Origin of the sequence: Phyllobacterium sp. TAF24 (genome assembly GCF_052113785.1) — a bacterium.
Taxonomy (GTDB): Bacteria; Pseudomonadota; Alphaproteobacteria; order Rhizobiales; family Rhizobiaceae; genus Phyllobacterium.
The window spans coordinates 1-56,436 of the sequence record NZ_JBFRDN010000026.1 but is presented as its reverse complement, the minus strand read 5'-3'; the positions used below and the strand labels follow the sequence as shown (position 1 = coordinate 56,436).

Genomic DNA, 56,436 nt, shown 5'->3' with positions numbered 1-56,436 from the left:
ATTGGTGCGTATCGCCAGATCACCGCCAAACCACCGATTGATATCAGAGGATAGAATGAAATGAAGACCCAAGCGCGTGTAGTTGTCATCGGCGGTGGTGTGGTGGGTGTATCAACACTCTATCATCTGGCCAAGAAAGGCTGGAGCGATGTGGTGCTCATCGAGCGCAAGGAACTGACATCCGGTTCCACATGGCATGCGGCCGGTCTGCTGCCGCTCTTTAACATGAGCTATTCCGTCGGCCAGATCCACAAATACTCGGTCAAGTTCTATCAGGAGCTACAGGAAGAAACCGGCATGAATGTCGGCTTCACCAATTGCAGCAATATTCGTCTCGCCCGCACCAAGGATCGCTGGGACGAATATATGTATTATGCCGGTGTTGCTGAAACCATCGGCGTTCCGGTCAAGCTGTTGACGCCAGAACAGGTCAAGGAAATCTGGCCGCTGGCCGAAATGGACGGGATTCTCGGTGCTATCCAGCATCCGGAAGATGGCTATATCCAGCCCGCTGATCTGACACAGGCTCTGGCCAAGGGTGCACGCGATCGCGGTGCCACGATCTATCGCTACACCTCAGTTCTCGGCATCGAGCAGCTGCCTTCAGGCGAATGGCTTGTGAAAACCGACAAGGGCGATATCACCGCTGAACATGTTGTTTCGGCAACCGGCAACTTTGCCCGCAAAACCGGCAAGATGGTTGGTCTCGATGTGCCCGTCATCCCGGTTGAGCACCAGTACATCGTCACCGAGCCGCATCCGGCCATTCTTGAGCGTAAGGCCAAGGGCCTACCGGAGATGGGTGTTCTGCGCGAAAGCGATTCATCGTGGTATATGCGCGAGGAAAATGGCGGCCTGCTGCTCGGACCTTATGAAAAGGGCGCACCTGTCTGCTATGTGGACGGGCCATCCGATGCCAGCGAGTATGAGCTGTTTCAGGAAGACCTCGACCGTCTCGAACCCTATATCGAAACGGCGATTGCCCGCGTTCCTGCCTTCGGCGAAGTCGGTATCAAAAAAGTCTATAATGGCGCGATTGCCTATACCCCGGATGGTTCGCCCATCATCGGTCCAGCGCCGCGCCTGAAGAATTTCTGGCTTAATGAAGGCCATTCCTTTGGTGTGACCGCCGCTGGCGGTGCTGGCTGGCAGCTGGCCGAATGGATTGTCGAAGGCGAACCGTCCATTGACATGATGGGTGTTGATCCACGCCGTTTCGGTCCTTACGCAACCGAAGGTTACCTGAAGGAAAAGAACGAGGAAGCCTATGCCGAGGTGTTCTCGGTCCACTATCCGGATGAAGAGCGCGGCGCCGCCCGTCCGCTCAAGCGTTCGCCATCCTATGACCGCCAGAAGGCGCTCGGTGCCGTGTTCGGTACTGTCTATGGCTGGGAGCGTGCCAACTGGTTCGCGCCGCAGGGTTATGGCCTTGAGGTTGCCAAGCTGGACAAGCCGGATGTGATCATGAACCACAACCATCCAAAGCCGGATGCGGATGGCAAGGTAAAAGAAATCTGGTCGTTTCATCGCTCGAACTACTTTGAGCATGTGGGCAATGAGATCAAGAACGTCACCAACAATGTCGGCCTTCTCGATATGTCAGCCTTTGCCAAGATTGAAGTGGCTGGTCCCGGTGCGCGTGAATGGCTCGATTCCATTCTGGCCAACCGCATCCCCAAGAAGCAGGGCCGCATTGCACTCTGCCATCTCCTGACGAAGGACGGCGGCGTACGTTCCGAGTTCACGGTTTACGAATGGGCGCCCGGCAAGTTCTATCTCGTCTCCGCCGGTGCCTATGAGAACCATGATCACGACTATCTCTACAAGCTGCTGCCATCTGATGGCTCGGTAACCCTGCGCCCAATCACGCAGATGTATGGCGTGCTGGTTGTTGCCGGACCCAAAAGCCGCGAAGTGCTGCAGAAACTCACACGGGCTGACCTGTCCAATGAAGCCTTCCCATGGCTGTCGGGTAAGGAAATCAGCGTTGGCACCGGCACAGCCCATGCCCTGCGTGTCAACTTTGTCGGTGAACTTGGCTGGGAACTGCATCACCCGATTGAACAGCAGAACACTATTTATGATCTGCTGCTCGAAGCCGGTGCGGAATTTGGCATCAAGCCATTCGGCATCCGCGCCATGACGGCAATGGCCGTCGAAAAGTCCTATCGCCTGATCCCTCGGGAACTGTCGATTGAATACAACGCCTTCGAAAGTGGCCTCGACCGTTTCGTTCATCCAAACAAGGGTGATTTCATTGGCCGTGATGCGGTGGTGAAGGCGCGCGAGGATGGCCTGAAGTGGAATTTCGTTACGCTTGAGGTCCATGTACCGGGTGTTTCCGATATCGACGCGCGTGGCAGCGAACCGATCTATGCCAATGGCCAGCTGATTGGCCGTGCTACCCATGGTGGTTACGGCTGGCGTCTGGGCAAGAGCCTCGCGCTTGCCATGGTCAAGCCTGACTATTCGGCACTGGGCACCCAGCTTGAGATCAAAATCCTTGGCAAGACTCACAAGGCAACGGTCATTCCGGAAGCACCTTTTGATACCGAGAACGAGCGTCTGCGCGCATAAACTTCTCTTACCACTTCGAAGAATAAGAAATGGCGTCCGCAGGGGCGCCATTTCTTTTGAACAACCGTTCAATAGAGCGTGAATGCGCCGTATCGGGCTTTGTATTGCGCCTGATTGCGTTACACTTGCCCATGGCATCGCACAGGAAAACTTTCAGAGGTTTTCTCTTACTCGCGGCATCACTGGCGAGTTCTGCTGCATGCGCCCAGACCGCCCCTGTCGATGTTGATGTCGAGCTTGTGCTGGCTGTGGATGCATCCCGCTCCATGGAACCCTTTGAGCAGAAGATTCAGCGCGATGGCTATATCGCCGCCTTGCGCCACCGTCAGGTTATCGATGCCATTCTTGAAGGCGTTCATGGCCGCGTGGCAATTACCTATGTCGAGTGGGCGGGGTCATCCATGCAGCGCGTCATCGTGCCATGGACGCTGGTGGATAGCGCTGAATCGGCTGAACGGCTGGCTGTAGCGCTCGATCAACCCATTCCTTCCACGCAAAGCCGCACATCGATTTCCGGAGCGATTGATTTTGGCGCGACGCTTTTTGACAATAACGGTTTCCGGTCCTCGCGCCATGTGATCGATGTCTCCGGCGATGGTGCCAATAATCATGGCAGGCCAGTCATCGAAGCGCGTGCGGAGGCGATTGCCAAGGGCGTGACCATCAATGGTCTGCCATTGATGACACAGAGCGACTTCTATTCGGATTGGGCCGTCTCCGATCTTGATATCTATTACGGTAACTGCGTCATCGGCGGTCGCGGCGCCTTCATGGTTCCCGTCAATTCATGGGAACAGTTTCCCGAAGCCGTGCGCCGCAAGCTTGTGCAGGAACTCGCTGATAAGCCCGATGGGATACAACATGCAGAATGGTCGCCTCAGGAAAAACTCCCGGTTATCGTTGCGCAGGCCAAGAAAGACTATGACTGCCTGTCCGGTGAAAAAGTCTGGCAGCGGCGCATGCAGGATTGGGAATCGCGATAGATTTGCTTCAAGGATGGTTCGTGGGTCGATATAACAACCATGAGGGAGAGTGAGGATGCAAGAACCACCTTGGATTGGTTGATGCGATGCTAAGCACCCATATTGGAGAGATTGGTAGTGTAACCGCCAAGGGTGAAGAATTTGGCTCCTAAAAAAAACCACCCCACCGTCATCCTCGGGCTTGACCCGAGGACCCACGGCTAAGGAGCTCAAACGAATCTCAACGTTCAGCACTTTTGAATTGTGGGTCCTCGGGTCAAGCCCGAGGATGACGGTGGGGGTGGGTGAAGCCCGAGGATGACGGTGGGGGTGGGTGAAGCCCGAGGATGACGGTGGGGTGGGTTTGTTAGGAGCGAAATTCTGCACCCCTTACGCTGCAATCTTTACGATGAGCGTTGCATCCTCACTCTCCCTCATGGTTGTTATGTCGAACCACGAACCACGAACCACGAACCACGAACCACGAACATGCTGAAGCAGGTAACTATGCCGCCATCAGCTGCTTGCGGTCGGCGCGTTCCTGCTGTGGTGAGCGGCCATAAAGTTCGCGGTAGCATTTGGAAAAATGCGATGCGGAGACAAAGCCGCAGGCAACCGCTACTTCAACAATAGGCATGGATGACTGGATCAGGAGATGGCGGGCGCGGTCGAGCCGGATTTCCAGATAATAGCGCGCGGGTGAGCGGCCCATCTCCTGCCGGAACAGCCGTTCGATCTGGCGGCGCGACAGGCCGACATGATCGGCAATCTCGATGAGCGATAGCGGCTCGGACAGACGTGCCTCCATCAGTTCGATGATGGTGAGAACTTTTGAGTTCTGCACGCCGAGACGTGCGCGCAATGGCAATCGCTGACGATCATGCGGGCTGCGCACGCGGTCGGTCAGGGCCTGTTCGCAGACGCGGTTGACGATATTATCGCCGAAATCATCGCCGATGAGCTTCAACATCATGTCGAGCGCGGCGGTGCCGCCGGCGCAGGTGTAGATATTGCCGTCGACTTCAAACAGGTCCGCATAGACGTCGGCTTTCGGAAACGCTTCGGCAAAGCCGGGAAGGTTTTCCCAATGGATTGCGCAGCGCTTGCCCGAGAGCAGGCCAGCGGCAGCCAGAATGTGCGCGCCGGTGCAAAGGCCGCCGACGGCGACGCCGCGGTTGAATTCTTCACGGAGCCAGGCATAGACGGATTTGTTCTGGAATTTTTCGACATGCACGCCGGAGCAGACAAAAACCATGGATGGACGGTCTTCGCCAGTTAGAAAGCGGCGTTCATCTTCCAGGGAAGAGTTCGCAGCGCATTCAACGCCATTGGAGGCCGTGACGGGTTTGCCATCGACCGAGGCCAGACGCCAGCGATAGGCCTCATATCCGAGCATGCGATTGGCGATGCGCAGCGGTTCGATAGCGGTCGCAAAAGCGATCATCGAAAAGTTCGGCACAAGGAAAAAAACAAAAGACCGCTTGTTCAGGTCCGTCTGGTTCATGATGATTCTATGTTCCCATTATTACTACGAGGCCATGTCGCACCTGAAGTAGGTTCTTCAAATTACGGGCGTGGTCTCTGGAGCTTTTTTTCAGATAGAACCATAGAATTATTCTAAAGGGAAGTGAGCCTGCCTGTGTCGCAAAAGCGCAGGTAAAGCGCAAAATAAAGGGAGCGGACGTGAACAGGTCCGCTCCCTTATTGGGGTGTTCTCATGATTTATTGGCGCGTGCGATTAAGCTGATTGCATTCGGCAATCTGGCGCTCATACAGATCGGGCCAGCCAATATCAGAGCGGATATTATCTGGAAGACTATCCAGAGCTGCTTCTGTCACGCGCCGCCGACGGCCCCGGACAATCGCATCGCGCGAGACTATTGCTATTGATGCGACGCTTTCTGCCGTGCGTGTAACGGCAGTGAAGAGACGTTCACTCAGGCTTGTCTGGTGTGGAAGTTCATTGCAGACACTCATTTTGCTGCTCCTTGTGGTTAAGGTGCCCAATTTTCTGTAGCCACCTTGTTGTGTGATATTGACTATCTGCCCAAGTTGATGTTCAATCAAACGAAATTACAGAACAGTATAGTTCAGAAAAATTGATGAAGGAGACGCCGCAATGTCAGCACCGATGCAGCATCCCATACCGATCCTCGATCTTGATGTGTTGCGTACCTTTGCCATGATTGCCGAGACGGGCAGCTTTTCCAGCGCTGCCAATGCGGTGTTCCGCACACCTTCGGCTGTTTCCATGCAGATCAAGAAGCTTGAGGAGACGCTTGGTCATATCCTGCTTGAACGCGATGCACGTTCGGTCAAACTGACGCCGAGCGGCGAGTTGCTGCTTGGATATGCGCGGCGCATGCTGGCGCTCAATCGCGAAACTGTGGCGAAATTCATCACGCCAACGGTTTCCGGGGTTGTCCGGCTCGGTGCGCCTGATGATATCGGCGAAAAGGTGCTGCCCTTCGTTTTGAAGCGCTTTGCCGAGTCGCATCCGGATGTCACCGTTGATGTGGTCATCGACCAGAGTAACAGCCTGCGCAAGCGGCTGGATGAGCAGCGGCTTGATGTGACGCTTGTTAATGTCAATGAAACATTGGCCAAGCTTGATGAGGTCGAGGTTCTGATGACCGAGGAAATCATCTGGGCCGGGGCGAAATGCGGAACAGCGCATGAGCGCAATCCGTTGCCGCTGTCCATGTGGGAAGAGGGCTGCATCTGGCGCGCCAATGCCATCAGCGCACTTGAAAGCGCTGGCAGGGACTATCGTGTCGCCTATATGAGCGCCCATACGATGGGCCAGCGCGCCGCTATCGTGGCCGACCTTGCCGTTGCGCCGTTCTCAAAGTTTCTGCTTGAGGACAATATGGTCGCACTTGGCCCGGAAACTGGTCTGCCACCGCTTGGTGAATCCAAGCTTGGCATGCTGGTTGCCAAAAATGCCGGTGCGCATGTCAAAGCTGTCGCCCAGCATCTGCGGGTGTATTTCGAGGGCTATGAGAGGACGGGCAAGCTTTAGGGGCAATTGGAGCGGTAACACCCCCCTCTGTCCTGTCGGACATCTCCCCCACAAGGGGGGAGATCAGCTGTGTTACTGCCTTTGCACAATTTGCAAAGTTTCCTGTTGTGCAAAGGCGTTCATGCCAATGTGATCTCCCCCCTTGTGGGGGAGATGTCCGACAGGACAGAGGGGGGTGATGAACCTCACCTCGTTTGGCAATAAGCCTTCAACGCCCGCACAAGCTCAACACTGGTGCGCTTTTGAGTAGCGGTTTCAAAACCGAGCCGCTGTGCTGCAGCGCTGACTGGTTCTGCCAGAACAGCACAGGAAGAGTGGATTTCCCGAAAGGGAATACGGTCAAGCAATGCACCGGCATTGCCGATATTGACGCCGGAGCCGGGCATGATCTTGATCCGCCCAGCGGCAAGCGAGAAGGTTTCTGCCAGATTGTCGATGCCTTCAGCTGATGTCGGCATGCGGCCTGAAGTCAGAATACGTTCAAAGCCAAGTCCAACAGCCGTTTCAACAGCCTCAGCAAGATCGGGTACGAGATCGAAGGCCCGATGCAGCGTCACGCCCAGTCCATGGCAATTGCGCATCAGGCGTTCAAGCGTGGCATGGTCGAGACTGCCATTGGCATGGTTCGCACCAAGGACGATGCCCGCCAGACCGGCGCTGCGGATCATGTCGATTTCCCGCAGCATCGCGTCGATATCAGCCTCGCCGAAGACGAAATTGCCGGGCCTCGGACGGATCATGGCGTAGATCGGAATGGGCGAAGCAATGGCCTGACCGATCAGGCCGGGAGTTGGCGTCAGGCCGCCGAGTTCCAGCGCGGAACAAAGCTCTACCCGGTCAGCGCCGCCTGTGATGGCAGCGGCGAGGCCGCTCGAATCATCAACGCAGACTTCCAGAAGAATGCCGCTCATTGTGCCGCTCCCATCAAACCGAGAACACCGGCACCGATCAGTCCGGGTTCAATTTTCAGTTGCGCCGGGATGACCAATGGTTTGGCTGTCTTCCACAGGATGCGGTCACGCACGGCGCGGTCCAGCCGCTCGATCAGCGGGACTGAATTGGCAAGACCGCCACCGACAGGCACAATCGACGCGCCGACCACATTGAGCGTCATGGCCAGCGGGCCGCTGACGATATCAATGTAGCAGTCAATGGTGCGCTCCGCCGCCGCATCGCCATTGTTCCACGCGGCAATAATCTCGGTGCTTGGCAGATCAACGCCGTGAATGTGTGCATGCAGGCGTTCCATGCCACGCGCCGCGCCAACCGCATCGACGCAGCCGACCTGACCACAACCGCAGGCATAACGCGGGATGGCAATCGGCGGATTGCCTGCCCATGTCGCCGATATCGGACCATGGCCCCATTCCCCGGCAAAGCCGCCGGCGCCCTCATGTATCTTGCCATTGATGACAAGACCGCCACCAACGCCAGTGCCCAGAATAATCCCGAACACCACGCGGTGGCCGCGTCCGGCACCGACAACGGCTTCCGACAGGGCAAAACAATCGGCGTCATTGGCGACAAGAACCGGACGGCGCAGTTTTTCGCTGAGGTCTTTGACCAGCGGGCGACCATCGATGCAGGGAATGTTCGCACAGGTGATTTTACCACTATCCGCATCGATAACACCGGCAATCGAAATGGAAATCAGCGATGCGGTATCAGCGCCACCCTCCGCTGCAATCTTTTCAATCGCGGCAGCAAAGGCGTCGAAATCGCGCAAGGGCGTCGGCACTTTCGGCAGTGGCCGGATGTCTTCGGGCGCATAGGCTATTGCACCCTTGATGGCCGAGCCACCGATGTCAAAGCAGGCAATCATGGGAACATATATCCGGAATCAATCATGGTGGATGTTGATAGCGGAATTTGTCTGCGTGACAAACTCAACTGAATGGATTTATTCACGCGGCCTATTCGCGCGATCGGCGGGCCGCACGGTCCTCGCGTGAGCGTCGGCGCGGGGTGGCGTCGCCGGTCTGGCCATCCTCGCCGACATTCTTGCGTGGCGGCAGGGTAACGGCCAGCGAGAGTTTGGGGAAGGGATCAACCTTGTTCGGCATGGCCATGGCGTAGACGAAATGCTCCTGGAATTTTGGCTCCAGTGCCGTTTCGATCTTCTCGATGCGCGTGACGGTATCCTCGATCTCGCGGCGATAATCGCGGTTAAGCAGCGCCATGCGCGCGCCTGTACCGGCGGCATTGCCGACAGCTTTTACCTTGTCGAGATCGCAATCGGGGATAAGGCCGAGCACCATGGCATATTTTGGATCGATAAAAGAACCGAAGGCACCGGCAAAACGGATTTGATCGACGTGATCAATGCCTTGCTTGTCCATCAGCAGCTTGACGCCCGCATAGAGCGCAGCTTTTGCAAGCTGGATTGCGCGAACATCGTTCTGGGTAATGGTGATGGTCGGTGTTCCCTCGCGCAGCAGATAGGAGAATGTACGACCGTTTGGCATGATACGCGGCGACTTGGCGACAAGACTGCCGTCCACCACGCCATCTTCGGAGATAATGCCCGAGAGGTACATTTCCGCCACGACTTCGATAATAGCCGAGCCGCAAATGCCGGTGATGCCGCTTGCCTGCACGGCTTCGGCAAAACCCGGTTCATCCGACCATTGTTCGGTGCCGATGACGCGGAAGCGTGGCTCCAGTGTTATCGGATCGATACGCACACGTTCGATGGCGCCGGGGGCAGCGCGCTGGCCGCCTGAGATTTCCGCGCCCTCAAATGCCGGGCCTGTTGGCGAGGAGGCTGCAACTGTGCGTTGCCGGTTGCCAAGCACGATTTCCGCATTGGTGCCGACATCGACAAGCAGCATCATTTCGTCCTGCCGGTGCGGGCCTTCCGCAAGGGTTGCCGCAGCAGCGTCAGCGCCGACATGACCGGCAATGCATGGCAGCATATAGACCCGGGAGCCGGGGTTCATATTGAGACCGATTTCACTGGCTCTGAGATGCACGGCGCCGGAAACGGCGAGGGCAAACGGCGCCCCGCCGAGTTCCGTCGGGTCAATGCCGAGGAAAAGGTGATGCATGATAGGATTGCCGACAAACACCGCATCGAGAATGTCCTCGCGCGCGACATTGCCTTCGGCGCAGACTTTGCCAATCAGATCGTTGATGGCTTCGCGCACCGCATTGGTCATGCCTTCCCGACCATCCGGGTTCATCATGACATAGGAGACGCGGCTCATCAGATCTTCGCCGAAACGGATCTGCGGGTTGGATGTACCTGCGGAAGCAATGGTGCGCACCGAAAGCAGCGATGACAGATGCATGGCAATGGTGGTGGAACCGATATCGCAGGCGATGCCGTAAGCCTCGTTCTTCAGGCCCGGCCACAGGCCGATCATGGTTGGCCGCGTCGTTTCCTCGTCGTGGTGAATGGCAGCGGTGACGCCCCATTCGCCCTTGCGCAGGATTTTCTGAATTTGCGGCAGGAGATAGGTGTCCACATCAAGATTGCGGATGCCCCATTCCTTTTCCAGTGCGGCCTTCAGGCGGTCAAGATCGCCAAGCGGCTTGTGCATGTCAGGCTCTTCCACCTCGACATAGCACATGTGAATGGCGGGGTTGCGCTCGATAATGCGTGTATCGGCATCCTTGCGCACGACCTGCGCATTGACCTGAACATCCTGCGGCACATCCACAACGAGATCGCCAAGAATGGTTGCCGAACAGGAGAGGCGGCGGCCATCCTTCAGATCACGCTTTTCGGCGTAACGTTTTTCTTTTGGACCGAATTCGGAAATGTGATCATTGGAAGAGGTAATGCCGTGCTTGGCAAATTTGCCTTCCTGCACGTCAATCTGGCAGCGCCCGCAAATGCCGCGCCCGCCGCACACGCTTTCCACATAGACACCGAGCGTGCGCGCTGCCTCCAGCACCGTGGTGCCAACCGCAAAATGCCCGCGCTTGCCCGACGGCATGAACAGAACAAGCGCGTCCTTTGCCGATGCTTCAGGGGATTTTACGGGTGCGTTCACAATCAATGCTCCAAGTCCTGCAAGAGATCTGCTTGCAATACCGTCATGCGTGGTTCGTGGTTCGACAGGCTCACCATGAGGGAGAGTGGTGATGAAAGGGAGTCAAGTTCTGCAACTCTTGTGATGCGTGATCTTTTTGATCTGCCATCCCTAAGATGAGCGTTGCATCCTCACTCTCCCTCATGGTGAGCTTGTCGAACCACGAACCACGCCAATAGCGTGGCATCACAAATCAATCAACCGGCAACGCCGCGCCGCGCTTCACGTCCACCGCGCCGCCGTCCACCGCCATTGGCGTCAGCAGGAACCGAAACAGCCGGCGCTGCCCCGGCAACGGCCGGCTGATGGTCACGATATTTCCTGATCCAGTAGGTGCAGTTGGCATCGGTGCCGTTGAGCACGTTGGCGGCGTGAACCGCTTCCATTTCCTGCGGACGGCAKGGATTCATGATCGCCGAGGTCATGCCAGCGCCGATCACCATGGGAATAAACCCGGCATTGATGCCGTGACGGTGGGGCAGGCCGAACGAGATGTTGGAAAGGCCGCAGGTGGTGTTGACCTTCAGCTCTTCACGCAGACGGCGCAGCAGCGCAAAAACCTGACGGCCTGCATCTCCAAGCGCGCCAATCGGCATGACCAGCGGGTCAACGACGATATCATGCGCCGGAATGCCAAAATCAGCCGCGCGCTGCACGATCTTCTTGGCAACGGCAAAACGAACGTCCGGGTCCATGGAAATACCGGTTTCGTCGTTCGAGATGGCGACGACGGGGACATTGTACTTCTTGATCAGCGGCAGGATGGCTTCAAGCTTTTCCTCTTCACCGGTCACCGAATTAACCAGCGGACGGCCCTTGGCGACTTTCAGAGCAGCTTCAATAGCAGCCGTTACCGAACTGTCGATGGAGAGGGGAACATCGACCAGATTCTGCACGATCTCCAGTGTCTTGACCAGAAGGCCCGGTTCCGTTGCATTCGGGTCGACAGCAGTGACGCCCGCATTGACATCAAGCATGGTTGCACCGGCAGCAACCTGCTCCAGCGCATCCCGGATGACCGTATCAAAATTGCCAGCGATCATTTCGGCGGCAAGCTTCTTGCGCCCGGTCGGATTGATCCGCTCGCCGATCACGCAGAAAGGCTGGTCAAATCCGATGATGATTTCTCTGGTCGCCGAGGCAACAATGGTACGGGTCATTCAGGAAATCCTTAGTTCGCTGCTGCAGATGCGTAATGGCCGGATGCGACATTCCACGAGCCGCGATCAACAAGCCATTCGGAGGACTTCTTCAGGCCGCCAAACGGAAAAATGTGGATCTGCTTGATGGCGGAAGCCGGATGGTTGATCACATGCTGTTCGATGGGGCCAACAACACCTTCAGGTGAATGGCTGGTGGCAAGCGCTGTCAGGGACAGAGCATTCTTTTTGAGGAAGCTGATCGAGTTGCCGACGCCGCACATGGCAGCATATTTGATCAATGTGGTGATCTTGGCCGGGCCAGCAACGCCCAAGTGCACAGGCAGATCAACGCCATGTTCCCGCAGCGATTCCGCATAGCGGATAAAGCGATCGGCATCAAAGCCGAACTGCGTGACGACACGCAAGCGGGCGCCTGTGCGTTCACCAAAATTCTTCTTCAGGCGCAGGGCTTCAAGCGCAACAGCTTCGGAAAATTCCGGGCTGCCTTCCGGATGACCGGCGACGCCCATTTCGGTGATGCCGTATTTGTCGAAAAAGCCGGTTTCCAGCACTTCCATGGTGGAGGAAAATTCGCCAGCCTGCCGTTCAAGGCCGCCGCCGATAACCAGCACATCGGTCACACCAGCTTCTTCAGCGGCGCGGCGGATGCGGGTTTCCAAGGCTACTTTCGTGCCAAGGCGGCGGGAAGCGAAATGCGGAACTGGCTTGTAGCCGAGATCATGAATGCGCTTGGCGGCAGCTGTCAGCGTGTCAACACCATCGGTACCCATGTCAGTGATGTAAACGCGTGTCCCTTCCGGGAACAGTCCGGGCAGGTCCTGCGATTCAATCGCCTGGCGTGCCGCCACTTCGATGGATGCTGCGATCTTTGTCATTGGCTTTGCTTTCAGTTCATGAATTGTCATGTCCGCCTGCCTTTACTAGCGCCACAAGGCGTTCCCGATGATATTCGCTGTCAATACGGGCGAGGGCCGCATCAGCCTCCGCATCCAGATCATCACTCACCGGCACCGGTGTTCCCCGGCGCCACTCTGCCAGATAGGCGTCCGAATCCCGGGCGCCAATGCGCATCGCACACATGTCGATGGCTTCAGTAAATCGAAGAGGAAGTTCGCGTTTTGCGGCCTGACGTCCTTTTTTGACGGTCACTTGAGCAGGAATGTCCCGCCAATAAACGACAATAAGATCGGCCATGCAGTTTATCCTCCAACGAGGACCGTTTTGCCTGATAATCAGGGGGTAAGCTTGTTATCTCACGACGTGCGCCCACTCAAATGCGACGTGCGACATTGTTGTTTTTGCGACAGAGATTTTAGTGGGGGTGGTTGGTTCGTGGTTCGACAAGCTCACCATGAGGGAGAGGGGTGATGAAAGGGAGTCAAGTTCTGCAACGTTGGTGATCTGCAAAGCTGGCGATCATCTTTACATCACCTCTATCCCTCATGGTGAGCTTGTCGAACCACGCACCAAGCACCAACACAGCGGCTCTACCCAATCTTAAAAAGGCCAGAAGCCCGCCAGATAGGCCAGCACATTGGCGGCGATGAAGGCGAAGCCAAAGACGATGCTGATCGAGACCACGCCCAGTATGAGGCCGCCGAGCATCAGGCGGCCATCGCGTTCGCACAGGGCAATGCCGATAATGGCCGTTGCCAAGGCCGGAAGCCAGTTTGAAAGCGGCATTGGCAGGACGACGGACATGCCCAGAACTGTCGTAAATGCGCCGAGCCAGCGATCGCCCTGACGCTGGGAAAAGGGCCAGTTGCGCGGGCGGATGAAGCGTTCCAGCCATTGCAGCCACGGAACAACCTTGTTCGAGACCTGACGAAAACGTTCCGGCGCAATGGTTTTTGTGCGCATGAAGGTCGGTAGCCAGACGGATTCGCGGCCCATGACCATCTGCACCGATACAAGAACAAGCGGGATGCCGGTGACAATACCGGTTCCCGGTGGCAGTGGAAGCAGGTTGAGAATGGCGAAAAATGTCAAAAGGGCTGCGAAGCTGCGATCAGTGAAGGCATCTTCAAGTTCGGTGAAAGAAACGGGTGCGGTGGTTGTCCGCGCAAGGTCTTCGAAAACCTGTGAAAGGGGCCGCGGATCGTTTTCCGCATGTGTCGAAGCACTGTCCATATTCTTCTGATTTTCACTATCTATTGCAACCATGGGTCCGTCTTTTGTTCAACCTTTGCCCATATGGAGGGGCAAAGGTGACATTGCAATGACGCGGCAGCGACGAAAGTGCTTAACGTTTGAATTCCATGATGTTGAGCAGGGATTCGTAATAGGGCGCCGGAAACTCGATGCGGAAGGCATTCTTGCCGGTGCGATAGGCATAGCCAGCTTCGTCGGTTTTCGGTCCTGCACCATATTTCGCAGGCTTTTGATCCGAAACATAGCCGGTGCCGAGATAGGTCAGGCGCTTGTCGCTTTCGGTGTAGAAACGCCCTTTGGTGCGTTGCGATCCAGTCACTTTTTCCAAAGCCCAGCCGGAGCCATCATCCGTGACCTTGCATTTGAACCAGCCATAAACCACGAGCGCCGGGGCCATGCCGCCGAGCTTGATTGTCCGGCACTGCCAGTTGCCGGTCATGTCAAAACCTTCACTGAATGGCAGGCTGGGGCGCTTTAACAATTCATCGACAATGCGGATATCAGCGGCGCTACCGGTCGCTTTCGCATCTGCAACCGCCTTGGTCTTTGTTTGATCGTACTGCTCTAGCCGTTTGGTATCGGCGGGCGTGATGATCTTTGTAATCGCGCCATCCGCATGGGCGGCGCCTATGGTTGCCAGACTGATCGTTGCGAGAAGAAGGGTTCGAAACAGCATGAGAACGGTCCTTTGTTTTCGATTCCATCAGGAAGCAGGCGGACCATGCCGATTTAAAGGCGTAAATGAAAGTGTCAAACTGCGCTATCTGCTGCTGCCAGCCGCAGGGCAGGAACCAGATCGCCATAGGCCGTAAAGCGCCGCTCATAGGCGAGGCCAAGGAATTCAGCCGCCTTTTCGGCATTGGCATTGAGCTTGGCGTCGTCTGTCTGAGCGAGGTAGATCATCTTGGTGTAATTGCCGAAATACATGTCACGCAACTCAGGGTGGCGGTCGAGGCCAAGCGGTTTGACCATGAAGGCTTCGAAATGCCGGGCGAGAAAGTCCGTCATGAAGAATGACGTCATGTCATCATCCCACTTGGACGCAAAGGCATCATTGCCGACATAGAACGAGAAGCAATGCGGACCCTCAATACGCTCCACACCGTGCTTTTCGCAGACACGATCGAGCATGCCGCCGGTGCCGCAATCGGCATAACCGACGAAGATTCGCTTGATGCCCTGAGCTTTTGCCTTGACGATTGCCCGATCCACCGACGGTGCAATCTTTTCCGGATGATGATGATAGACGGCGGGCAGACATTTCAGCTCGATGTGATCGAGGCCGAATTGCTCGCGTATAGCCAGTATTTCCCGGGCAATCATGCCGCAGGCGATCACCCGGACGATCTCTGGCGAATTATTCGAATTCTGGCTAACATTCATGGAACTGATTTCGCTCCATCGCGTTATGCGAACGTTGATTAAATTCTATCAGAACGGGAGACCCTGTCCATGAAACTATCACGCGTTGTACCGATCGCCGCTGTTCTTGCTGTCGTAGCACTGGCCGGCTGCGCCAACACAATCCGCGGTATCGGCTCCGATACAGCCAACACCGTGAATGCGACCCAATCGGCTGGTCATCGGGTAGCAAAAGCCGCCAACTGATTGTTCGGCCTCATAGGCCAGTTTCAGCAAAGTTACACTAGATTCGAAAAACGGCCGCATTTTGATGCGGCCGTTTTGATTTGGTTCAGGCGCCGGACATCTGGTTGTGCTTGCGCTTCATATAGTCCTTGGCGGTTTCAACGGCCACCGCCGCATCGCGGCAATAGGCATCGGCACCGACAGCCTTGCCGAATTCTTCGTTCAGCGGCGCGCCGCCGACGAGCACCACATAATCGTCGCGAATGCCCTTTTCCTTCATCGTATCAATGACGACTTTCATGTAGGGCATGGTCGTGGTGAGCAGGGCAGACATGCCGAGAATGTCAGGCTTGTGCTCTTCAATGGCTGCCAGATAATTTTCGACCGGATTGTTGATGCCAAGATCAATGACGTCAAAGCCCGCGCCTTCCATCATCATGCCGACCAGATTCTTGCCAATGTCGTGAATGTCGCCCTTGACGGTGCCGATAACGAGCTTGCCCTGTTTCGGCGCGCCCGTGGCTGCGAGAAGCGGGCGCAGGATGAACATGCCGGCTTTCATGGCATTGGCCGACAGCAGAACTTCCGGCACGAAGAGGATGCCGTCACGGAAATCTTCGCCAACGATGCGCATGCCTTCGACGAGTGCTTCGGTCAAAACCCGGTAAGGCACCCAGCCGCGCTCCAGAAGGATATTGGTGCCTTCCTCGATCTCTTCCTTCAATCCATCGTAGAGATCGTCGTGCATTTGTTCGACGAGTTCGTCGTCCGAAAGCTCCGAAAGAATGATTTCATCGTCGGCCATGGGTGTCTTCCTCTCAAGCGTTATGCAGCGCTTTTTATCTCTACTGGCATTCCCTTAACATATCGGGCAAGTTGCTGAAAACGCATTGCTTAAATGCGACCTCGTAAATGACGAAAGCGACCACCTGTTTGTCTTCCATGCGCCATCGTTTGACGCACACGGAAACGCGCCTGTCCATGTCGCAGGTAGGATCGGATCGTTAAACCAATCCGCGCATCAAGCGCCTGGAGAAATAAAATGAATCAGGAAACGCCAGTTGATGCACCGGTGGACACTGCGACTCCCGCTGATACTGCTGAAAGCGGCGTACGCCGTGGACGCGGTGCCGGTGCGGGCGCTGCTGCACGCCGTGCCGCCCGTTCCGGCGGTGGCCCAGGCAAGTCGCTCACCTATATCACGCGCAAGATTCGCGAATATGAAGTGCTTGATGAGGAAGGGCTGGCGCTGATCGAGGCCAATGCGGATACCGTCCTTGAGGAAATCGGTATCGAGTTCCGCGACGATGCGGAAGCTTTGCAGCTTTGGCGCGAAGCTGGGGCCGATGTCAAAGGCGAGCGCGTGCACTTTCCAAAAGGGCTTCCCCGCTCACTGCTGAAGACAGCACCGTCCATCTACACACAGCATGCGCGCAACCCCGAGCGTTCCGTGCAGATCGGTGGCAAGGCCACGGTGTTTGCGCCGGTCTACGGCCCGCCCTTTGTGCGCGATCTTGATGGCAATCGCCGCTATGCGACCATTGAAGACTTCAATAATTTCGTAAAGCTCGCCTATATGGCACCGTCAATCCACCATTCCGGCGGCACCGTGTGCGAGCCTGTCGACGTTCCCGTCAACAAGCGCCACCTCGATATGGTCTATGCCCATATCAAATATTCCGACAAGCCGTTCATGGGGTCTGTCACCGCGCCTGAGCGGGCGGAAGACACGATATCCATGTGTAAGCTGGTTTTCGGTGAGGATTATCTCGACCAGAACACGGTTTTGACCAGTCTGATCAACGCCAATTCGCCGATGGTTTTTGACGAGACGATGGTTGGCGCGCTCAAGGTCTATGCCCGCAACAATCAAGCCTGCATTGTCACGCCGTTCATTCTTGCCGGTGCGATGAGCCCTGTGACGGTGGCCGGTACGTTGACGCAGGTTCTGGCGGAAGTGCTGGCCGGTGCAGCGCTCACCCAGCTGATCCGACCGGGTGCTCCGGTTATTTTCGGCACATTTGCCTCGTCCATCTCGATGCAGTCGGGTGCGCCGACTTTCGGAACACCTGAGCCGTCGCTTGTATCTTACGGCGCTGCGGCGCTGGCACGCCGTCTGGGCTTGCCCTTCCGTACCGGTGGTTCGCTTTGCGCTTCAAAGGTTTCCGATGCGCAGGCGGCCTATGAAAGCGCCAATACGCTGAACTCGACGCTTCTGGCTGGCACGAACTTTGTGCTGCATTCCGCCGGCTGGCTCGAAGGCGGTCTCGTCTCATCCTATGAAAAGTTCATGATGGACATCGACCAGCTGGGCATGGCGCAGAAATTTGCTGAAGGTGTTGACCTTTCCGAGAATGGTCAGGCGATGGATGCGATCCGTCAGGTAGGCCCCGGCAGCCATTATCTTGGCTGCGACCATACACAGGCAAACTTCCAGACGGCCTTCTACCGCTCGAACATTGCTGACAACAATTCCTATGAGCAGTGGCTTGCCGAGGGCGAGAAACGTGCCGATCAGCGCGGCAATGAACTGGCACGACGCTGGCTTGAAACCTACGAAGCACCCTATCTTGATCCGGCCATTGACGAATCCCTCAAGGAATTCATCGCCAAGAAAAAAGCGTCGATGCCCGACGCATTCACCTGAAAGAAGCCCGAGGACGGCCGGGCTAAAGTGGCCAATCTGATCCATGAAGAAGTCTGGGCCACTGCTGTTAAGGGTTCAGGCCCGGGATGACTATTGCCGATCCTCTTGTTGAAATCGCCGCCGCGCTGGAACCCTATGGTCTTGTTCCGCGCGGCGGTTTTGTTTTCGGAGCAGGGGATGATGCGCCCCGTCTGAGCACCGGCGTTTCGGCACGCAGCGTGGTTCTTATCGGCCATTTCGGTTCGTCCATCTGGCCGCATTTCGTTGAATGGCGGCGGGCGCATCCAGATGTGGACGATCCGCTCGATACATGGTCCAAAGAGGTTCTCACCCGTGTCGCGAACGCTGTGGAAGGACAAGCCGTCTTTCCATCCGACAAACCCTATTTGCCGTTCCAGCAATGGGCCATGCGTGGGGAGGGCCTCTCGGCATCGCCCTTGGGGCTGTTGATTCATCCTGAATACGGCCTCTGGCAGGCGTTTCGCGGTGCCTTGCTGTTTGACCGCGTTATCGACTTCCCATCAATTGCTCCGGATAATCACCCTTGCGATAGCTGCGCGGAAAAACCATGCCTGAGCGCTTGCCCGGTGGACGCATTCGATGGGAAGAGCTTCGCTGTTGGCCGCTGCCGATCATATCTCGCAGAACCACAAGGGCGTGTGTGTCTCGATGGCGGCTGTCTGGCACGGCTGGCTTGTCCAGTCGGCCGGGAACACGCCTATATGCCCGATCAGCAGCGTTTTCACATGGCCGCATTTGCACGCAACTGAGCGAGTGGAAGAAATATTTTGATTGATTTCGTTTTTCACCCAAGTATTGGACCTTTGGCATCGTCAAAGGGGCGATGATGCCATTGGTTATCGCGGCGAGTTCCTGCGGGCTACATGAACCACACACCATTAAAAAAACGAAATACCCGCAAAGAACGCGAGCGGTCCAATGATAACACTCATCAGGAGGCTGACAAGCACGGACCAGCGGAATGCATATCGCGCGATAATATAGAGCACGACAAGCGCAAGGATGAATGGGACCGGGTAGCCCAGGATGAGAAAAACGATAATGCCCAACGGGTCAGGCAGTGCGCCGATCCAGCCCAAGTTCAACCGCGACGGCCGCGACGCTCGCGCTTGGGCAGGTCATCCGCATGGGCGGCAAGCTTGTTGCGCATTGGTCCGATCGTCTCAACAATGGTTTCCACCGTCGGGCGCGTGCTATGGATATGGTTATCCAGCGCGTGGCGCATCGCGGCCAGATGTTCGAATGAGGTACCGCAGCAGCCGCCAATGATTTTTGCACCGCCATTAATGGCGAGATGCGCATAATTGGCCATCAATTCGGGCGTACCGGAGTAAAAAATCTCGGCGCCGCGAAATTCCGGAATGCCGCAATTGCCCTTGATGACAATGGTGGCTGTGGGATCAGCTTCGGACATATCGAGCAGGGAGGCCAGAATATCCGACGCGCCGACACCGCAATTGGCACCGACAGCAACCGGGCGCTGGGCCAGCCCATCGACAACGCCGTGAATCTCTTTTGGTGGCAGGCCCATCATGGTTTTGCCAGCCGTATCGAACGAGCCTGTGTAGACATAGGGCAGGCCGACTTTGACCGCAGCTTCCGCCGCAGCGCGAATTTCACCCGGAGCCGACATGGTTTCGATCCATGCGACATCAACGCCGCCAGCCTTCAATCCCTCCAGCTGTTCGGTAAACGCAGCGACAGCGTCCTCTTCGGTTAGCGCACCAAGTGGAACCAGCAGTTCGCCCGTCGGACCGACAGAGCCGGCAACAATCACCTTGCGGTCTGCCTTATCGGCGACAGCGCGGGCAAGTTCAGCCGCCTTCTTGTTCAGCTCGAACACGCGGTCTTGCGCATGGTGCAGCTTGAGGCGATGGCGTGTGCCGCCGAAGGAATTGGTCAGGATGATATCAGCACCGGCATCGACAAAGCCTTGATGCAGCGCGAGGATTTTTTCCGGCTGGGCTTCGTTCCAGAGTTCCGGTGCTTCACCGGCTTCCAGACCCGTGGCAAACAGGTTCGTGCCCGTCGCGCCATCGGCCAAAAGCACGCCCTTTTCAGCGAGAAGATCGGCAAGCGGATTGGCAATGGTCATGGCGCGCAGTTCCTGTGATGAGACTTAGATAACGATATAAGGAAGTCTTTATATGTGGTCAATATTCATTTGCGACAAGCTCTAGCACTCAATCGACCTTCAATGAGGAAATATAAGCACCAACCTCGTGGGCATTTATCTTTGCCACGCGGATCAACCCATCGAAATGCCGCTGCAGGGTTTGCACGGCATCCGTTGTGTTGAGCACCAGATACATCTCGCCGACAAAGATCGCAGCGCGGTAGGGGCCGAACACGGTGTAGGGCACCGAGAACCGCTCGCGCCCGTCAAACAGAAACAGCCGGAAGGACGGATAAAGCTCATCAAGCAGGGCCGTCATATGCTGAAGCTGTTCAACGCGTACCGCGCGCGAAAGGTCGCCCCAGATGCCGCCGCCACCAGCGAAATCGCGCAGGGTCTGGTAGGGCATGCATACTTCCATGTCCGTGCCCGGCTGGCGATTGTAATCAAGCCGGAACGCAGTTTCAGTGATCTGGGTCGTGGGATCGCGGTGTACAAGCGAAGTCTCGTAGGCAATCACTGCCTGTGTGCGCAGCAGATCGGGAATGCGCGCCGGTACATAGCGGATCTTGCTGCCCGTCGCCTCCGCATGCCAGCGCACCAGCAGCGTGCGCTCGAAACCGTCATGGCCTTCCTCAATCTCCATACTGGCGCGCAGTTCGCCGGTGATCGCCTCATCCTGACTGAGGCCAAGCAGCCAATCCAGCGACACCGCGTAACGTTCTGCAATGTTGAGCAGCGTCTCGACGCGCGGCAGGCGCGTCGACTGGCCAGACAGGAGTTGCGAGAGTGCTGAACGGTCTATGCCGACGGCTGAAGCAAACGATGATTGATTATCGCCGCTGCGGGCAAGCAGGCTTCGGATGCGGTCCTGAAACAGGCGCGAAAGATCCCGTTTATCCATTTGCATACCTTTTTGTTTACTAAGCACAACAATTGCATCATTTGGTGCGCATAATCAACAGTTTATCACTAAAATCGCGTTGCTGACAGTTCCTGACAGTGAGAGGATGAAAGTCATGGAATCAGAAGCACATACAGCCGAACTAACTGACAAATCCGGCCGGGGACACAAGCACCCTGGCATTGAATGGCCTACCCTTGCATTGATGATCATCTGCTACGGTTTATGGCTGGTGTCAGGATTTTACCTCTATCCAACCATGCCTTTTGTGGCCTTGGCACTGATGGCGGTTGCCGTCGCATTTCACTCTTCTTTGCAGCATGAAGCCTTGCACGGGCACCCGACCCGCAGCGGCATGCTCAATGAGTTTCTTGTCTCCCTGCCTATCGGTCTCTTCTACCCCTACCGCCGCTATAAGCATCTGCATCTGAAACACCATGCGGATGAGCGCCTGACCGATCCCTATGACGATCCGGAAAGCTATTACCGGGCGCTGGGTGACTGGGAGAAGCTGCCTGCCGCTCTCAAGATGCTGCTGAAATGGAACAATACGATGCTTGGCCGCATCATTGTTGGACCAGCGTTGATGATCGTGGGATTCATCGCCACGGATATCAAGCTGATATCCGGTGGTGACCGGAAAGTGCGCACCGCATGGCTCTTGCATGCAGCCGGACTTATTCCTCTGGTTGTCCTGCTGGTCGAATTCGGTATCCCGCTTTGGCTTTATGCATTGACCGCAGTTTATTGGGGACTGGCAATCATCGCCATCCGCTCCTATTGCGAACACCAATGGTCCGAGCGCCCGGATGGCCGCACGATCATTGTCGAGAAATCACCACTGGCGCTGTTGTTCCTCAACAACAATCTGCATTTCGTTCATCACAAGCGGCCGACTGTGCCGTGGTACAAATTGCCAAAACTCTATCGCGAGCAGCGTGAAGAGTGGAAAGCCATGAATGGCGGCTATGTCTTCCGCAACTACTTTGAAATCCTGCGTGCCTATGCATTCCACAGCAAGGAAGAGGTTGTTCATCCGGTCCTGCGCCGTGAACCCGCACCAGGCCGGGCTTTTCGCCCACGCCGCCATGGCATTTCCCTGCAGGGCGGAACGAGCGTGCCTATTCCCGCCGAGCCTCCGACAGAGTAAACTACCCGTATGACACTCATTGCAGCCTTGCCGATGTATGATTGGCCGGAACGCCGTACCGAAGTGGATGCGCAGTGGATTGCTATCCGCGATAAGCTTCGCGCCAAAGGGTTTGATGCGCCGGAGTTTTTGACGCGTCGTAATGGCGATCTTCCTGCTGTACCGGGCGGTATCCGCGATGCCTCCGGTCATGTGATTGCGCCTGATCCGGCATCGCTTGCCCCCGATGAACTCGATATGCCGACGCTGTGGCGTCATCCGTCGTTGCTGTTCGCGCAGACCTGCTGGGGTCCGATGGAACTCGGTCTTGCCGCCCATGTGCATGTGGCGGGGCAGGACGACTATTCGGGTGTGGCGGGCGGCGATGACGCGCTCTATTCCAGCGCGCTGGTGATGCGCCGGGGCGAGGGGGTAGCCGTGCCTGCGTCGCAGGACAGCCAGCCGATTTTACCCATCGCCCACATGCGCGGAAAACGCCTTGCTTTCAACAGCCATGATTCCATGTCCGGCTATCTCGGCCTCCAGCGCGATCTGGCCGCAACGGGTGAGAGTTTTAGCCTGTTTGCCCGCCTCATTGAAACCGGCGGCCACCGTGCCTCGGTGGAAGCCGTAGCATCCGGGCGTGCGGATATTGCCGCCATCGATATCAAGTCCTGGGCACTTGCCCAGCGCTATGACGAGGCAGCAAGTGCCCTGATCGTGGTAGGCTGGACCGCCAAGCGCAAGGGCCTGCCATTTATCTCAGCCTTTGAAGGTGTGGTTGTCTGATCATCTGAAAGTGATGCGCAACCGGCGCAGAATATAACTCCCTGCAACCACCCATATCCCTCATCCTGAGCCTGTCGAAGGGCGCAACAATGGTTGTGCAAATGCAATCAACATAGTGCGTGTTGTGGTGCGTGGTTCGACAAGCTCACCATGAGGGAGAGGGGTGATGAAGGGGAGTCAAGTTCTGCACTTTTCGTGATTTGCAATGCTGGCGATCAGCATTGCACCCTCACTCTCCCTCATGGTGAGCTTGTCGAACGCAAAGGGCTTTATCACCCGCGCATTTTTGCCCCGGATGGATCAAACGGTGGCTCGATATTGATGCGGGCGGCGCGGCGGAGGCCGAGGATTTCGACTTCGAATAGACCAGCACTCTCATTGTCAGCCAGCTCGGCGGGTACATAGCCCTGCGCCATCGAATGCCCGACATAATGGGCGTAACCGCCCGATGTCACCCAGCCCACAACGCGCCAATCGCCCTGAACAGCACCCTTGTCGCCATCAAAGGAAACAGCGGCACCTGTATCGTCGAAACGCGGCGCACCAACGCCGTGGCCGGCTTCCACGACGCCATAATCCTTGGTGACTTTGGCCCAGATCGGCTCATCGCCCATGACATCGGCAGCACCATCACCATCCGGCACATCGATGATCAGCGATACGCGGCGCAGTTTTTTGCTGGTTCCGGCGTCAAATTCGGCTTTTTCCTGCGCTGCGGCTTCGCGGCCGATAAAATCATTCTTGGTGAGCTTGATGAAACGATCCATCGAGCCTTCATAGGGCCCATAGATCGGGCGCAACTCGCGGAACCATGTGGGAAAATTCTTCTCAAGCCGCATCGACAGCAAAGCGCGCATGCCGAAATCGACAATATCGAATTCCTTGCCCGCATCCTTGATCGCCTTGTAGACAAGCCGCTGATAGGCCGGTTCCATCCAGATTTCGTAACCGAGATCGCCCGTATAGGAAATGCGGTTGACCTTGCACGGCGCGCCGCCAACGGCCATTTCGCGGAAATCCATGAACCGGAAGGCGGTGTTCGACACATCTTCATCGACAAGTTTGGCCAGAAGATCGCGGGATTTCGGCCCGGCGATGGAAAGGCCAACCAGCGTCTGGTCGAAGCGGTGGATATGCACCGAACCATCCTTGGGCTGATGTTTTTGGAACCAGCGCATGTGATAGCGCTGTGCGGCGGACGAGCCCCAGATGAGGAAGCGATCCTCGGCTGCCTTGGCGATGGTGAAATCGCCGATCAGCTTGCCCTTTTCATTCAGCATGGGGGTCAGCACCAGACGGCCTGTCTTCGGCATGGTGTTGGTCATGAGATAGGAAAGAAACGCTTCTGCGCCGCTGCCGGTGACTTCGTATTTGGCGAAGTTGGCGATTTCGGTCACGCCGACCCGCTCGCGCGTGGCGCGGACTTCATTGCCGATATGCTCGAAATCGTTGGAGCGGTGATATGAAACGATATCTTTGGCTTCTGTGCCCTTTGGTGCGAACCAGAGCGGTGTTTCCAGCCCCCAGGAATCGCCCATGACGGCGTTCTGGCTGACCATGGTGTCATAGAGCGGCGTTGTCTGCTGCGGACGGGCGGCGGGCAGTTCCTCATTGGGGAAGCGGATGGAGAAGCGGCGCGAATAGTTTTCACGCACTTTGGCATTGGTATAGCGCAGGGTTGCCCATTCGCCGAACCGCGCCACATCCATGCCCCAGACGTCAAAGCCGGGTTCGCCATGCACCATCCAGTTGGAAAGGGCGAGGCCGACACCGCCGCCCTGACTGAACCCGGCCATGACGGCGCAGGCGGTCCAGTAATTGGTCAAGCCCGGAACAGGGCCGACGAGCGGATTACCATCCGGCGCGAAGGTGAAGGGGCCATTGATGATCTGCTTGATACCGGCCTTTTCAATGCCGGGGAAATGCTTGAAGCCGACTTCAAGGGAAGGGGCGATGCGATCAATATCCGGTGCCAGCAGCTCATGGCCGAAATCCCATGGTGTATTAACCGGCGACCACGGCTTGGCGGCCTTTTCATAGGTGCCGAGCAGAATGCCATTTCGCTCCTGACGGGTATAAATCTCGCCCTTGAAATCCATAACGCCGATGAGTTCGCGGCCTGTTGATTGGTTGAATTCCATGACTTCGGGCACATCTTCAGTCAGAAGATACATATGCTCCATGGCAAGCACTGGTAATTCGAGGCCAACCATGCGGCCGACTTCGCGGGCCCAGAGGCCGCCGCAATTGACGACGTGTTCGGCCTTCACCGTTCCCTGTTCGGTGACGACATTCCATGTGCCGTCCACTTCCTGCGTCAGTTCAACCACGCGGTTGCGCAGGCTGATTTCAGCACCAAGCTTGCGCGCGGCCTTGGCATAGGCATGGGTGGTGCCGGATGGATCAAGGTGCCCTTCAACCGGGTCCCACATGGCGCCAACAAAGTTGGTTTCGTCCATCAGCGGGAACATGGCCTTGGCTTCCGACGGGGTGATCAGTTCCGTGTCCATACCGAGATAGCGGCCGCGCGCATGGGCGAGGCGCAGGAAGTCCATGCGTTCGGGCGAGTCGGCCATCATTACGCCGCCGGTCAGATGCAGGCTGCAGGACTGGCCGGAGAGTTCTTCGATTTCCTTGTAGAGGCTGACCGTATAGGCCTGCAGCTTGGCGACGTTCGGATCGCCGTTCAGAGTGTGAAAACCGCCAGCCGCATGCCAGGATGAACCCGATGTCAGCTCCGAGCGTTCGATCAGCAGAACATCCGTCCAGCCAGCGCGGGCGAGATGGTAAAGGACCGAACATCCAACTACGCCGCCGCCAATGACAACTGCTTTAACGTGCGATTTCATTCACTTATGCCTCTTGTATAGGAATATGATTCAATGCGTTGAGAGTTTGATTCAAAGGGCCGTCAGAAGTCAGTCGGCGCGCCGCCCTCGGCCTTGCGTCTGGCAACGAAGGCGTTCAGCTCTTCCTCGATGGCCGGATCGATGGGAGGCTTCTCATAGGTGGCAAGCCGCTCCTTCCAGACGCGATTGGCGCGATCAATGGCCGTGGGGGAACCCGCTTCCTGCCATGTCTCGTAATTGCGCCAGTCTGATATGATCGGCGCATAGAACGCCGTCTTGTAGCGGGACTGGGTGTGGGCTGTGCCGAAGAAGTGGCCACCGGGACCAACATCGCGCATGGCGTCGAGGCCAAGGGCATCTTCCGACAGATCGAGCGGCGTCAGGAACTCCGCCACCATCTGCAACAGGTCAAAATCGAGGATCATCTTTTCGTAGGAGCAGCACAGGCCACCTTCCAGCCAACCGGCGGAATGTAGCATGAAATTGCCGCCGCCCTGGATCGCACCCCAGAGCGAGAAGACGGATTCGTAGGCAGCCTGCGCATCGACAGTGTTGGCGGCGCAAACATTGGAGGTGCGATAGGGGATCTTATAGCGGCGGGCGAGCTGGCCGCCGACCATCTGCGCCTTCATATATTCAGGTGTGCCGAAAGCAGGTGCACCGGATTTCATATCGACATTGGAGGTGAAGCCGCCATAACCAACCGGTGCGCCCTTCTTCACCATCTGGGTAAAGGAGATACCGGCAAGCGCTTCGGCATTCTGCTGAACGAGCGCACCGGCGATGGTGACGGGCGCCATGGCCCCGGCCAATGTAAACGGAGTGACGATAACAATCTGCCCATTGCCCGACATATGGATGATGCCTTCCATCATCGGCACATCGAGCTTCAGGGGCGAATTGGTGTTGATGATGGTGTAGGAGGAGGCTTCGTTCTGCAACTGCTCCTGGCTGATGCCACGGGCAATGCGGGCGATTTCAATACCATCCAGATTGCGCTCCTTGCCGAGCGAATAAATGTGAAAAGCCTTGTCGGAGAGGGTGGCGAGATCGCGGATGCATTCGAGATGGCGAACCGATGGATGAATATCAATCGGTTCAACGGGATAGCCGCCCGTCATGTTGATGATGTTGTGCATCTGCGCCAGTTTGACGAAGTTGCGGAAATCCGCCTGATTGCCGGACCGTCTGCCATTGTCCGTGTCGGAACAATTGGGCGCCGATCCCATCTGCGCGAAAATCAGGTTGGTGCCGCCGAAACGCACATTGTGGGCGGGGTTGCGCGCATGCAGGGTGAATTCCGACGGTGCATAGCCGACATATTCAAGGATCATATCCTTATCGAAATGCACGCGCATGGTGCCGGGACGCACATCTGCGCCCGCCTGTTTCATGATCTCCCGCGCGCCATCATGCAGCACGTCGACGCCAATCTCCTGCAAAACGCGCAGCGAGGCATTGTGGATGGATTCCAGCTCATCATCGGAAATGATCTTGGTGGGCGCGAACGGAATCTTCAATTGACGGAAGGGAGGCTGGTCGAACGCGCCGCTTTCAATGCTGCGGGGGCGGGACCGTCCGCCACGCCGGCCATGATCGCGTGCCGTTGCGGGGATTTCGATGTCTGTTGCCGGTTCACTCATAGCTCATGCCCTTTACTTGCGATGGTGCCACTATCGCCACAGACGGGAAATTCGTGCGCGGCGTGAGCGACGCTGACCGCAAGGGAAGCGACATGGGCGAGAGGGGGGAAACAGGTGTTAAGGAGTTGAGAGGGAGAATTTATTGAACAGAGTTGCACCAAGGTTGTGCGTGGTTCGACAGGCTCACCATGAGGGAGAGTGGTGGGGTGCAGGGAGTGAGTTCTGCAATGGTGTGAAGTGCAGAGGTGTGAAGTGCAATGTTGGCGATTAGCGTTGCATCCACCCAAGTCCCTCATGGTGAGCCTGTCGAACCACGAACCACGCACCGGTGGCATTCACCCCCCTCTGTCCTGTCGGACATCTCCCCCACAAGGGGGGAGATCAGCTGTCACTACTGCCTTTGCACAATCTGAAACTTTTTCGCTTGTGGGAAAGCGTTCATGTCAATGTGATCTCCCCCCTTGTGGGGGAGATGCCCGACAGGGCAGAGGGGGGTGAAAACCCTGCCCCAGCGCAAACGTATCAGCACAGCGTCTCCCCCCAAGGGAGGAATAAACCTCTGCTACTCAGCAGCTTGATGGGTCAGATGGCTGATCGGCGTAACCATGGCCTGAATCAGATTGTTCATACTGATGACACCCAGCGGCTTACCACTTTCATCGACAACCGTTGCATGCTGCTGGTTGGCATCGGTCATGGTCTTGGCGGCTTCCTCAAGGATTGTGCCGGTTTTCACCGTTACGCCGCCCGCATTGCCAGCACCATCGCCCTTGGTGGAAATGGTATCCACCATGATGACCCGGCCGCGGTTTACTTCCTTGACGAAGCTGGAAATATACTCGTCGGCGGGTTTCAGCACGATATCCTGCCCCGTTCCCTGCTGAACCACCTCGCCATCGCGTAAGATAGCAATGCGGTCGCCCAGACGCAGCGCCTCATCAAGATCGTGGGTGATGAAGACAACGGTTTTCTTGATTTCCTTCTGCAAATCCAGAAGCACGGACTGCATATCCATGCGGATCAGTGGATCAAGCGCCGAGAAGGCTTCGTCCATCAACAGGATCGGCGCGTCATTGGTGAGCGCACGGGCAAGACCCACGCGCTGCTGCATGCCGCCGGAAAGCTGGTTGGGATAATTGTCCTCAAAGCCTTTCAGGCCAACGCGTTCAATCCAGCGGCGGGCCTGTTCTTCCTGCTTTGCCCGGCTGAGGCCCTGAATTTCAAGGCCGTAGACCGTGTTGTCGAGAACCGTGCGGTGGGGGAGCAGTGCGAACTTCTGGAAAACCATCGCCGTCTTGTGGCGGCGGAACTCGCGCAGATCGTTCTGGTTCATCTTGCAGACATCTGACTTGTCGATGATGACTTCGCCGGCAGTCGGATCAATCAGCCGGTTGATATGGCGGATCAGTGTCGATTTACCGGAACCTGACAAGCCCATGACAACCTGAATGCAACCGGCGGGCATATCGATATTGATATCGCGCAGGCCGAGCACATGGTTGTACTTTTCATTGAGCTCGGTCTTGGTCATGCCCTTCTTGACGGCATCGACATAGTTCGCAGGTTTCTGGCCAAAAATCTTGTAGAGATTCTTGATCTGGATACCGGCGCCCTGAACGGAACGATCAGCCATGAACCACCTCCTGGTGCTTTTGAAGGCGCATGCCGTAGGCCTGGCTGACGCGATCAAAGATGATGGCAATGCCGACAATGGCAAGACCGTTGAAAAGTCCGAGTGAGAAGAACTGTCCGTTCACTGACCGGAGAACCGGCTGGCCGAGACCCTGAACGCCGATCATCGAAGCGATAACCACCATGGCAAGCGCCATCATGATGGTCTGGTTGATACCGGCCATGATGGTGGGAAGGGCGAGCGGTATCTGCACATTCTTGAGGCGCTGCCAGCTGGAGGAGCCAAAGGCGTCAGCCGCTTCAAGCACATCCTTGTCAACAAGCCGGATGCCGAGATTGGTCAGGCGGATCATCGGCGGAATGGCGTAGATCACCACGGCGATGAGGCCCGGAACCTTGCCGATGCCAAGCAGCATGACGACGGGGATGAGATAGACGAAGCTTGGCATGGTCTGCATGACGTCAAGAATGGGATTGACGATGCGCTGGAATGTATCGGAGCGGGCCATGACGATGCCGATGGGGATGCCGACGACGATGGACACGACAGTGCCGACGAAAATCATCGCGATGGTTTTCATCGCATCGCTCCACATATCGAAATAGCCGATGAGGAGGAGAGTAATGACCGTTCCGGCAACGATCTTCCAGTTGCGGCTGGCGATCCAGGCAATACCGGCGATCAGCAGGACCATGATTGGCCACGGTGTCGACGTCATGAATTTCTCGGCCTGGATGAGAAAATATTGCAGCGGCTGGAAAAATGACTCGATCACATCGCCATAGCTGCGGGTGAAAGCCTTGAAGCCTTCATCCATGGCTTTTTTCAAATTGCGGAGTGTCTCGTCATTCATTTTCGGGAATGAATAGAACCAATCCATATGTTGCGCCCCCTTCTTTGTGGGTCAAGAAATGACCATCGCGACCGAACGCAATAACGCTCGGCCCATTCGGGATGGTGCGATGCGGCGAAGAGGGTCTTCGCCGCATCAATTCAGTTGGTTATTGAACGGCTGCCTTGATCTTTGCAGCGGCTTCCGGAGAAACCCATTTTGACCAGGTGGCTTCGTTGTTCTTCAGGTAATATTTTGCACCATCTTCACCGGTGGCCTGATTGTCGACCATCCAGGCGAGAAGCGCGTTGAACTCGACCGTGGAGAGCTGACGCTTCTTCAAATAGTCGAACGCGGGTCCAGCCCTGTCAGAAAATTTCGTGGTGACGATCGTGTAGATGTCGGATTTTGCCCAGCCATTCGGCTTTGGATCAGGACAATCGGCGATGGTGGTGCAGCGCTGCCATTCCTTTTCATCAAATGGCACGCCATTGTCGAGTTTAACCATGGGATATTTGCCGAGAATGGCTGTTGGACCCCAGTAATAGCCGAGCCATGGCTCCTTGCGCTCGTAAGCTTTCGCAATAGAGCCGTCGAGGCCAGCGGCAGAACCCGTGTCAACAAGGGTGAAGCCGTGTTTGTCGCCTTCATAGGCCTTGTAAAAATTCGTTGTTGTGATCTGGCAGGCCCAGCCTGACGGACAGTTGTAAACCGCACCCTTCTTCGGATCTTCAGGTGAGGGGAAAAGCTCCGGATGCTTCATGGCATCGGCGATTGTTTTGATGTCAGGATGCGCATCAGCGAAATATTTGGGTATCCACCAGCTTTCCGTGCCGCCTTCCGTAATGGCAGGTGCAGCATAGACAAGCTTCTTTTCCTTGACTGCCTTTTCGAGCGGTTCACGCACCGAATTGAGCCAGCCTTCCGGCGCGACATCCGGTTGTCCCTTTTCGATCATTGATGTGAAGGTTGGAACGGTGTCGCCAGCGACCAGTTCCGCATCGCAGCCATAGCCCTCGGTGAGCACAAGCTTGTCCAGATTGGCCAAGGCTTCAGCAGACGGCCAGTTCATATTCGCGATGGTAACGGAACCACATTCTGCTGCCGAAGCGGCTCCGGCAAAGCCGAAAAACCCTGCGGCCAATAAAGTTGAAGCAAGTAGCTTCTTCATAGGTTTAGTCTCCCACTCGTTTTGACAGTTCGTTCACCCGGTACGAATCTAACTTGGCACTGCCTTTTGCCCAGCTGTCCGTTTGTGTGCCATTTGGCATCCTTATCGCGTCAGAATGCAATGGTTTCGTTCAATTAATGCGGTATATCGCGACAGCACCTGTCGATATAACGACGCCGGGAAATCAATTGTGAAGGTGGATGTCACAATGTTCATACGGCTAGTGTAACAAGCCAGTTCATGAAAGATCAACGCTTTAGGCGATTTTTCTTCACCATTTCATTTACCGTTGGGCGTATTTTCCCGATTTTTCTGGTTCTAAGCGGCGGATTTTCCTGTGCAAGAATTCCAATGGACTTTTTCGTTCTGGCGGGCTCAATCTGGGGTCTGGGCCTCTTCTGCCCGTTATTTCCGGGCGTATTTCCCAAGGCTCAAGAGCGCGAGAAAGCACGATGACTGACCAAACCATTGTTCCGATGATTGAGTATGAACAGGCTGATGAGGCGGTGCGTGCTGTGTATGATGACATCATGAAAACGCGCGGCACCGACTGGGTCAACAATTTCTGGAAAGTGCTGGCGAATGATCCAAAGCTTCTCAAACGGACATGGGAGAGTCTGCGGGAGGTGATGGCACCCGGGGCGCTCGATCCGCTGGTCAAAGAGATGATCTATATCGCGGTTTCCGCCACCAATAATTGCGACTATTGCAGTTGGTCGCATACGGCCTCTGCCCGCGCCAAGGGCATGACCGATCCGCAATTGATGGAACTTCTGGCGGTTGTCGGCATGGCCAATGAAACCAATCGGCTCGCCAATGGTTTAAAACCACCTGTCGATGCTGCGTTCAAACCCAAAAGGCCTTAAAGATGAAATCTCCCGTTAAAAGCCGTGCTCCTGTCCATGACCTGCAAATGGCGTCGATGGTGATCGCCATGCGCCTGCCCATGATGATGATGGAGGGGTTGACGGAAAAGTCCGCCAAAACAGAGTCAACGCGGGCGGTGTCCGAAAAAATGGCCGCGATGACCGATGGCGTTGTGGCAGCGCAGATATCAGTGATGAACTCGGCGGCAACATTCTGGCTTGATGTGTGGAGCGGCAAGTCACCGGCGGCTATCGCACAGGCGACCGTCGATAAAGCGACAAAAGCGGCACTCCATCCCGGACGGAAAACGCTGCGGGCCAATTACAAGCGTCTGGTGGCCAAAAGCTGAAATAAGGCTGCTTTATCAGCGCCATCGTTGATTTTGCTGCTGTTTTAGTCAGAGTGCCCGTAATTGTGGCAGTAGAGGTGTGGTTTCAGCATAGCAGCCATGCATATTTGCATGATCGGTTGCTGTAAATGCGACATGCCATGGCGAAAAAACGTGATCAAACTTTAAGCAAAAAGCGCATTTGAGCGGCAACAAACGTTTTTACCATCAGGTGCTCAAATGCTTTACATCTTCAATCGCAACAACCGCGTCCACATTGCATGGAATGCTACGGAAAAGCGCAATGCGCCATCCAGCAATCTGAAGAGCGGCATCGCCTCCGCAGTGTCCTTTATCTGGACTCGTTCGGCTGGCTGATTTCTGACACGTCAGAAAGTTTCGAGAACCGCTGCCTCCTCGGAGGTGGCGGTTTTTCTTTGCCTGATTTTGCTGAAGACCCAAATCAAAAACCGCCCTGTCCGTCAAGGAGCAGTGCGGTTTTTTGCCAAATTACGCATGGCATTCTGCCGTACAATACGCTGGCAGAAATTACAGCTCCGGTACGCAATACCTATCCGGAGCATGGGGCAGGGTCTTGTCTGCTCCATGCAAAGTTTTAACCGGACATCGTTACCGCGAGGTTAGCGAGAGCTTAAGCAAATCTAAATTTCGGAAATTTCCCGACTTTTCTTTGCCTGTCAGTCTTCACGCGTGGCGTCGCGCAGATAATTGATGATGCCGGAGAAATCCGAACCTTCGTTTCCGGCGGCGCCAAATTGAGCATAAATMTCTTCCGCATGCTGGCCGAGCGGTGTCGCAGCACCGACACTTCTTGCGGCTTCCTGCGAAAGCCTCAAATCCTTCAGCATCAGCGCAGCGGCAAAGCCCGGTTTGTAGCTGTTATTGGCAGGGGATGTCGGCACAGGGCCGGGGACCGGGCAATAGGTGGTCAGTGACCAGCACTGGCCCGAGGAGGTGGAGGCAACATCGAACAATGCCTGATGCGACAGGCCAAGCTTTTCGGCCAGCGTGAAGGCTTCGCTGACGCCGATCATGGAAATGCCCAGAATCATGTTGTTGCAGATCTTGGCCGCCTGACCGGCACCCGGTTCGCCGCAATGGACGATACGGCCAGCCATAGGCTGGAGAACAGGCTCGGCAGCGGCAAAGGCATCACCGGAACCACCGGCCATGAATGTCAGCGTTCCCGCCGCTGCGCCACCAATACCGCCGGAAACCGGGGCATCAACTGAAAGCAATCCGCTTTCGCCGGCTATGGCATGGGCTTTGCGAGCCGAATCCACATCGATTGTCGAGGAATCGATGAACAATGCGCCCTTTTTGGCCTTTCCAGCGATTTCCGCATAGACGGAGAGGACGTGTTTTCCTGCTGGCAACATGGTGATGACGACATCGGCATCGGCAATGGCTGCAACTGCGCTTGGCGCGATGGTGACGCCATTGGCTTTGGCGGCTTCAAGATTTTCCGGCAGAAGATCAAAACCCAGCACCGTGTGCCCGGCCTTGACCAGATTGGCGGCCATGGGGTTGCCCATATGGCCAAGACCGATAAAAGCGACAGTCGTCATCGCGGTATTCTCCCTGATATTGTTATGTGAAAAGCGTGGTTCAGCGGCCCATCATGGAGCGGGATATGATGACCCGCATGATTTCATTGGTGCCTTCGAGAATCTGATGAACGCGCAGGTCACGCACCAGCTTTTCCACGCCGTAATCGTGCAGATAACCATAGCCGCCATGGATTTGCAGCGCATCATTGGCAACATTGAAGCCGGTATCGGTGACAAAGCGTTTGGCCATGGCAGACCATTTGGAGGCATCATGCGCCTTGCGGTCAAGCTTTGACGCCGCCGTGTATAGCAGGACGCGCGCCGCCGAGAGTTCCGTTTCCATGTCGGCCAGCTTGAATTGCAGTGCCTGAAACTGGTTGATCGCCTTGCCGAACGCCTTACGCTCCGACGCATAGGTTACTGCCTTGTCGAGTGCCGACTGAGCGCCGCCAAGTGAGCAGGCGGCAATATTGAGGCGTCCGCCATCAAGGCCGCCCATGGCGATCTTGAAGCCGTCGCCTTCCGCGCCCAGCAGGTTTGCCACCGGCACGCGGCAATTGTCGAAAATCACCTGCCGGGTGGATTGGGCGTTCCAGCCCATCTTGTGTTCATTGGCACCGAAGGAAAGACCGGGTGCATCCTTCGGAATGATCAGCGTCGAGATGCCCTTCGGGCCGTCCTCGCCGGTGCGCACCATGGTGATATAAAGGTCCGTATCACCCGCGCCTGAAATGAACTGTTTTGCACCGTTCAGCACATAATGGTCGCCATCGCGCACCGCGCGGGTTTTAAGTGCGGCGGCATCCGAGCCGGAATTCGGTTCGGTCAGGCAATAGCTCGCCAGCCACTCCATTGAGGTCAAATGCGGCACAAAGCGTTGGCGCTGTTCGTCATTGCCGTAGAGATCGATCATCCATGTCGCCATGTTGTGGATCGAGATGAAGGCCGAAAAAGCCGGGCAGGCGGCTGATAGCGCTTCGAAGATCAGCACTGCATCGAGCCGTTTCAGCCCAGACCCGCCAAACTCTTCCTTCACATAGATGCCGCCCATGCCGAGCGGGCCGGTTTCCCGGATTACATCCGCTGGAAAGTGCTTGTCGCGGTCCCAGGCAAGCGCGTTGGGTGCAACGCGGTCCGCCGCAAAGGCGCGGGCCATGTCCTGAATTGCCAGCTGATCCTCATTGAGTTCGAACTGGCTGGACGCCGTATCCACGAGCGCATCCATGATAACCTCCCTGTATTCCTCTTGGCCGCAGTTTATCCCAAGCGCAGGGCCGCGCAACGACAGAGATGCGTTTTGACGGGGGCTAGGAAGAGAAAGACATATCCGCTACTCAAAGCCCATGACACACGCAATCATGTTGCAGGGAACAGGGTCAGATGTTGGGAAATCCGTCCTGGTGGCCGGACTTTGCCGGCTTGCGCGCAATCGTGGATTAAAAGTTCGGCCATTCAAACCGCAGAATATGTCGAATAATGCCGCTGTCAGTGATGATGGCGGCGAGATTGGCCGGGCGCAATGGTTGCAGGCCGTCGCCTGTGGTGTGCCCTCATCGGTGCATATGAATCCCGTGCTTTTGAAACCGCAATCGGAAACCGGCAGCCAGATCATCGTGCAGGGCAAAGTCTGGGGACAGGCCAAAGGGCGTGACTATCAGAAGTTCAAGGCGCAGCTGCTCGATGCTGTTATGGCATCATGGGATATTGTATGTGAGGGCGCTGATCTTGTGATCGTCGAGGGGGCGGGTTCGCCAGCGGAAATTAACCTCAGGGCAGGTGATATCGCCAATATGGGCTTTGCCACCCGCGCCAATGTGCCTGTCCTGCTGGTGGGTGATATCGACCGGGGCGGGGTGATTGCTTCCATCGTCGGGACCCATGCGATCCTGCAACCGGAAGACCGAGATATGATCATCGGCTATCTCATCAACAAGTTTCGCGGTGATGTCTCGCTGTTTGATGACGGGTTGAAAGCCATCACTGAGTTCACCGGCTGGCCTTCTTTCGGCGTCGTGCCGTGGCTGAAGGATGCGGCGCGGTTGCCGGCGGAAGATTCGGTTGTGCTGGAACGTCTGGTGAAAGGCGAGGGCCGGGCGCTCAAGGTCGCGGTGCCGGTGCTTGATCGCATCGCCAATTTTGACGATCTCGATCCGCTGATGGCCGAGCCGCAGGTGGATGTGGTGATGGTGCGCAGCGGCGAGCGGCTGCCGTCCGATGCCGGGCTGGTGATTATTCCCGGTTCAAAATCCACAATCAGCGATTTGCTGCGGTTTCGCGAAAATGGCTGGGACAGGGATCTCGACCTGCACCGGCGGCGCGGCGGTCATATCATCGGCATTTGTGGCGGTTTCCAGATGCTCGGGCGCACGGTACGCGACCCCGATGGCATCGAGGGCAGCGTGACGGAAACCCAAGGGCTCGGGCATCTCGATATCGATACGGTGATGGAACCCGAGAAAACCGTGCGCAATGTCGATGCGCATTCGCTGCAGTTCGATCTGCCGCTGAGTGGTTATGAAATTCATCTGGGCCGGACGACGGGCCCTGATTGTTCCAATCCCGTTGCCCGTATCAATGGTGTGAATGACGGAGCGATATCCAAGGACGGCAAGGTGTTCGGCACCTATCTGCACGGGCTTTTCGGCGCGGATCAGTTTCGTGCGGCGCTGTTGGGGTCGATGGGTATCGCTGCTGACGAGTTTGACTATCGGGCTGGCGTGGATGCCGCGTTGGATAGTATTGCGGGGCAGTTGGAAGAGCTGATTGATATCGATGCGTTGCTTGCATATGCTGCAGGCAGATATTGATGTTTATCCGCCGCATAGGCACCCCCCTCTGTCCTGTCGGACATCTCAGATCAGCCTTCAAAACCATCTTGCACAATCTGCAACACTTCCGGTTGTGCAAAGGCGTTAATGTCAATGTGATCTCCCCCCTTGTGGGGGAGATGCCCGACAAGGGCAGAGGGGGGTGAACGCCGCCGGTTCGTGGTTCGACAAGCTCACCATGAGGGAGTGAGGAGCGTGCAGGGAGTCAAGCTCCGCAACATGGCAAAATAAAACTCCCTTGCATCACCCCTGTCCCTCATGGTGAGCTTGTCGAACCACAAACCACACCCCCACCACTCCCTTACCAAACAACACACATTCAATTGACATTTCTCGTGGGGGATGAATAACGTCCAACCCATGATTGGTTCCCATATTGGTCGAAGGCCAAGGGATCAAAAGGGAATGCGACGGCCGTACCCTGAAGGGCGGTCCCACCGCAGCCGACCCCGCGACTGTAGAGCGGCGAGGATCAATGCAAAGCCTGACGCATATGCAGAGGGCAGCCACTGGGAAACCGGGAAGGCGGCATTGCTTCGACGACCCGTGAGCCAGGAGACCTGCCAGTCATAGAGTGTTTTTCCAGGAAGCACTTAAGGGTAATCCTGCCCAAGAATTGAAGAGTAATGTCTCTTCAGGCCCAGCACGGAGGTTGTTATGGCTGCTCATATGACGCATTCGCTTGTTTTCCCGCCCGCATTCCCTTTGATGGATGGATCGTTGCGGTTGCAATAGCGGCGATGCCTCAACTCAATTCCGGTGTGACTTTCATTCTCGGCGGTGCCCGCTCGGGCAAATCCAGCTTTGCCGAAGGCCTGATCAAGGCGTCGGGCCTTGATGCGATCTATGTCGCAACGGGCAGGGCGTGGGATGAGGAAATGTCTATACGCATTGACCTGCACAAAAAGCAGCGCGGTCCACTATGGCGCACCATAGAAGAGCCGCTTGATCTGCTGGATACCGTGCAAGGGGTGGCTGGCGAGGGCAAGGCGGTTCTTGTCGATTGCCTGACGCTCTGGCTCACCAATCTGATGATGGATGAGCGCAACATCACCGCCGAGACGCGGCAGCTTGTCGAAGCGCTGCCGAAACTTCCGGGTTCGATTGTTCTGGTTTCGAACGAAGTGGGTCTCGGCATCGTTCCGGAGAACCGCATGGCGCGCGATTTTCGCGACCATGCCGGACGTCTCCATCAGGCCGTGGCGCAAGCTGCGGCAACAGTCTATTTCGTGGCAGCCGGGCTGCCGCTCACAATGAAGGGATAGGAATATGCAGGGTCAGAAGATTCCAGCAACAGTCATCACCGGTTTTCTCGGTTCGGGAAAAACCACGATGATCCGCAATCTGCTTGAGAACGCCAATGGCAAGCGCATTGCGCTTATCATCAATGAGTTCGGCGATCTGGGTGTCGATGGCGGTCTGCTCAAGGGCTGCGGTATTGAAGCATGTCGCGATGAAGACGTGATCGAACTGAACAATGGCTGCATCTGCTGCACCGTGGCGGATGATTTCATCCCGACCATGACCAAATTGCTCGATCGTCCTGATCGCTTTGATCATATCGTCATTGAAACATCGGGTCTCGCTTTGCCGCAGCCTCTGGTTGCAGCGTTCAATTGGCCGGAGATCAAGACACAGGTGACGGTTGACGGTGTTGTCACCGTCATCGACGCCTCTGCCGTATCGGAAGGCCGGTTTGCCGATGATCATGACAAGGTTGATGCCCAGCGCATTCAGGATGAAGCGCTTGATCATGACAGCCCGTTGGAAGAACTGTTCGAAGACCAGATTCGCGCTGCCGACCTGATTGTGCTCAACAAGACGGACCTCATCAGTGACAAGCAGCTTGACGGCGTGCGCAGCGATGTACAGAGCCGTTCGTCGCGCTCGCTYAACATGGTTTCGGCCAGTTTTGGCAAGCTCAGCAATGAGCTGCTGCTGGGGCTTGGCGTTGGCACTGAACAGGACATTGCCAACCGCAAATCGCACCATGAAATGGAACATGAGGCGGGTGAAGAGCATGACCACGATGAGTTTGAGAGCTTTGTCGTTGGTCTTGGCCCGGTTGCGGAACCAAAGAGCTTTGTTGAAAAGCTGAAGACCGTTATTGCCGATCACGACATTCTGCGCCTGAAAGGTTTTGCCGATGTTCCCGGCAAGCCCATGCGTCTGGTGGTGCAGGCTGTCGGTACACGCATCGAGCATTACTTTGACCGTGCGTGGAATCCGGGCGAAGAGCGCCAGACGCGTCTCGTCGTTATCGGTCTGCATGATATCGACAATGATGCCATTACATCCGCTGTCACTGCTGCGGCCGTTTAACTGAGGCTGGAAAACTGAATGCATCTCCTGCTTGCCCAGAAAGGCACTATTGCCGAAGGGACCGAGGCTATCGACCTTGGCCAGACGCCGGGAGATGTGTTGTTTCTTTCTGCCGCTGATACGGAACTCGCGAGCCTTGCCTCCGCGCGGCGGCAGGGCGATGGCACGGTGTCGCTGCGTCTTGCCAATATGATGAGCCTGTCGCACCCGATGTCCGTCGACGCCTATGTGGAGCGGACGGCACGCCATGCGAAGTTGATCGTGGTCAGGGTTATCGGCGGCGAAAGCTATTGGCCTTATGGTCTGGAAGCCCTGCATGCCTGCGCCGTCAATCACAAGGTGCAGCTTGCGGTGCTGCCGGGGGATGACAAGCCCGATCCGGGGCTCGACCGGTTTTCAACCATTGCCCGGCATGATCGCGATGCGCTCTGGCATTATCTGCTGGAAGGCGGAGCGCAGAATGCGCAGCGTTTCCTTGATTATTGCGCAGCACTGATTAACGCAGGTGAAAAGCCGCAGGAAGCCGCACCCCTGCTGAAAGCCGGGTTGTGGTGGCCGGGGAAACCAGCGCCTTCGCTGGAAGAAATGCGCAGGAGTTGGCAGGACGGTGCGCCAGTTGTCGCGATCTGTTTCTACCGAGCGCTGGTGCAAAGTGGGCAGACGCAGCCGGTTGAAGCACTGCTGGAAGCATTGCGCGCCAAAGGCCTCAATCCCCTGCCGGTGTTTGTTTCCAGCCTGAAAGACCCGGTTTCCATTGCAACGCTGGAAAGCATTTTCGGGCAAGCGCCACCAGCGGTGGTGCTGAATGCCACGGGCTTTGCTGTGTCCGCTCCGGGTTCTACGCGTAAGCCAACCGTGCTTGAGCATGATGGTGCGATGGTCCTGCAGGTTATCTTCTCCGGCTCCAGTGCCGAGCAGTGGCGTCTGTCCGATCAGGGCCTATCGGCGCGTGATCTGGCGATGAATGTCGCCTTGCCTGAAGTGGATGGCCGGGTTCTTTCGCGTGCGGTTTCGTTCAAGTCGGCACAGCATTTCGACGAGGCTGTAGAGGCCAATATCGTCATGCACGAGCCGCAGGCCGACCGCGTGGCATTTGTGGCTGAGCTGGCATTCAACTGGGCGCGTCTGCGTGAAAGCAAGCCGCAGGAGCGGCGCGTTGCGCTTGTCATGGCGAACTATCCCAATCGGGATGGGCGGCTGGGCAACGGTGTCGGCCTTGATACGCCTGCGGGCACATGGCAGGTGCTGAAATCCCTGCGGGATGCGGGCTATGGTGTCGCCGGTCTGCCAGATAATGGCGAGGCGCTGATCAATCATTTGATGGCGGGTCCCACCAACGCGGCCAGCGATGGGCGCGATATTCGCGAGACGATTTCGCTCAATCAATACAAGAACTTCTTTGACGCGCTTCCCGATGTGATTCAAGCGAATGTGACGGCGCGCTGGGGCGAGCCAAAGGACGATCCATTTTTCCTTGATAGCGCGCGCGGCTTTGCGCTGCCACTGAGCCGGTTTGGTGATGTCCTCGTCGGTATCCAGCCAGCGCGCGGCTACAATATCGATCCGAAGGACACCTACCATTCGCCGGATCTGGTGCCGCCACATGGCTATCTCGCCTTCTATGCTTATCTGCGCACCGTCTATGATGCCCATGCGATCGTGCATGTCGGCAAGCATGGCAATCTCGAATGGCTGCCGGGCAAATCGCTGGCGCTGTCGGAAACCTGTTTTCCCGAGGCGGTGCTTGGGCCTGTGCCGCATATCTACCCGTTCATCGTCAATGATCCGGGTGAGGGCACGCAGGCAAAACGCCGTTCCTCTGCCGTCATCATCGATCATCTGACGCCGCCGCTGACGCGGGCGGAAAGCTATGGCCCGCTGAAAGACCTTGAAGCGCTGGTCGATGAATATTATGAGGCATCGGGCGTTGATCCACGCCGTCTCGTGCGGCTCAAGGTGCAAATCCTGCATCTGGTCAGGGATATCGGTCTTGATAGCGATGCGGGTATTCATGATCATGACCCTGATGATCTCGCCCTGCAAAAGCTTGATGCTTATCTTTGCGATTTGAAAGAAATGCAGATTCGCGACGGCCTGCACATTTTTGGTCTGTCGCCAGAAGGGCGCTTGTTGACTGATCTGGTGGTTGCACTGGCGCGCGTACCGCGCGGTTCGGGCGTTGGCCCCGACCAGAGCTTGCAACGTGCCATTGCTGGCGATCTCGGTTTTGCCGGTTTCGATCCGCTGGATTGTGATATGGCGGCACCGTGGACTGCGGAACGGCCGGATATTCTTGATACGGTCACCGACGAGCCTTGGCGTATTGCGGGCGACACCGTTGAGCGTATTGAATTGCTGGCGGCAAAGCTGGTGGCCGGTGAAACCATTTGTCCGGACGTATGGCAGGCGACCCAAGCGGTTCTCGAAGGCATTCGCGCGAATCTGCATCCGGCTGTCATAGCTTGCGGAGAGGCTGAGATGACCGGGCTGATGACGGCGCTTTCCGGGCGCTTTGTAGCGCCGGGTCCATCTGGCGCGCCGACCCGTGGCCGTCCTGATGTCCTGCCGACAGGACGAAACTTCTTTTCCGTTGATAGCCGCGCTGTGCCGACTCCCGCTGCATGGGAGCTTGGACAGAAATCCGCTGAACTTCTGATTCGCCGCTACACGCAGGATCACGGCGAGTGGCCGACATCGCTTGGGCTCACCGCATGGGGCACCTCGAACATGCGCACCGGCGGCGATGATATCGCGCAGGCCTTGGCGCTGATTGGCGTCAAACCCGTCTGGGATATGGCGTCACGGCGCGTCACCGGCTACGAAATTATTCCACCTGCCATGCTGGGGCGTCCGCGTGTGGATGTGACTTTGCGTATTTCAGGCTTTTTCCGTGATGCCTTTCCGGACCAGATTGCGCTGTTCGACAAGGCGGTGCGTGCTGTTGGCGCTTTGCAGGAAGATGCGGAGGACAATCCCATTGCCAAGCGCATGCGGGATGAACAGGCACGGCTTATGGCCGAAGGTGCTGATGAAAAGACCGCCCGGCAAAGAGCTGGCTTTCGCGTGTTTGGTTCGAAGCCCGGTGCTTACGGCGCAGGATTGCAGGCGCTGATTGACGAAAAAGCATGGGACAAGCGCGACGACCTTGCCGAGGCTTGGCTGGTCTGGGGCGGCTATGCCTATGGCGCCGGTGAAGAGGGCAAAGCGGAGCGCGGGCTGCTGGAGGAGCGTTTGCGCACCGTTGAAGCGGTGGTGCAAAATCAGGACAATCGTGAGCACGATCTGCTCGACTCCGACGATTATTACCAGTTCGAGGGCGGTATGTCGGCGGCGGTTGAACAGCTTTCCGGTGAGCGCCCGACCATTTATCACAATGATCATTCACGCCCTGAAAAGCCCGTTATCCGCACGCTTGAGGAAGAGATCGGGCGCACGGTGCGCGGCCGCGTCACCAATCCGAAATGGATCGCCGGTGTGATGCGCCATGGCTATAAGGGTGCTTTCGAGATGGCGGCAACGGTCGACTATCTCTTCGCCTTTGCGGCAACGACGGGCGCCGTGCGCAACCATCATTTTGAAGCTGTCTATCAGGCGTTTCTGATGGATGATGGTGTGCGGGCGTTCCTGAAAGACAAGAACCCGCATGCCCTGCGCGACATCGCGGAAAAGCTTGAAGAGGCCGTAGAGCGCGGCTTCTGGGTGCCGCGTTCCAACTCGGCGCGATTTGAACTCGGCAAGCTTGCCGCCTGAGACAATGATTCGGAAGGAAACGCCAAATGGCTGAAAAATCAGAGAAATTGTTGAACCTGACCGAAGAGGAAGTCAATGCGCGGCACGCCGACAAGATGCGCAAGAAGAAGGTGGTGCGCGACAAGATCCTTGCCACCAAAACAGATGAAAAAGGTCTTGTTATCGTCAATACCGGTAAGGGCAAGGGCAAGTCGACGGCGGGTTTCGGCGTCGTGTTCCGGGCGCTTGGTCACGGCATGAAGATTGGCGTTATCCAGTTCGTCAAGGGTTCATGGGATACGGGCGAACGCTGGGTTCTGGAAAAGTTTCCGGAGCAGGTGACGATCTCGGCCATGGGCGAGGGCTTTACCTGGGAAACACAGGACCGCGCCCGCGATATCGCCATGGCCAGAGATGCATGGGAACAGGCCAAGACCATGATCCTTGATGATAAAACGGACATTGTCCTGTGCGATGAATTGAACATCGCACTGCGCTATGACTACCTGCCTGTTGAGGAAATCATCGAGGTGCTCAAGCAGAAACCCCATATGAAGCACGTGATCATAACAGGGCGAAATGCCAAGGACGAACTTATTGAGTTCGCCGACCTTGTCACAGAGATGGAAATGATCAAGCATCCGTTCCGTTCCGGTATCAAAGCGCAGAAGGGCATTGAATTCTGATGACAAGCAACTGGCAATTCTGGGCACTGCTGTCGGCCATGTTTGCGGCTCTGACAGCCATTTTTGCCAAGGTGGGCATCGAGAACATCAATTCGGATTTTGCCACGCTGATCCGCACCTTTGTTATCATCGGCGCGCTTTGCCTGTTTCTGACCGTCAGCGGCCAGTGGCAGAGCCCCTCGACCATTTCGGCGAAAACATGGACATTCCTGATCCTGTCAGGGCTGGCAACAGGGGCTTCATGGCTTGCCTATTTTCGAGCCCTGAAGATTGGCGATGCGGCGCGTGTTGCGCCGATCGACAAGCTTTCGGTTGTGATGGTGGCCATCTTCGGTGTGGCTTTTCTTGGCGAAAAGCTCTCAGGGCTCAACTGGTTTGGTGTGCTGCTGATAGCAGCGGGCGTTATCCTGCTCAGCTTCAGGTTTTAGAGGGTTGCAATCCACACCCGGATTGGGTTGCTGGGGTCGAGCAGCAGTTTGGTCGCCAGAGCCAGACAGACGATAATCAACAACGGTTTGATGATTTTTGCGCCGTTCTTCATGGCCATGGCGGCACCGACGCGCGCGCCGAGGAACTGGGCAACGCCCATGCACAGGCCAATCTTCCAGTTGATCACGCCTAGATAGGCGAACGTAGCAAAGCCGCCAAGATTGGAAGCAAGGTTGAGAAGCTTTGTGTGCGCTGTTGCCTTGAGCAGTCCATAGCCTGCCAGCGAAACGAAGCACAGCATGAAAAATGAGCCGGTGCCGGGGCCGAACAGGCCGTCATAAAAGCCGATCAGCGGAACAATTGTCACGCCGAACAGGAAGGGCGCCATGCGCCTGCTGCGGTCGATATCGCCCATATTGGGCTTCAGGGCAAAATAGAGCGCGATGGCAATAAGCAGGACAGGCAAAAAGGCGCGCAGCAAATCGCCCGGGAGGAAGCCCGCAAGCAAAGCACCACCGACACCGCCAAGGCAGGACATAAGCGCCGAAGGAAGCTGTGATTTCAGATGCACATGCCCCTTTTGCGCATAGGCGATGGTGGCGGAGGCTGACCCGAACAGCGATTGCAGTTTGTTGGTGCCGAGTGATTCCACTGGCGACATGCCCGATAGCAGCAGCGCCGGGACGGTGATCAAACCGCCACCGCCGGCAATTGAATCGATAAAGCCTGCGGCAAAGCCAGCAATGATGAGAATGTAAGGGATATTGTCGAAGAAGGCGGACATGGCGGGAGACTCTTGCAAGAATGCGCCGGACCATAGAGACAAATTCCATTTTGGCGAGAACATTTGCGCGCTCTGTCAATTCACTTGTGCGAATCGCGTTCTGGTGTGTTGTTTGCGCACTTGAATTCAATGGTTGAGACTGCGATCAATCGCGGGAACACAGTTGGGGGTACAATGAGCGAAAGCATTTTTGATCGCATCACCGCATTTCTCGGCAGCAAGAGCGCGGTGCAGAAGGTGGCCGATGATCCGGTTCTGACAGCGGAACTGCTGCTCCTGTTGCATGTGGCGCTGGCTGACGGCAAAACAGAGAAATCGGAATATGCTGCTATCCTGCGCATTGCTTCCACTGATTTCGGCATTTCGCCGGATGAGTTCAGCGAAGTTGCCGAATATCTCAAGGATTTTGGCTATGAAACGTCGAGCGAACAGGCGGCGCTGGCTTTTGCGGACGTGCCCTTTGAGCGCAAGGTGATGCTCCTGCGCCATCTTCTCGCCATCGCCAATGCGGACGATGATCTTGATCCCAAGGAAGCCAATCTCATCCGCCGGACGGCGGACCTGCTCGGCGTGACGCCGGAAGAGCTGCACAAGTCCCATTGATGTCAGACATTGGTTACATGCTTGGCGTGGGCTGCGAGCGGGGATGCGATCCGCAGGAGCTTTTGGCCCTTGCCGAGACTGTTTTGAAAGCGGCCGGGATAAATTCTGACGATCTATCAGGTATCTATTCGATAGACGCGCGTGCTGGCGAGACAGCTATCATTCAGCTGGCCGAGCGATGGGGTTTGCCCTTCCTCTGCTTTGACGCTGCAACGCTGGAGGAGCAAACGCCACGGCTTGCCAACCCGTCGCAGCGTGTATTCGAGCTGACAGGCAGTCATGGTATAGCAGAAGCCGCTGCACTCACTGCCGCTGGCCCGGCTGGTGAATTGGTGATCGGCAAGACGAAGTCTGCCCATGCAACAGCTGCATTGGCGGCAAGAAAGACGTAAGACAATGACCGTTCATTTCATTGGCGCCGGTCCCGGCGCGCCCGATCTTATCACCGTGCGCGGTCTGAAACTGATCCAGTCCTGCCCGGTGTGTCTTTATGCGGGCTCGCTAGTACCGCCCGAGATGGTTGCCGAAGTGCCTGAGGGTGCGCGGGTTGTCGATACGTCCTCATTGACGCTCGACGAGATCATTGCCGAGTTTGAACGGGCGCACGCGGAAGGCAAGGATGTGGCGCGGGTTCATTCCGGCGATCCCTCGATCTATGGCGCTGTCGCCGAGCAAATGCGGCGGCTTGATGCGCTTGGCATTGAATATGATGTGACGCCGGGTGTTCCAGCCTTTGCGGCGGCTGCCGCAGCGCTGAAAAAGGAATTGACGGTTCCCGAGGTCTGCCAGACCATTGTTCTCACGCGCACCTCAATGAAATCATCAGCCATGCCGGAGGGTGAGGATCTGGCAACGCTCGGTAGATCCGGCGCAACGCTGGTCATTCATCTTTCCATCCGCAATCTGACGAAAATCGAGACTGAGCTGACGCCGCTTTATGGTGCCGATTGTCCTGTGATCGTGGCTTACCGGGTTGGCTGGCCGGACGAGCAATTCATCCATGGAACGCTTGCCAATATTGCGGGCAAGGTGAAGGATTCGGGCCTGACCCGCTCTGCGATGATCTTTGTCGGCAAGGGCCTGTCAGCCGATGCGTTTCGCGATTCCGCGCTTTATCACAAGGATCACAGCCACACACTGCGCTCACGGTCTGAGTGAGGGAGTAGGTGCGGGTTGTTTTGGCGTGGGTGGGGGCGTGGTTCGTGGTTCGACAAGCTCACCATGAGGGAGAGGGGTGATGAAGGGGAGCCAAGTTCTGCAACTTTTGTGAATTGCGATCTCTACAGTCTTTGCGATTAGCGTTGCATCCACCCATCTCCCTCATGGTGAGCTTGTCGAACCGCGAACCATCAACCTCGAACGACCCACCCAGCATACTCAGCCAACTTACCCCAACATCTCCACCACAAAACGCAGCACACTGTCCGTATCAGGCAAAGCATGAGCACCGGGGCGATGTGGCCGTTCAATCATGATAACGGGTAGGCCAAGCTCCCGCGCTGCGGATATTTTTGCATAGGATGCGGCGCCACCGGAATTGCGGCAGATAATATGCGTCAGCCGTTTGCGGGTGAGAAACGCGGCTTCCTCGTCCTTTTTGCCCGGCTTGGACAATTCCAGTTCAAAATCGAAGAGGTCCAAGGGTGTTTCCGGCGGATCGATCATCCGCACGACAAAAAACACATCCCGCCGTTTGGAGAAGGGGGCGATGTGCTGGCGGCCGAGCGCCAGTAATATCCGCGCCTTGGAGGGAGCAGCGGCAACGGCCTCTTCCAGTGTCGCTACGCTGATCCAGATATCACCGGGCTTGCGCCGCCAGTCGGGCCGCTCCAAACGGACAAAAGGAATGCCGGTGACATCAGCCGCCGCAATGGCATTGTCGGAGATTTGCGTGGCGAAGGGGTGTGTGGCATCGACCAGCAGCGCGATATTTTCCCTGCGCAGATAATCGGCAAGGCCCTCAGCGCCGCCAAAGCCGCCGGTGCGTACTTCGCCCTCAATTTTCGCGGGATTGCTGGTGCGGCCCGCCAGTGACGAGATTGTGCGATAACCCAAGGCGACAAGCGCGGCGGCCAGTTTCGCCGCTTCAGCTGTTCCACCAAGAATGAGAATCGGATGGTCAGAGGCGGGCAAGGATCGTCCCTTTGCGGTCAGTCACGATCATTTCCACCTCCACAGGCGCGCCTTTAAGCGTTGCCAGCGCCACCGCCTTGGCTTTCTCGGCAATGGATTTCGGCAGGTCGATGCCCAAACCCAGAGTCATTTCAAGCACTTCCTGCGCGGTATTGGCATTCAGAATCTGGTCCCTCATATTCTGGTCGAATCCAAGCTTTTCCGCTTCATTGGCCAAAAATTCCATACTCACCTGACTGCGCGCCGAATGCAGATCAAGCGCACCTTGTGCAAGCTTGGTCAGTTTGGCAAAGCCACCAGCGATGGTCAGCTTGTCGATGGGATGCACCCGCAGATATTTCAGAAGGCCACCGGCAAAATCGCCCATATCCAGAAGCGCGATTTCAGGCAGATCATAAATGGCCTGTGCCGCATCTTCCGAGGTCGAACCCGTCGCTGCCAGCACATGGGTGAGGCCCGCTGCACGGGAAACATCAATGCCCCTGTGGATCGAGTGTATCCACGCGGCGCAGGAAAAGGGATGGACGACGCCTGTCGTGCCGAGAATGGAAATGCCGCCAACAATGCCAAGGCGCGGGTTCCAGGTTTGTTTGGCGAGTTCCTCGCCCTCAGGCACGGAGATCGTAATGACGAGATCGGCGGGCAGTTCATATTGCGCGCAGATTTCCTCGCAGATCGCTGTCATCATGGCGCGAGGTACAGGATTGATCGCTGCTTCCCCCGGCTGGATCGGCAGGCCGGGCAAGGTGACGGTCCCAACCCCGTCACCAGCGACAAACTGGATGCCACTGCCGGGAGCAGCGGGGTAAACGGTCGAGATGATGGTGGCGCCATGGGTAACGTCAGGGTCATCCCCGGCGTCCTTGACGATACCGGCTATGGCATAGCCATCGCCGATTGATTCGAGTGCCAGCGGAAAATGCGGCACTTCGCCCTTCGGCAGGATAATGGCAACGGGATCGGGAAATTCGCCAGTAATCAATGCAATCAACGCAGCTTTGGTTGCAGCCGTTGCACAGGCACCCGTGGTCCACCCCCGGCGCAGGGGCGTGGGGCTGGTATCATCGGGTTTCCGCATTCCGGCATCGGGTTCGTCGCTCATGCGCGTCTTATAGACCAGCTTGGGATAGAGTTGCATGATTTTTCCGATAAGTTCATGCTTGCAAGGCGAAAAATTATGCTATGCGCAAAACAGCAAATACGGGGAGCGCGATGAGCGCAGTGACAGCAAAATTGCCGAAGTTTGAAGCGGGCCATGTCTGGCTCGTCGGGGCTGGTCCGGGTGATCCCGGCCTTTTGACGCTGCATGCGGTCAATGCACTCGAGCAGGCAGATGTCATTGTCTATGACGCGCTGGTGAATGAGGAATGCCTTTCCTTTGCAAGGCCACACGCAGAGCGTGAATATGCGGGCAAGCGCGGCGGCAAGCCGTCGCCGCAGCAACGGGATATATCCTTGCGACTGGTGGAATTGGCCAAGGAAGGCAAACGGGTGCTGCGCCTGAAGGGCGGCGACCCTTTCGTGTTTGGACGTGGCGGCGAAGAGGCCCTGACATTGGTTGAACATGGGGTGCCCTTCCGGATCGTTCCGGGAATCACCGCTGGCATTGGGGGGCTTGCCTATGCGGGCATTCCGGTTACCCATCGCGAGACCAACCAGAGCGTGACCTTTCTGACCGGCCATGATGCAACAGGCCTGATCCCCGATACGATGGACTGGGCGAGTATTGCCAAGGGATCATCCGTCATCGTCATGTATATGGCGATGAAGCATATAGGCACGATTGCCGCCAAGCTGATTGCGGCGGGCCGCTCGAAAGATGAACCCATGGCTTTTGTCTGCAATGCCACGACGGGCGAACAAAAAGTGCTGGAAACGACGCTTGCTCAGGCCGAGCGCGATGTGGAGCAGGCGGGCTTGCGGCCACCGGCAATTGTGGTGATCGGCGAAGTGGTGCGGCTGCGCGCGGCGCTGGATTGGCTGGGCGCTCTGGATGGCCGGGAGCTGCAGGTTGATCCGCTCGGAACACGCCGCGAAAAGGATGCGGGATGAAAGGTTTTATCATCGCCGCACCATCCTCGGGCAGCGGCAAGACCACGGTGACATTGGGATTGCTGCGCGCACTGCGCGACCTTGGCGCCAAGATTGCGCCTGCCAAGGCTGGCCCTGATTATATCGACCCTGCCTATCATAGCGTTGCATCAGGTGTGCCATGCATCAATCTTGATCCATGGGCCATGCGGCCTGATCTGATCAGCGCTTTGGCGTCCCGCCATACGGAGGGTGGCAAGACGCTGGTTGTAGAAGGCATGATGGGGCTGTTTGACGGTGCGCTTGATGGTACGGGTTCGGCAGCTGATCTCGCCGTGCATCTCTCGCTACCGGTTATTCTGGTGCTGGATTGTGCCAAGCAATCCCATTCGATTGCTGCGCTTGTCAGCGGATTCAGGGATTTTCGCCGCAAGGTGATGATATCAGGGCTTATTCTCAACCGGGTTGGCAGCGCACGGCATGAGGCGATGTTGCGTGCAGCGCTGCAGCCTGTGGGTATCCCGATTCTCGGTGCCATTATGCGCGATGCGAAACTGCATTTGCCGGAGCGGCATCTCGGACTTGTTCAAGCGGGAGAACATGCGGACCTCGATGCTTTCATGGCTCATGCGGGCGCGGTGATGAGCACGCAGATTGATCTGGCGGCGCTTCAGCATATTGCGGGGCGTTTCGGCCCGGCGGAATCCATGGCCAATATTGCCCGTGTGCCGCCACTCGGCCAGCATGTTGCCGTTGCGCGTGACAATGCCTTTGCCTTTTCCTATGTGCATCTGCTCGACGGCTGGCGGCGGCGCGGTGCGCAGATCAGTTTCTTTTCACCGCTGAACGACGAAGCGCCAGCGGTGGGTAGTGACGCGGTCTATCTGCCGGGTGGTTATCCCGAACTTTATGCGGAACAATTGTCTGCCGCATCGAATTTTGCCGGAGGAATAAGGCAGGCGGCGGAACGCAGTATCCCTGTTTATGGCGAGTGCGGTGGTTACATGGTGCTGGGCGAAAGCATCGAAGATGCATCGGGGAAAACCCATGCCATGCTTGGGCTGCTGCCAGTGGAAACCAGCTTTGCCAAGCGCAAGCTGCATCTGGGCTATCGGCGGGTTGAACCGCTGGCGGCATCACCCTTCGCATTTCCGTTTAACGCCCATGAATTTCACTATGCCAGTATTGTCCGTGAGGGTAACGCCGAGCGCTTGTTCCGTGTTCGCGATGCGCTGGGTGAAGATCTTGGTGAGATGGGTCTGCGGGTTGGCTCTGTATCAGGTTCCTACATGCATATGATCGATATGGCCGGATGATGCAGATTGAGCATGGCGGCGCGCTTGATCGCGCCATAAGCCGCTTTGGCGGAACGCGCGAAAGTTGGATCGATCTTTCCACCGGCATCAACCCGGAGGCTTTTCCCCTACCGTCCATTGCTTCGGATGTGTGGAACCGCTTGCCCGATGAAAGCCTGCTCGCATCGGCGCTTGATGCGGCCCGCAGCTATTACGGTGTTGCTGATGAAGCAGCGATAACTGCCGCACCCGGCACGCAGGCCCTGATCCAGATCATGCCTGATCTGGTTGAGCGCGGTGAAGTGGCAATCGTGGGCCCGACCTATCAGGAGCACCAGTCAACTTTCGAACAGGCAGGTTGGAAAGTGACGTTGTGTGACAGTGTCGATGCTATTCCACAATCGGCGAAAGTAGCTGTCGTCGTTAATCCGAACAATCCCGATGGCCGTATTATTGCGAAAGATGCGCTGCTTCATCTTGCCGAGACGTTGCGCGTGCGCGGAGGGTTTTTGATTGTCGATGAAGCTTTTGCCGATCCACACCCTCAAATCAGTATCGCTGTCCATTGCGGTGGGGATGGATTGATCGCGCTCAAATCATTTGGCAAGTTTTTCGGGCTGGCTGGCTTGCGTCTTGGCTTTGCTCTGACTAGCCCCGCCATTGCAGCAAAACTGACAAGGCGGATGGGTCCATGGGCGGTATCAGGCCCCGCACTTGTCATCGCCAAACACCCGTTTACGGACAAGGGTGCTCTGCGTGTTTTCACGGACCGGCTGACGCATCGTCGTGGGTTGCTGAGTGCGGTTTTCACCAAGACAGGGCTGAAGGAAATCGGCGGTACTGATCTGTTTGCGCTGGTCGAGCACGAGCGTGCCCATGCGCTGTTTGAAGCGCTTTGCACCCAGCATGTATTGGTGCGGAAATTTGCCTATGCGCCGCATTGGTTGCGTTTTGGTCTGCCATTGGATGAGAATGACGCAGAGACTTTTCGGCAGCGTAGCCTTATAGCTCTGGACACTATCCGAAGCTGATATTTTGAATCAACGGGATCGAATCATCCATGGAAATCAACCTCTTGATTCTGTTTCTTGCCTTGCTCGCAGACCGTTATGTCGGCGACCCCGATTGGCTTTGGCAAAGAATCCCGCATCCCGTCGTGCTGTTCGGCAAGGCAATTTCCTTTATCGACAAGCGTTTCAACAAGGCTGGCAATACGGAGCAGGACAAGCGACGTGACGGCTTTTTCAGCATGCTTGCGCTGCTGCTTCTGGCGGCTGGTATTGGTGCGCTCATCCATTGGCTGCTGACGATGATCCCGCCATTTGGCGGTCTGATCGAAGCTTTGATCGTGGCGGTGTTTCTGGCGCAAAAGAGCCTTGGCGAGCATGTGGCGCGGGTGGCTGATGCCCTGCGCAATGACGGGTTGGTGGGCGCACGCCGTGCGGTATCGATGATCGTCGGGCGCGACCCACAGGTGCTTGACGAACCGGCGATTACACGCGCTGCGATTGAAAGCCTCGCTGAGAACACGTCTGACGGGATTATCGCACCGGCCTTCTGGTACGCACTGTTCGGCTTGCCGGGTCTTTTGGCCTATAAGATGCTGAACACGGCGGATTCGATGATCGGCCATCTCAATGACCGCCACCGCGATTTTGGCCGGTTTGCTGCCAGACTTGATGATGTTGCCAACTGGATTCCCGCGCGGTTGACGGGTCTGCTCATCGCTGCGGCCGCATGGATTCTACGGGGCGGCAAGGCGGCCAGCCGTTCGTTCAATGTGATGATGCGCGATGCGCGCCTGCATCGCTCGCCCAATGCGGGCTGGCCTGAGGCAGCCATGGCGGGGGCCATCGACGTTGCTCTTGCCGGTCCGCGTATCTATGGCGGTGTGATCGCCAACGAACCGATGCTCAATGGTGCAGGTCGCCGTGACGCGGGGGGGGAAGATATCGATGCGGCGCTGCGGGTTTACAGTGTTGCGACGGCGCTCTTCATGGTTGTTCTTTTGGTATTCTTTTTCCTCGGATTATTTTAGCCCTGTTCGCCGATACGGCGGGCGAGGGCCTTGTGCAAATCCGGTGATGCCTTCACCAATGCACGTCCTGCCTCGGATCGCGGGTGAAGCAGAATTTCATCGGTTTTGCCATGCTCAACAATCTTGCCTTCGGACATGACTATCACCGTGTCAGTAATCGCCCGCGCAACGGCGAGATCATGGGTGATGAACAGATAGGCGATGCCAAGCCGGTCATTCAGATCGGCGAAAAGGTCAAGGATCTGCGCGCGGATTGAAACATCAAGCGCCGAAACCGGCTCATCGGCGACGATGAGTTTTGGTTCGGTGATGATGGCCCGCGCGATGGCAAGCCGCTGGCGCTGACCGCCTGAGAATTCATGCGGATATTTGTCCTTATCAGCACGCGGAATGCCAACGCGTTCAAGTGCGCGGTCTACCCGGTCACGTTTTTCCTTTTCGCTCAGTTCCCGATCAATCAAAAACAATGGTTCGGAAACCAGCCGCTCGGCCTTGTGCCGGGGATTGAACGAGCCATAGGGGTCCTGGAAAACCACCTGCATATTCTGCCTGACCGGGCGTAGGTCGTTTTGTGTAAGCTCATCAATCCGGCGTCCAGCGAAATGGATTTGGCCCGATGTGGGCCGGTCAAGCGCAAGTACCATGCGGGCGAGGGTGGATTTACCGCAACCGGAACGGCCGACCAATGCCGTCGATTGTCCCGGCTTGATGTCAAAGCTGACATTATCAACCGCGGTGAATTCCGGATCACGGCCAAACAGACCAATACGTCGGCCCGGATAGGTGCGTGACAGATCACGGATAGCAAGCAAAGGCCCGTTATTGGCAGCGTGGTGCGGATGCTCAGGCGAACGCTCCGGCACATGCATGGAAGCCTGCGCGAGCTGGCGGGTATAGGGATGTGTCTGTTCGGTGAGGATTTGCGCGGTTTCGCCATTGTCCATCACCTCGCCATGCCGCAGCACGGTGATGGAGTGGGCCATGTCAGCGACAACAGCCAGATCATGGCTGATGAGCAGCAGGCCCATGCGTTCCTCATCGACAAGGCTTTGCAGAAGCTCGAGAATCTGCGCCTGCAGGACAACGTCAAGCGCGGTGGTGGGTTCATCGGCGATCAGCAAACGGGGTTTGAGTGCACAGGCGATGGCAATCACCACGCGCTGGCGCTGACCGCCGGAAAGTTCGTGCGGATAACGGCTGAGCGGAAACTTTGCAAAGGGCAGGCCGACGCGATCGAGAATGGCTCGGGTCTGCTCCTCGGCAATGGCGCGGGTTGCGCCGGTGTGCAGCCTTATGCCTTCCGCCACCTGCTCGCCAATTGTTTTGACCGGGTTGAGGGCAGTCATCGGCTCCTGAAACACCATGCCGATCTCATTGCCGCGCAGGCGGCACATATCGGCTTCGCTGGTAGCAAGCAGGTCCTTGCCGTCAAAACGGATTTGCCCTTGGGTTCGCGCCCCTGTTGGCAGCAGCTTCATGATGCTGAGCGCTGTCATGGATTTGCCCGAGCCGGATTCGCCGACAAGTGCGCGGATTTCACCCACATTGACAGAGAGATCGACGCCTTTCAGCGCTTCGAAGGCACCGATCCGCAGCGATAGCTTGCTGATTTCGAGGAGGTTCATGAGCGCTCCCGCCGCATTTTCGGGTCGAGAACGTCGCGCAGACCATCGCCAAGCAGATTGAGGCCAAGCACGGTGATGACGATGGCAAGGCCGGGGTAGAGTGCCATATGTGGTGCCAGGCCAATCATTGTCTGTGCTTCGAACAGCATCCGCCCCCAGCTTGGCATGGGTGGCTGGGAACCAAGCCCGACATAGGACAGGCCGGCCTCCGCCAGAATGCCAAGGGAAAACTGGATGGTGCCCTGCACGACAAGAATGTTCATCATGTTAGGCAGGATGTGCTCGACGGTGATGCGCGCACTGCCTTTACCTGAAGCTCTGGCCGCCAGAATATATTCACGCGGCCAAAGCGACAGCGCCGAGCCGCGCGCGACACGGGCGAACACCGGAATATTGAAAATGCCAATGGCAATGATGGCGTTGATAGCGCCCGGCCCGAACACGGCGGTGATCATCACGGCAGAAAGCAGCGCGGGAAAGGCAAAGACCAGATCATTGAAACGCATCAGTGCTTCATCGATGATACCGCCTCTTGCCGCTGCCCACAGGCCAAGCGGCACACCGATACCGGCACCGATGAGCACGGAAACCAAAGCAACGGCGATGGAATTGCGGCTGCCAACCATGATCATCGACAGGATATCGCGGCCGAAATGGTCAGTGCCGAGCCAATGGGCCGATGATGAGCCTTTCAGTTTGCCCAGAATGTCAAACGAACCGACGGCATAGGGCGTCCAAAAGAGCGAAACTATCGCCATCAAGAGAAGCAGGACGGTGATGATCAGGCCGATCACAAAAGAGCGGTTAGAAAATGCTTTCGAGATATTGGCTTGCCATTCGGTCGCTGCGCTCATGACCGGCCCCGCAGGCGCGGATCGACAAGCGCGTAGGAGAGGTCAACAAGCAGATTGACCAGAATGACCGTGGCCACCAGCAGCATGACCACGCCTTCAACCACGATCAGATCGCGCTGGGTGATGGCCTGAAACACCAGACGGCCAAGGCCGGGCAGGTAAAACACGTTCTCGATGATAATCGTACCGGCCAGCAGAAACGCAAATTGCAGGCCGAGAATGGTGAGGATGGGAATAAGCGCGTTACGCAGGGCATGGCGATAAAGCACCTTGCGGCGCGAAAGCCCTTTGGCGCGGGCGGTGCGGATATAGTCCTCGCCAAGCACATCAAGCAGGGCGGAGCGGGTAACACGGGCAAGAATAGCCGCCTGCGGCAGGCCAAGCGCGATGGAGGGCAGGATCAGCGATTTGAACCCGGCCCATAATCCGGCATTCCATCCGGGAAACCCGCCTGCAGGAACAAGCCGCAAGGTGACGGCGAAGACGTAGACCAAGAGCAGCGCGAACCAGAAATTGGGTATGGCAACGCCGATTTGCGCAATGCCCATTGTGCCGCTATCGGCAAGCGTACCACGCCGCGCGGCGGAAAACAGGCCGACCGGAATGGCAATGATGGTGGAGAGAAACAGCGAGATCAGCGCGAGGGGCAGGGAAACGGCGATACGTTCGGTGATGAGACTCAGAACTGGGACTGAATAGGTATAGGACTTGCCGAAGTCTCCAGTCAGCAGACCGCCGATCCAGCTGAAATAACGGGCGAGGAAGGGCTGATCGAGGCCCATCTGCTGTTGCAGCGCCTGAACAGCATCCTCCGTCGCATTCATGCCGAGCATCAGCCGTGCCGGATCACCGGGGACGATTTCGAGCATGATGAAAACGACGATTGAAGCGGCCAGCAGTGTGAGGATGCCGATCAGGACGCGCTTGGATATGTAGTTCAGCATATTGGGTGAGGGTTTGCACCCCCCTCTGTCCTGTCGGACATCTCCCCCACAAGGGGGGAGATCAGCCTACAATACCGTCTTTGCAAAATTTGAAACGTTGCAAGTTGTGATAAAGCGTTGATGCCAATGTGATCTC

The 56,436-nt window shown here is 56.8% G+C and carries 53 protein-coding genes and 1 riboswitch; of the genes, 25 read left to right on the top strand and 28 right to left on the bottom strand.

Going from position 1 to position 56,436, the window contains the following annotated elements:
- Positions 1-60: 60 nt before the first annotated feature.
- Together AB4Y96_RS19935 and AB4Y96_RS19930 are read left to right on the top strand one after the other, a co-directional pair.
- A complete protein-coding gene (locus AB4Y96_RS19935) occupies positions 61-2,577 on the top strand; it encodes a GcvT family protein (protein WP_441919368.1) in 2,517 nt (838 codons plus the stop codon).
- Between the two features lie 29 nt (positions 2,578-2,606).
- Positions 2,607-3,560 carry a DUF1194 domain-containing protein gene (locus AB4Y96_RS19930; protein ID WP_441919367.1) on the top strand — a complete coding sequence of 318 codons (954 nt, stop codon included), beginning with the start codon at positions 2,607-2,609 and terminating at the stop codon, positions 3,558-3,560.
- Between the two features lie 484 nt (positions 3,561-4,044).
- Here the strand turns inward: AB4Y96_RS19930 and AB4Y96_RS19925 are convergent, their stop codons facing one another.
- Together AB4Y96_RS19925 and AB4Y96_RS19920 are read right to left on the bottom strand one after the other, a co-directional pair.
- Complete coding sequence (locus AB4Y96_RS19925; RefSeq protein ID WP_091877741.1) at positions 4,045-5,043, bottom strand: GlxA family transcriptional regulator; 999 nt, start codon at positions 5,041-5,043, stop codon at positions 4,045-4,047.
- Positions 5,044-5,261: 218 nt separating this feature from the next.
- Positions 5,262-5,516 (bottom strand): hypothetical protein, encoded by a 255-nt coding sequence (locus tag AB4Y96_RS19920; RefSeq protein ID WP_112527443.1) that lies wholly within the window; start codon positions 5,514-5,516, stop codon positions 5,262-5,264.
- A gap of 142 nt (positions 5,517-5,658) precedes the next feature.
- Here AB4Y96_RS19920 and AB4Y96_RS19915 point away from each other — a divergent pair, with 142 nt between their 5' ends.
- Positions 5,659-6,561 carry a LysR family transcriptional regulator gene (locus tag AB4Y96_RS19915; RefSeq protein WP_091877739.1) on the top strand — a complete coding sequence of 301 codons (903 nt, stop codon included), beginning with the start codon at positions 5,659-5,661 and terminating at the stop codon, positions 6,559-6,561.
- A gap of 185 nt (positions 6,562-6,746) precedes the next feature.
- On the opposite strand, the gene AB4Y96_RS19910 is transcribed toward AB4Y96_RS19915, so the two are convergent.
- From AB4Y96_RS19910 to AB4Y96_RS19870, 9 genes are all read right to left on the bottom strand, one after another.
- Positions 6,747-7,472: a copper homeostasis protein CutC gene (locus AB4Y96_RS19910; protein WP_441919365.1), complete on the bottom strand. Its 726-nt coding sequence runs from the start codon at positions 7,470-7,472 to the stop codon at positions 6,747-6,749.
- The gene (locus AB4Y96_RS19905; protein WP_441919363.1) at positions 7,469-8,383 is read right to left on the bottom strand and encodes an ROK family protein; all 915 of its coding nucleotides are present in this window, start codon (positions 8,381-8,383) and stop codon (positions 7,469-7,471) included. The genes AB4Y96_RS19910 and AB4Y96_RS19905 overlap by 4 nt, the downstream gene beginning before the upstream one ends.
- Before the next feature lie 91 nt (positions 8,384-8,474).
- Entirely contained in the window at positions 8,475-10,502 is a 2,028-nt protein-coding gene (locus tag AB4Y96_RS19900) for an ASKHA domain-containing protein (RefSeq protein ID WP_441919397.1), read from the bottom strand.
- Positions 10,503-10,795: 293 nt separating this feature from the next.
- Positions 10,796-11,758 (bottom strand): methyltetrahydrofolate cobalamin methyltransferase, encoded by a 963-nt coding sequence (locus AB4Y96_RS19895; RefSeq protein WP_441919361.1) that lies wholly within the window; start codon positions 11,756-11,758, stop codon positions 10,796-10,798.
- Between the two features lie 11 nt (positions 11,759-11,769).
- Positions 11,770-12,666 (bottom strand): methylenetetrahydrofolate reductase, encoded by an 897-nt coding sequence (locus AB4Y96_RS19890; RefSeq protein ID WP_441919360.1) that lies wholly within the window; start codon positions 12,664-12,666, stop codon positions 11,770-11,772.
- Positions 12,653-12,955 carry a virulence factor gene (locus AB4Y96_RS19885; RefSeq protein WP_091877734.1) on the bottom strand — a complete coding sequence of 101 codons (303 nt, stop codon included), beginning with the start codon at positions 12,953-12,955 and terminating at the stop codon, positions 12,653-12,655. Before AB4Y96_RS19885 ends, AB4Y96_RS19890 begins: the two co-directional genes overlap by 14 nt.
- A 303-nt stretch (positions 12,956-13,258) precedes the next feature.
- Positions 13,259-13,924 (bottom strand): exopolysaccharide biosynthesis protein, encoded by a 666-nt coding sequence (locus AB4Y96_RS19880; protein ID WP_441919358.1) that lies wholly within the window; start codon positions 13,922-13,924, stop codon positions 13,259-13,261.
- Positions 13,925-14,003: 79 nt separating this feature from the next.
- A complete protein-coding gene (locus tag AB4Y96_RS19875) occupies positions 14,004-14,588 on the bottom strand; it encodes a DUF4893 domain-containing protein (RefSeq protein WP_441919357.1) in 585 nt (194 codons plus the stop codon).
- Between the two features lie 74 nt (positions 14,589-14,662).
- Complete coding sequence (locus AB4Y96_RS19870) at positions 14,663-15,295, bottom strand: DUF1638 domain-containing protein (protein ID WP_441919356.1); 633 nt, start codon at positions 15,293-15,295, stop codon at positions 14,663-14,665.
- A 69-nt stretch (positions 15,296-15,364) separates the two neighbouring features.
- Here AB4Y96_RS19870 and AB4Y96_RS19865 point away from each other — a divergent pair, with 69 nt between their 5' ends.
- The gene (locus tag AB4Y96_RS19865; protein ID WP_091877730.1) at positions 15,365-15,520 is read left to right on the top strand and encodes an entericidin; all 156 of its coding nucleotides are present in this window, start codon (positions 15,365-15,367) and stop codon (positions 15,518-15,520) included.
- An 85-nt stretch (positions 15,521-15,605) separates the two neighbouring features.
- Here the strand turns inward: AB4Y96_RS19865 and AB4Y96_RS19860 are convergent, their stop codons facing one another.
- Positions 15,606-16,304, bottom strand: a complete 699-nt coding sequence (locus AB4Y96_RS19860; RefSeq protein ID WP_091877729.1) for a corrinoid protein — start codon at positions 16,302-16,304, stop codon at positions 15,606-15,608.
- Between the two features lie 237 nt (positions 16,305-16,541).
- On the opposite strand from AB4Y96_RS19860, the gene AB4Y96_RS19855 reads away from it, so the two are divergent.
- The gene (locus AB4Y96_RS19855) at positions 16,542-18,146 is read left to right on the top strand and encodes a trimethylamine methyltransferase family protein (protein ID WP_441919354.1); all 1,605 of its coding nucleotides are present in this window, start codon (positions 16,542-16,544) and stop codon (positions 18,144-18,146) included.
- Between the two features lie 86 nt (positions 18,147-18,232).
- Complete coding sequence (locus AB4Y96_RS19850; protein ID WP_441919352.1) at positions 18,233-18,916, top strand: hypothetical protein; 684 nt, start codon at positions 18,233-18,235, stop codon at positions 18,914-18,916.
- Between the two features lie 129 nt (positions 18,917-19,045).
- Here the strand turns inward: AB4Y96_RS19850 and AB4Y96_RS19845 are convergent, their stop codons facing one another.
- The 3 genes from AB4Y96_RS19845 to AB4Y96_RS19835 all read right to left on the bottom strand — a co-directional run bounded on the left by AB4Y96_RS19845 (position 19,046) and on the right by AB4Y96_RS19835 (position 21,187).
- Entirely contained in the window at positions 19,046-19,252 is a 207-nt protein-coding gene (locus tag AB4Y96_RS19845) for a hypothetical protein (RefSeq protein ID WP_441919350.1), read from the bottom strand.
- On the bottom strand, positions 19,249-20,262 hold the full coding sequence (gene bmt / locus AB4Y96_RS19840; protein WP_112527419.1) for a betaine--homocysteine S-methyltransferase: 1,014 nt from the start codon (positions 20,260-20,262) through the stop codon (positions 19,249-19,251). The genes AB4Y96_RS19845 and bmt overlap by 4 nt, the downstream gene beginning before the upstream one ends.
- A gap of 88 nt (positions 20,263-20,350) precedes the next feature.
- Positions 20,351-21,187 carry a helix-turn-helix domain-containing protein gene (locus tag AB4Y96_RS19835; RefSeq protein WP_091877724.1) on the bottom strand — a complete coding sequence of 279 codons (837 nt, stop codon included), beginning with the start codon at positions 21,185-21,187 and terminating at the stop codon, positions 20,351-20,353.
- 115 nt (positions 21,188-21,302) lie between these two features.
- Here AB4Y96_RS19835 and AB4Y96_RS19830 point away from each other — a divergent pair, with 115 nt between their 5' ends.
- Positions 21,303-22,337, top strand: coding sequence for a fatty acid desaturase (locus AB4Y96_RS19830; RefSeq protein WP_441919348.1), 1,035 nt, complete (start codon positions 21,303-21,305; stop codon positions 22,335-22,337).
- Positions 22,338-22,346: 9 nt separating this feature from the next.
- Positions 22,347-23,105 (top strand): phosphate/phosphite/phosphonate ABC transporter substrate-binding protein, encoded by a 759-nt coding sequence (locus tag AB4Y96_RS19825; protein WP_441919346.1) that lies wholly within the window; start codon positions 22,347-22,349, stop codon positions 23,103-23,105.
- A 272-nt stretch (positions 23,106-23,377) separates the two neighbouring features.
- On the opposite strand, the gene AB4Y96_RS19820 is transcribed toward AB4Y96_RS19825, so the two are convergent.
- The 5 genes from AB4Y96_RS19820 to AB4Y96_RS19800 form a co-directional block, all read right to left on the bottom strand.
- Positions 23,378-25,954: a GcvT family protein gene (locus AB4Y96_RS19820; protein ID WP_441919345.1), complete on the bottom strand. Its 2,577-nt coding sequence runs from the start codon at positions 25,952-25,954 to the stop codon at positions 23,378-23,380.
- Between the two features lie 62 nt (positions 25,955-26,016).
- Positions 26,017-27,597, bottom strand: a complete 1,581-nt coding sequence (locus AB4Y96_RS19815) for a trimethylamine methyltransferase family protein (RefSeq protein WP_441919343.1) — start codon at positions 27,595-27,597, stop codon at positions 26,017-26,019.
- 562 nt (positions 27,598-28,159) lie between these two features.
- Complete coding sequence (locus tag AB4Y96_RS19810; RefSeq protein ID WP_091877719.1) at positions 28,160-29,230, bottom strand: quaternary amine ABC transporter ATP-binding protein; 1,071 nt, start codon at positions 29,228-29,230, stop codon at positions 28,160-28,162.
- Entirely contained in the window at positions 29,223-30,110 is an 888-nt protein-coding gene (locus tag AB4Y96_RS19805) for an ABC transporter permease (RefSeq protein ID WP_112527405.1), read from the bottom strand. The genes AB4Y96_RS19810 and AB4Y96_RS19805 overlap by 8 nt, the downstream gene beginning before the upstream one ends.
- A 121-nt stretch (positions 30,111-30,231) precedes the next feature.
- A complete protein-coding gene (locus AB4Y96_RS19800; protein WP_091877717.1) occupies positions 30,232-31,233 on the bottom strand; it encodes an ABC transporter substrate-binding protein in 1,002 nt (333 codons plus the stop codon).
- A gap of 240 nt (positions 31,234-31,473) precedes the next feature.
- On the opposite strand from AB4Y96_RS19800, the gene AB4Y96_RS19795 reads away from it, so the two are divergent.
- The 4 genes from AB4Y96_RS19795 (at position 31,474) to AB4Y96_RS19780 (ending at position 32,806) form a co-directional block, all read left to right on the top strand.
- Positions 31,474-31,689, top strand: a complete 216-nt coding sequence (locus AB4Y96_RS19795) for a hypothetical protein (RefSeq protein WP_139210387.1) — start codon at positions 31,474-31,476, stop codon at positions 31,687-31,689.
- On the top strand, positions 31,686-32,099 hold the full coding sequence (locus tag AB4Y96_RS19790; RefSeq protein ID WP_091877716.1) for a carboxymuconolactone decarboxylase family protein: 414 nt from the start codon (positions 31,686-31,688) through the stop codon (positions 32,097-32,099). The genes AB4Y96_RS19795 and AB4Y96_RS19790 overlap by 4 nt, the downstream gene beginning before the upstream one ends.
- A 2-nt stretch (positions 32,100-32,101) precedes the next feature.
- The gene (locus AB4Y96_RS19785; RefSeq protein ID WP_139210385.1) at positions 32,102-32,449 is read left to right on the top strand and encodes a hypothetical protein; all 348 of its coding nucleotides are present in this window, start codon (positions 32,102-32,104) and stop codon (positions 32,447-32,449) included.
- A 219-nt stretch (positions 32,450-32,668) separates the two neighbouring features.
- A complete protein-coding gene (locus AB4Y96_RS19780) occupies positions 32,669-32,806 on the top strand; it encodes a hypothetical protein (protein ID WP_162700203.1) in 138 nt (45 codons plus the stop codon).
- Positions 32,807-33,126: 320 nt separating this feature from the next.
- Here the strand turns inward: AB4Y96_RS19780 and mmsB are convergent, their stop codons facing one another.
- Positions 33,127-34,017: a 3-hydroxyisobutyrate dehydrogenase gene (gene mmsB / locus AB4Y96_RS19775; protein WP_441919339.1), complete on the bottom strand. Its 891-nt coding sequence runs from the start codon at positions 34,015-34,017 to the stop codon at positions 33,127-33,129.
- Positions 34,018-34,057: 40 nt separating this feature from the next.
- Positions 34,058-35,212 (bottom strand): isobutyryl-CoA dehydrogenase, encoded by a 1,155-nt coding sequence (locus AB4Y96_RS19770; RefSeq protein ID WP_441919395.1) that lies wholly within the window; start codon positions 35,210-35,212, stop codon positions 34,058-34,060.
- A 130-nt stretch (positions 35,213-35,342) separates the two neighbouring features.
- On the opposite strand from AB4Y96_RS19770, the gene AB4Y96_RS19765 reads away from it, so the two are divergent.
- From AB4Y96_RS19765 to AB4Y96_RS19740, 6 genes are all read left to right on the top strand, one after another.
- Positions 35,343-36,806 carry a cobyric acid synthase gene (locus tag AB4Y96_RS19765; protein WP_441919337.1) on the top strand — a complete coding sequence of 488 codons (1,464 nt, stop codon included), beginning with the start codon at positions 35,343-35,345 and terminating at the stop codon, positions 36,804-36,806.
- A gap of 369 nt (positions 36,807-37,175) precedes the next feature.
- A riboswitch (cobalamin riboswitch) is annotated at positions 37,176-37,409 on the top strand.
- Positions 37,410-37,567: 158 nt separating this feature from the next.
- On the top strand, positions 37,568-38,092 hold the full coding sequence (gene cobU / locus AB4Y96_RS19760; protein WP_441919336.1) for a bifunctional adenosylcobinamide kinase/adenosylcobinamide-phosphate guanylyltransferase: 525 nt from the start codon (positions 37,568-37,570) through the stop codon (positions 38,090-38,092).
- Positions 38,093-38,096: 4 nt separating this feature from the next.
- The gene (gene cobW, locus AB4Y96_RS19755) at positions 38,097-39,149 is read left to right on the top strand and encodes a cobalamin biosynthesis protein CobW (RefSeq protein WP_441919334.1); all 1,053 of its coding nucleotides are present in this window, start codon (positions 38,097-38,099) and stop codon (positions 39,147-39,149) included.
- A gap of 18 nt (positions 39,150-39,167) precedes the next feature.
- Complete coding sequence (gene cobN / locus AB4Y96_RS19750) at positions 39,168-42,899, top strand: cobaltochelatase subunit CobN (RefSeq protein ID WP_441919332.1); 3,732 nt, start codon at positions 39,168-39,170, stop codon at positions 42,897-42,899.
- A 26-nt stretch (positions 42,900-42,925) separates the two neighbouring features.
- A complete protein-coding gene (gene cobO / locus AB4Y96_RS19745) occupies positions 42,926-43,564 on the top strand; it encodes a cob(I)yrinic acid a,c-diamide adenosyltransferase (protein WP_091877709.1) in 639 nt (212 codons plus the stop codon).
- Entirely contained in the window at positions 43,564-43,992 is a 429-nt protein-coding gene (locus tag AB4Y96_RS19740; protein WP_441919331.1) for an EamA family transporter, read from the top strand. Before cobO ends, AB4Y96_RS19740 begins: the two co-directional genes overlap by 1 nt.
- On the opposite strand, the gene AB4Y96_RS19735 is transcribed toward AB4Y96_RS19740, so the two are convergent.
- Positions 43,989-44,777, bottom strand: coding sequence for a TSUP family transporter (locus AB4Y96_RS19735; RefSeq protein WP_441919330.1), 789 nt, complete (start codon positions 44,775-44,777; stop codon positions 43,989-43,991). The genes AB4Y96_RS19740 and AB4Y96_RS19735 overlap by 4 nt on opposite strands.
- A gap of 174 nt (positions 44,778-44,951) precedes the next feature.
- Here AB4Y96_RS19735 and AB4Y96_RS19730 point away from each other — a divergent pair, with 174 nt between their 5' ends.
- The 3 genes from AB4Y96_RS19730 to cobM are packed head-to-tail and all read left to right on the top strand — an operon-like array spanning position 44,952 to position 46,538.
- Entirely contained in the window at positions 44,952-45,380 is a 429-nt protein-coding gene (locus AB4Y96_RS19730; protein ID WP_112527383.1) for a TerB family tellurite resistance protein, read from the top strand.
- Positions 45,380-45,772, top strand: coding sequence for a cobalamin biosynthesis protein (locus tag AB4Y96_RS19725; protein ID WP_441919328.1), 393 nt, complete (start codon positions 45,380-45,382; stop codon positions 45,770-45,772). The genes AB4Y96_RS19730 and AB4Y96_RS19725 overlap by 1 nt, the downstream gene beginning before the upstream one ends.
- A gap of 4 nt (positions 45,773-45,776) precedes the next feature.
- On the top strand, positions 45,777-46,538 hold the full coding sequence (cobM, locus tag AB4Y96_RS19720) for a precorrin-4 C(11)-methyltransferase (protein WP_441919326.1): 762 nt from the start codon (positions 45,777-45,779) through the stop codon (positions 46,536-46,538).
- Between the two features lie 228 nt (positions 46,539-46,766).
- On the opposite strand, the gene AB4Y96_RS19715 is transcribed toward cobM, so the two are convergent.
- Positions 46,767-47,513 carry a cobalt-precorrin-6A reductase gene (locus AB4Y96_RS19715; protein ID WP_441919324.1) on the bottom strand — a complete coding sequence of 249 codons (747 nt, stop codon included), beginning with the start codon at positions 47,511-47,513 and terminating at the stop codon, positions 46,767-46,769.
- The gene (locus AB4Y96_RS19710) at positions 47,500-48,615 is read right to left on the bottom strand and encodes a cobalt-precorrin-5B (C(1))-methyltransferase (RefSeq protein WP_441919394.1); all 1,116 of its coding nucleotides are present in this window, start codon (positions 48,613-48,615) and stop codon (positions 47,500-47,502) included. Before AB4Y96_RS19710 ends, AB4Y96_RS19715 begins: the two co-directional genes overlap by 14 nt.
- Positions 48,616-48,725: 110 nt before the next feature.
- Between AB4Y96_RS19710 and cobA the strand changes: the two genes are divergently transcribed.
- The 4 genes from cobA to cbiB are packed head-to-tail and all read left to right on the top strand — an operon-like array spanning position 48,726 to position 52,877.
- Positions 48,726-49,565: a uroporphyrinogen-III C-methyltransferase gene (cobA, locus tag AB4Y96_RS19705; protein ID WP_441919322.1), complete on the top strand. Its 840-nt coding sequence runs from the start codon at positions 48,726-48,728 to the stop codon at positions 49,563-49,565.
- Positions 49,562-50,860, top strand: coding sequence for a cobyrinate a,c-diamide synthase (locus AB4Y96_RS19700; RefSeq protein WP_441919320.1), 1,299 nt, complete (start codon positions 49,562-49,564; stop codon positions 50,858-50,860). The genes cobA and AB4Y96_RS19700 overlap by 4 nt, the downstream gene beginning before the upstream one ends.
- Positions 50,860-51,870, top strand: coding sequence for a threonine-phosphate decarboxylase CobD (gene cobD / locus AB4Y96_RS19695; protein ID WP_441919392.1), 1,011 nt, complete (start codon positions 50,860-50,862; stop codon positions 51,868-51,870). Before AB4Y96_RS19700 ends, cobD begins: the two co-directional genes overlap by 1 nt.
- Before the next feature lie 29 nt (positions 51,871-51,899).
- Complete coding sequence (gene cbiB, locus AB4Y96_RS19690) at positions 51,900-52,877, top strand: adenosylcobinamide-phosphate synthase CbiB (protein ID WP_441919318.1); 978 nt, start codon at positions 51,900-51,902, stop codon at positions 52,875-52,877.
- On the opposite strand, the gene AB4Y96_RS19685 is transcribed toward cbiB, so the two are convergent.
- Genes AB4Y96_RS19685 through AB4Y96_RS19675 form a run of 3 tightly spaced genes read right to left on the bottom strand, consistent with a single transcriptional unit; the run spans position 52,874 to position 56,300 of the window.
- Entirely contained in the window at positions 52,874-54,502 is a 1,629-nt protein-coding gene (locus AB4Y96_RS19685; RefSeq protein ID WP_441919317.1) for an ABC transporter ATP-binding protein, read from the bottom strand. The two genes, cbiB and AB4Y96_RS19685, sit on opposite strands and share 4 nt — an antisense overlap.
- Positions 54,499-55,356, bottom strand: a complete 858-nt coding sequence (locus AB4Y96_RS19680) for an ABC transporter permease (protein ID WP_441919315.1) — start codon at positions 55,354-55,356, stop codon at positions 54,499-54,501. The genes AB4Y96_RS19685 and AB4Y96_RS19680 overlap by 4 nt, the downstream gene beginning before the upstream one ends.
- Positions 55,353-56,300, bottom strand: a complete 948-nt coding sequence (locus AB4Y96_RS19675) for an ABC transporter permease (RefSeq protein WP_441919313.1) — start codon at positions 56,298-56,300, stop codon at positions 55,353-55,355. Before AB4Y96_RS19675 ends, AB4Y96_RS19680 begins: the two co-directional genes overlap by 4 nt.
- Positions 56,301-56,436: the final 136 nt, after the last annotated feature.

Coding starts and splice junctions, on each gene's coding strand:
- AB4Y96_RS19935 (WP_441919368.1), top strand. CDS start 61: ATGAAGACCCAAGCGCGTGTAGTTGTCATCGGCGGTGGTGTGGTGGGT.
- AB4Y96_RS19930 (WP_441919367.1), top strand. CDS start 2,607: ATGGCGTCCGCAGGGGCGCCATTTCTTTTGAACAACCGTTCAATAGAG.
- AB4Y96_RS19925 (WP_091877741.1), bottom strand. CDS start 5,043: ATGAACCAGACGGACCTGAACAAGCGGTCTTTTGTTTTTTTCCTTGTG.
- AB4Y96_RS19920 (WP_112527443.1), bottom strand. CDS start 5,516: ATGAGTGTCTGCAATGAACTTCCACACCAGACAAGCCTGAGTGAACGT.
- AB4Y96_RS19915 (WP_091877739.1), top strand. CDS start 5,659: ATGTCAGCACCGATGCAGCATCCCATACCGATCCTCGATCTTGATGTG.
- AB4Y96_RS19910 (WP_441919365.1), bottom strand. CDS start 7,472: ATGAGCGGCATTCTTCTGGAAGTCTGCGTTGATGATTCGAGCGGCCTC.
- AB4Y96_RS19905 (WP_441919363.1), bottom strand. CDS start 8,383: ATGATTGCCTGCTTTGACATCGGTGGCTCGGCCATCAAGGGTGCAATA.
- AB4Y96_RS19900 (WP_441919397.1), bottom strand. CDS start 10,502: ATGCCGTCGGGCAAGCGCGGGCATTTTGCGGTTGGCACCACGGTGCTG.
- AB4Y96_RS19890 (WP_441919360.1), bottom strand. CDS start 12,666: ATGACAATTCATGAACTGAAAGCAAAGCCAATGACAAAGATCGCAGCA.
- AB4Y96_RS19885 (WP_091877734.1), bottom strand. CDS start 12,955: ATGGCCGATCTTATTGTCGTTTATTGGCGGGACATTCCTGCTCAAGTG.
- AB4Y96_RS19880 (WP_441919358.1), bottom strand. CDS start 13,924: ATGGTTGCAATAGATAGTGAAAATCAGAAGAATATGGACAGTGCTTCG.
- AB4Y96_RS19875 (WP_441919357.1), bottom strand. CDS start 14,588: ATGCTGTTTCGAACCCTTCTTCTCGCAACGATCAGTCTGGCAACCATA.
- AB4Y96_RS19870 (WP_441919356.1), bottom strand. CDS start 15,295: ATGAATGTTAGCCAGAATTCGAATAATTCGCCAGAGATCGTCCGGGTG.
- AB4Y96_RS19865 (WP_091877730.1), top strand. CDS start 15,365: ATGAAACTATCACGCGTTGTACCGATCGCCGCTGTTCTTGCTGTCGTA.
- AB4Y96_RS19860 (WP_091877729.1), bottom strand. CDS start 16,304: ATGGCCGACGATGAAATCATTCTTTCGGAGCTTTCGGACGACGAACTC.
- AB4Y96_RS19855 (WP_441919354.1), top strand. CDS start 16,542: ATGAATCAGGAAACGCCAGTTGATGCACCGGTGGACACTGCGACTCCC.
- AB4Y96_RS19850 (WP_441919352.1), top strand. CDS start 18,233: ATGACTATTGCCGATCCTCTTGTTGAAATCGCCGCCGCGCTGGAACCC.
- bmt (WP_112527419.1), bottom strand. CDS start 20,262: ATGACCATTGCCAATCCGCTTGCCGATCTTCTCGCTGAAAAGGGCGTG.
- AB4Y96_RS19835 (WP_091877724.1), bottom strand. CDS start 21,187: ATGGATAAACGGGATCTTTCGCGCCTGTTTCAGGACCGCATCCGAAGC.
- AB4Y96_RS19830 (WP_441919348.1), top strand. CDS start 21,303: ATGGAATCAGAAGCACATACAGCCGAACTAACTGACAAATCCGGCCGG.
- AB4Y96_RS19825 (WP_441919346.1), top strand. CDS start 22,347: ATGACACTCATTGCAGCCTTGCCGATGTATGATTGGCCGGAACGCCGT.
- AB4Y96_RS19820 (WP_441919345.1), bottom strand. CDS start 25,954: ATGAAATCGCACGTTAAAGCAGTTGTCATTGGCGGCGGCGTAGTTGGA.
- AB4Y96_RS19815 (WP_441919343.1), bottom strand. CDS start 27,597: ATGAGTGAACCGGCAACAGACATCGAAATCCCCGCAACGGCACGCGAT.
- AB4Y96_RS19810 (WP_091877719.1), bottom strand. CDS start 29,230: ATGGCTGATCGTTCCGTTCAGGGCGCCGGTATCCAGATCAAGAATCTC.
- AB4Y96_RS19805 (WP_112527405.1), bottom strand. CDS start 30,110: ATGGATTGGTTCTATTCATTCCCGAAAATGAATGACGAGACACTCCGC.
- AB4Y96_RS19800 (WP_091877717.1), bottom strand. CDS start 31,233: ATGAAGAAGCTACTTGCTTCAACTTTATTGGCCGCAGGGTTTTTCGGC.
- AB4Y96_RS19795 (WP_139210387.1), top strand. CDS start 31,474: ATGAAAGATCAACGCTTTAGGCGATTTTTCTTCACCATTTCATTTACC.
- AB4Y96_RS19790 (WP_091877716.1), top strand. CDS start 31,686: ATGACTGACCAAACCATTGTTCCGATGATTGAGTATGAACAGGCTGAT.
- AB4Y96_RS19785 (WP_139210385.1), top strand. CDS start 32,102: ATGAAATCTCCCGTTAAAAGCCGTGCTCCTGTCCATGACCTGCAAATG.
- AB4Y96_RS19780 (WP_162700203.1), top strand. CDS start 32,669: ATGCTTTACATCTTCAATCGCAACAACCGCGTCCACATTGCATGGAAT.
- AB4Y96_RS19765 (WP_441919337.1), top strand. CDS start 35,343: ATGACACACGCAATCATGTTGCAGGGAACAGGGTCAGATGTTGGGAAA.
- cobU (WP_441919336.1), top strand. CDS start 37,568: ATGCCTCAACTCAATTCCGGTGTGACTTTCATTCTCGGCGGTGCCCGC.
- cobN (WP_441919332.1), top strand. CDS start 39,168: ATGCATCTCCTGCTTGCCCAGAAAGGCACTATTGCCGAAGGGACCGAG.
- cobO (WP_091877709.1), top strand. CDS start 42,926: ATGGCTGAAAAATCAGAGAAATTGTTGAACCTGACCGAAGAGGAAGTC.
- AB4Y96_RS19740 (WP_441919331.1), top strand. CDS start 43,564: ATGACAAGCAACTGGCAATTCTGGGCACTGCTGTCGGCCATGTTTGCG.
- AB4Y96_RS19735 (WP_441919330.1), bottom strand. CDS start 44,777: ATGTCCGCCTTCTTCGACAATATCCCTTACATTCTCATCATTGCTGGC.
- AB4Y96_RS19730 (WP_112527383.1), top strand. CDS start 44,952: ATGAGCGAAAGCATTTTTGATCGCATCACCGCATTTCTCGGCAGCAAG.
- AB4Y96_RS19725 (WP_441919328.1), top strand. CDS start 45,380: ATGTCAGACATTGGTTACATGCTTGGCGTGGGCTGCGAGCGGGGATGC.
- cobM (WP_441919326.1), top strand. CDS start 45,777: ATGACCGTTCATTTCATTGGCGCCGGTCCCGGCGCGCCCGATCTTATC.
- AB4Y96_RS19710 (WP_441919394.1), bottom strand. CDS start 48,615: ATGAGCGACGAACCCGATGCCGGAATGCGGAAACCCGATGATACCAGC.
- cobA (WP_441919322.1), top strand. CDS start 48,726: ATGAGCGCAGTGACAGCAAAATTGCCGAAGTTTGAAGCGGGCCATGTC.
- AB4Y96_RS19700 (WP_441919320.1), top strand. CDS start 49,562: ATGAAAGGTTTTATCATCGCCGCACCATCCTCGGGCAGCGGCAAGACC.
- cobD (WP_441919392.1), top strand. CDS start 50,860: ATGCAGATTGAGCATGGCGGCGCGCTTGATCGCGCCATAAGCCGCTTT.
- cbiB (WP_441919318.1), top strand. CDS start 51,900: ATGGAAATCAACCTCTTGATTCTGTTTCTTGCCTTGCTCGCAGACCGT.
- AB4Y96_RS19685 (WP_441919317.1), bottom strand. CDS start 54,502: ATGAACCTCCTCGAAATCAGCAAGCTATCGCTGCGGATCGGTGCCTTC.
- AB4Y96_RS19680 (WP_441919315.1), bottom strand. CDS start 55,356: ATGAGCGCAGCGACCGAATGGCAAGCCAATATCTCGAAAGCATTTTCT.
- AB4Y96_RS19675 (WP_441919313.1), bottom strand. CDS start 56,300: ATGCTGAACTACATATCCAAGCGCGTCCTGATCGGCATCCTCACACTG.